Here is a 55535-nt window from a genome sequence, read left to right on the forward strand (position 1 = left end):
CGACGGTCGATCGTGCTCGACCACTCGTTCCTCGCGGCCTCCGCGCGTTCTCCCTTTCGACACCCACGGCCCCCTTCGGCTCACTCGCCAGGCACCTGGGGTGAAGGGAAAGGGTGCGGGACCTCGTTCGCTCAGCCACCGGGGCGCAGGGCCAGGCCCAACGGGTGAAGGGACAGGGCACAGGCCCTCGTTCACTCACCCACCGGGGCGCAAGCCTCCTTCGGATCACTGGCCCAACCGGTGAAGGGAAGGATGGGCACAGGCCCCTCCTCAGCTCAGCCGCCAGGTCCATGGGGTGAAGGGGAAGGGAGCCCGGCCGCCGGTACTGCCGGGGGCGCCCGGATATCGTGGACGTATGACCGCCCAGGAGCCCGCCGCACCCGCCCCACCGGGCGGCGAGCCCGCCGGGTCGTCGCCCACAGGGCCTACCGGGCCCGCGCCCGGGAAACCCGAGGCCCGGGGGCCCGGACTCACGGAAACCAGCGAGCCCGCACCCACCGGCCCCACCGGGTCGATCCGCCCCGAGCCGGCTGATGCGGGGACCACCGTTTCCGAACCCGCCCGGCCCACCGGTCCCGAAGCCACCCGCCCCGAGGCCGGGGAGCCGGACCTCACGGGTGCCGGGCCCGCGCCCACCGGCCCAGAATCCACCGGCCCAGAAGCCACCGGGCCGGTCCGCCCCGAGCAGGCCGAGCCCACCGGGCGGCGGCTCGCCGGGCTTTCCGAGCGGGACCGGGGCGTCCTGGCCATGGAGCGGCGTTCCTGGCCAGGGCCCGGGGCCAAGGAGCGGGCCGTACGGGAGCAGCTGGGCATCTCCCCGGTCCGCTACTACCAGCTCCTCAACGCCCTCCTGGACGACGAGCGCGCCCTCGCCCACGACCCGGTCACCGTCAACAGGCTCCGCCGGGTGAGAGACGCCAAACGCGGGCGCCGATAGGGTCGGAGCCATGGGCAGCTCCCCGTACTCCCCGCAGTTCCCGGACGGCCCGAGGGCGCGTCCCCTCCCGACGCCGTCGACTCCCGCCGGCCGTGACGGTCTCGCCGCGATCCTGGCCCGGCCCTCCCGGACCGTCGTCGCGCTGGACTTCGACGGCACCCTCGCCGAGATCGTCCCGGACCCCGAGCAGGCCCGCGCCCACCGGGGCGCGGTCCCCGCGCTCGCGCGCCTCGCGCCGAAGGTCGCGTCCGTCGCCGTCGTCACGGGACGCCCCGCCGGGGTCGCGGTCCGCCACGGCGGCTTCGCCGGGGTCGGGGGCCTGGACCATCTGGTGGTGCTCGGCCACTACGGCTCCGAGCGCTGGGACGCGGTCACCGGCACGGTGAACACCCCCGCCCCGCCCCCGGGCGTCGCCGCCGTCCGCGCCGAACTGCCCGGTTTCCTCGACCGCATCGGGGCCTGGCAGGGCACCTGGATCGAGGAGAAGGGCCAGGCGGTCGCGGTCCACACCCGCCGGGCGTCCGACCCTCAGGCCGCGTTCGAGGCGCTGCGCGAGCCGCTCGCCACGCTCGCCTCCCGCCACGGTCTGGTCCTGGAGCCGGGGCGGATGGTCCTCGAACTCCGCCCGCCCGGCATGGACAAGGGCGTCGCGCTTGCCGAGTACGTACGGGAAGTGGACGCGCGGGCCGTGCTGTACGCGGGTGACGACCTGGGCGATCTGCCCGCCTACGCCGCCGTGGAGAAGCTGCGCTCGGACGGGATCCCCGGACTCCTGGTGTGCAGCGGCAGCACGGAGGTCACGGAGCTGGCGGAACGTGCCGATCTGCTGCTGGCGGGCCCGTCGGCGGTCGTGGAGTTCCTGGCGGACCTGGCGGACCATCTGTAGTCCCGCACTACGGACCGGGCCCGGCCCGGGGCCGCCGTCGCCCGGACGGAACGGAGACGGGACGGGACGACACAAGAGCGGGACGAGACGGGACGACCGGGCTCAGGCGCCCGCGGCCCGCAGGGTCTTCAGGTCGACGGTCATCGTCCCGCCGGCGGCGCAGGTCAGCAGGACCTTGTTGTCGGCGCTGAGTGGCAGGACGGGATTGCTGAACCGCAGTACCCGGACACTACTCCCCTGCGTGCCCCCGGTATCTTCCAGAAACACATTCATCAGGTACCGGCCGTCCTTCGGGGGCGAACTGAGGTTCAGCTCGACCTTTTCCCACCTTTTCGTGGGGTAAGGCGCTTCCGTCGACCAGACCGTGCCCTCGTAGAGCGCGCTCCATGAAGAGCCCGGCTTGCCCTTCTGCGCCGGGGACTTTTCGTTCCGGAAGCTTCCGTACAGGGTGGCAGAGCCCCCCATCTCCAGCCTCTTCAGCTTCTGGACCGTGTCCGAAAGGCACTTCTGCTCCGCGGCCGGCAAGGTCGCCTCTCCGCCCTTGCCGGTGTCGGCGCTCAGGGCGGTGATGGTGGTCGCGGTGATGAGAGCGGCGGCCGTGGTGCCGACCACCGCCAGCCGCCGTCGCGTCAGTCCGCGCCGGGCGCGGGCGGTGAACGCCGACCCCGGCGCGGGGGCCCTGTCGGTCGGTTCGGCGGCGCGGGAGAACAACATCCTCAGGTGCTCCTCTTCGTGGAACTCGGTGGAATCGGGGTGGTCGAAGCGGCCGGAGCCGTCAGGGAACTCCGGGAAGCGGTTGGACCCGGGATGCCCGGGCGGCTCCGGAAGCCGGTCAGCCATGGGCGGCACTCCTTTCGGGGGCGGGGGCGACGAGACCGGCTTCCCGCAGGGCGGCCAGCCCCCGCGCGGCCCGGCTCTTGACCGTGCCGGGGGAGCACCCCAGCACATCGGCGATCTCCTTCTCGCTGAGCTGGTGGTAGTAGCGCAGGACGAGTACGGCCCGCTGGGAAGCCGGAAGGGTCCGCAGCACCTCGCGGACGGCGACCCCGGTCACCAGCTGGTCCTCCGAGCCGGGCAGCGGGGTCTCGGGCAGTTGCTCGGCGGGGATCTCGCCGTTCCAGCGCCGGCGCCGGTCCTTGACCAGCAGCCGGACCATCGTGGTCCGGGTATACGCCTCCGCGGCCTCGGCCCGGCCGATCCGGTGCCAGGCGCGGTAGGTCCGCAGCAGGGCCTCCTGGGTGAGGTCCTCGGCCCTGGACCCGCCGCCGGTCAGCAGCGTGGCCGTACGCAGCAGCGAGCGGTAGCGCGCGTCCATGAACGCCGTGAAGGCATCGTCCCTGCCGTCCCTCATCCGCCGACCACTCCCCGTCCGCCCTCGGATGGGCGGTCTCCCCTTATCGAGGACCTGGGGGCGCGGGGAGGTTCCGGGGAACGGGGAACGAGGAACGGAGGAACGGAGGAACGGAGAAACGGGGAAAGGAGGAAAGGAGAAACGGGGAAAGGAGAAACGGCGGCGGAAGCACACGGCGGCACCCGCCGTGCGGCGGGGCCCGCCCCGGCTATGAGGTCAGCGCCTCCAGCTGGTCCAGGAACCAGCGCTGGGGCGGCAGCGCGGTCGCCGCGGCGGCGAGTCGCCGGCAGCGGTGCGAGCGTTCCGCGTCGGGCATGGTCAGGGCCTCGTGCAGCGCGTCGGCGGTGCCGCTCACGTCGTACGGATTGACCGTGACGGAGTCCTCGCCGAGTTCCTCGTACGCGCCCGCCTCCCGGGACAGGACCAGCGCGCAGCCGTGGTCCGAGACGAGCGGGATCTCCTTGGCGACGAGGTTCATCCCGTCGCGGATCGGGTTGACGAGGGCCACGTCCGCGAGGCGGTACGCGGCGAGCGAGCGGGCGAAGTCGTCCCGGACGTGGAGGACGACGGGGGTCCAGCCGTCCGTCCCGTACTCCTCGTTGATCTCGTCCGCGACCCGCTGGACCTCGGCCGTGTACTCGCGGTAGACGGCCAGGTCCTGGCGGGACGGATAGGCGAAGGCGACATGCACCACCTGCTCGCGCCACTCGGGCCGGGACCTCAGCAGCTGGCGGTAGGCGAGGAGCCCGCGCACGATGTTCTTCGACAGTTCGGTGCGGTCGACGCGCACGATCGTCCGGCGGCCGGAGCCGATCTGCTCGCGCAGGGCGGTGATCCGCTCCTCCACATCCGGCCGGTGCGCGCGCTCGCGCAGGAAGTCCGCGTCCGCTCCGAGCCCGTGCACCCCGATCCGGGTGCCCTTGAGGGCGTCGTGGCCCAGCAGTTCCGTACAGCACGCGGTGAACGCCTCGGCCCAGCGACGGGTCAGGAAGCAGGTGCGGTCCGCGCCGAGGAGGCCGCGCAGCAGTTGCTCGGCGATGTCGTCGGGCAGCAGACGGAAGTAGTCGACGGGCGCCCAGGGAGTGTGCGAGAAGTGCCCGATCCGCAGATCGGGCCGCAGTTCCCGGAGCATCCCGGGCACCAGCGCGAGATGGTAGTCCTGCACCAGCACGGCGGCGCCGTCCTCCGCGTGATCGGCCAGGGCCTGGGCGAAGGACCGGTTGTAGCTCTCGTACGAGCGCCACTGATGCCGGAAGTCCTCGTCGAAGACGGGCTCCAGAGGAGTCTGGTAGAGCATGTGGTGGACAAACCAGAGCACCGAGTTCGCGATGCCGTTGTACGCGTCGGAGTGGACGGCCTCGTCGATGTCGAGCATCAGCACACCCGGCTCGCCGACCCCGCGCCGCACGGCCTCGCGGTCGCCCGCGCCGAGCGCGGAGCACACCCACAGGGAGTCGGCGTCCGAGCCGATCGCGGAGAGACCGGAGACCAGTCCGCCGCCGCCGCGCCGGGCGTCCAGGGTGTGGTCGTCGTTGAGCGTGTACGAGACGGGGCCGCGGTTGGACGCGACGAGGACCCGGGCGCGGGCCGGGGCTGCGGGGGGCTCGGAGACCATGTGCCGAACCTAGCCCGTCCCGCAACCGCTCAAACGCGAGTACGGCGCCACTCGGCGTGCCGTCGGTCACTCATTGCGCCGACCGCGTGCCGCCCCGGCCGAGGCCGCCCCGGGAGCGTGCCGGCGCCGGCACGACCGCTCCGGGAGCGTGCCGCGGCCAGCGCGACGGCCCCGGCGGCGGCCAGCGCGAACCCGAGCCCACCGAGCAGCCACAGCTGCTCCGTGCCATGGCCCTCGTCGGCCGGGGCCAGGGCCGGGGGCAGCGCGCCGGGCGGTGCGCCGGCGGCGGTGGCCACTCCGCCGAGGGCGAGAGTGCCGAGGACGAGCGTGCTGAGGACGAGGGTGCTGAGGACGAGTGTGCCGAGGACGAGGGTGAGCCGCAGCGCGCGGCGCAGAGCCCTCCGAGGGCGTTGAAAAGCCATACATAGGATATTCAGCTACATATGGGACAACTTCCCGGTTATGCGGCGTGACGCGCCGCATACTCACCGATCTCGCGCATCGGCGGGCGTTCCTCCGTGTCCACAGGGTGCGTCCTCGGCACGAAGCCGTCCCCGCCGCGCTCGAACTGGGTCAGAGCGGGCCGTACCAAGTGCCCGCGCGAGAGCCGCACTTGCGCGGTCCGGTAGATCGCCGCGGCCATCCGGCCCAGCGCCCGGCCGTCCTGGTGGCGGTGCTTGCGCGAGCCCACGTCCACCTGCGCCAGGGCGTCGAGGCCCACCGTGTGGAGCGCGTCGACGAGCAGCCCCAGCTCCACCCCGTAGCCGACGGGGAACGGCAGCCGCTCCAGCAGTGAGCGCCTGGCCGCGTACTCGCCGCCGAGCGGCTGGACGAACCCGGCGAGCAGCGGCCAGTGCAGATTCAGCAGCGGACGGGCCACCAGCTCGGTCACCCGGCCGCCCTGACCGTCGAGATCGCCGAGCGGACGGTCGTAGGTCGCCTTGACGAACTGCACCCCCGGATCGGTCAGCAGCGGTCCGACGGTCCCGGAGACGAAGTCGGCGGAGAAGTCCCGCAGATCGGCGTCGACGAAGCAGACGACGTCACCCCGGGTCACCAGCAGCGAGCGCCACAGCACCTCGCCCTTGCCGGGCAGGGCGGGTATCCGGGGCAGGATCGCGTCCCGGTGGACCACCCGCGCGCCCGCCGCCGCGGCCACCTCCCCCGTACGGTCGGAGGAGCCCGAGTCGATCACCACCAGCTCGTCGACGAGCGGCACCGCCTCCATCAGCTCCCGGCGGATCACGGTGACGATGTCACCGACCGTCGCCTCCTCGTTGAGGGCGGGCAGCACGACGCTCACGGTCGTGCCCCGCGCGGCCTTGGCGGCCGTCAGCCGGGCGGGCGGGCGGTCGGCCGCCGACCACGAGCGCGACGCCAGCCAGCGCTCCACTTCATCGAGCACGTTCGACTCTCCGGGTACTCTGTGTGATCCATCTCGCGGTTCGGACGACTATCTCAACCGTCCGGACCTTCGGTTACAGTCTTGAACAACGCGCCTGACCGTCGCATGCCGGGGGTCCGGCGTTCAACAGTTCAACAATCGAAACACCCAACCGAAACCCATAATCGAAAATCGAAACCCACAATCGAATACCGCTCATCCAGAGGGGCAGAGGGAAACGGCCCGTTGAAGCCCCGGCAACCCTCCAGCCGGTCTCCGTCGCGACAGCACGTTCGGTGCGTCAGCGCCGCGAGGCTCCCGGCTAGGGAAGGTGCCAAATCCGTCTCATGGCGAGATGCGTCATGAGGAAGATGAGGAGAAAGGGCCTCGCCTCCATGGCTGTGCAGACCGGCACCAGCACCACCTCCCTCGATCTCGGACCCGCGGCCGCCCTCTCGTGCCGCGAATGCGGCAAGCGCTTCCCACTCGGCCCGATCTTCGCCTGTGCCTCCTGTTTCGGCCCTCTGGAAGTCGCGTACGACCTGCCGGTCGGCGACCCGGAGGGACTCCGCAAGCGCATCGAGGCCGGCCCGGAGAACATCTGGCGTTACGCGCCCCTGCTGCCCGTACCCGCCGATGTGGCGGACAAGCCCGGCATCAACCCCGGCTTCACCCAGCTCGTCAAGGCCGACAACCTCGCCCGCGAACTGGGCGTCACCGGCGGTCTGTACGTCAAGGACGACTCCGGCAACCCGACGCACTCCTTCAAGGACCGGGTCGTCGCCATCGCCGTCGAGGCCGCCCGCGCCTTCGGCTTCACCACCCTCTCCTGCTCCTCCACCGGCAATCTCGCGGGCGCCGTCGGCGCCGCCGCGGCCCGCGCCGGCTTCCGCTCCTGCGTCTTCATCCCGCACGACCTGGAGCAGGGCAAGGTCGTCATGGCCGCGGTCTACGGCGGTGAGCTGGTCGGTATCGAGGGCACCTACGACGATGTGAACCGCTTCTGCTCCGAGCTGATCGGCGACCCGCTCGGCGAGGGCTGGGGCTTCGTCAACGTCAACCTCCGCCCGTACTACGGCGAGGGTTCCAAGACCCTCGCGTACGAGATCTGCGAACAGCTCGGCTGGCGCATCCCCGACCAGATCGTCATCCCCGTCGCCTCCGGCTCCCAGCTCACCAAGATCGACAAGGGGCTCCAGGAGCTGATCGGGCTGGGGCTGGTCGAGGACCGCCCGTACAAGATCATCGGAGCTCAGGCCGAGGGCTGCTCCCCGGTCTCCGCGGCCTACAAGGCCGGCCATGACGTCGTACGCCCGGTCAAGCCCGACACCATCGTGAAGTCGCTGGCCATCGGCAACCCCGCGGACGGCCCCTATGTCCTGGACATCACCCGCCGTACCGGCGGCGCGGTGGAGGACGTCGACGACGAGCAGGTCGTCGAGGCGATCAAGCTGCTCGCCCGGACCGAGGGCATCTTCGCGGAGACCGCGGGCGGGGTGACCGTGGGGGTCACCAGGAAGCTGCTCGACGCGGGCGTGCTCGACCCGGCCCTCACCACCGTCGTCCTCAACACCGGCGACGGCCTCAAGACCCTGGACGCGGTAGCGCCCACCGCCGGTCCCACGGCGACCATCCGCCCGAGTCTGGACGCGTTTCGCGCCGCGGGCCTGGCCAACCAATAACCCCTGGGAGATCCGAAGATGAGCGTCAAGGTCCGCATCCCGACCATCCTGCGCACATACACCGGCGGCCGGGCCGAGGTCGCCGCCGAGGGCGCCAACCTCGCCGAGGTCATCGCCGACCTGGAGAAGAACCACACCGGTATCGCCGCGCGCGTCCTGGACGACCAGGGGAAGCTGCGTCGCTTTGTGAACGTGTACGTCAACGACGACGACGTCCGCTTCGAGCAGGGGCTGGAGACGGTGACGCCCGATGGCGCGGGGATCTCGATCATCCCGGCGGTCGCGGGCGGCTGAGCCCCGAGAGGGCCGGAGGCCCCGCGGGGTGCCTCGCGGACGGGGCCCGGTCCGCCGGGCCGTCCTGAGCCCGCCGGGTCTCGGCCGGGGCCGCCCGGGTCCGCCGGGCCGGGTCCCTTCCGGCCCCACCTGGCGCCGGACCCCGCCCGGCCGGACTGATCCCGCCGGGATCCGGCCGGTCCGCCCCGTCGGTTCCGCCCCGGCCGGGTCCGGCCGGTCCGCCCGGCGGGCCCTCGTAGCTCAGGTCTGGCCGCCCTGGTCCCGGTGGCCGGGTCCCGGCGGGCTGAGCCCCGCGTGGTCCGGCCGGGTCAGGCCGCCGGAGTCCGGCCGGCCCGCCCGGCGGGCCTCCCGCCCGGGTCCCACCGGGTCATCCCGGTCGATCCTGCCCAGCCGGGTCGGGCCGTCGGCCCCGCCCCGTCGCTCCGGGCACGCTCTCGCCCACCCCACGATCCGGGCCCGCCCCGGTCCACCCGGTCGACGCCGCCCCGTCGACCTCACCCCGGCCGGGTCCGGCTGACGAAGTGTTATTTACGCAGAGTCATTGCGATTGCCCCCTCCGTGAGACATCCGGAGGGGGCAATTCTGCATGGTTGAGCGCGCTACAGTTGGGGAACGCCCCTTCACCGCCCGCGCCGCCCGCCCACGAGAATGCGCCCGGCCGCGATAAGAAGCAGCCAAAGTGGGCCATCGTTTTGTCTCGTAAGTGTCCTTTGTTCGGCCTGATTTGCCCCGGAATTTCTTGAATTCAGACCAATTACCCGATCGTAGGTTCCAGGAATTCTCGTCCGATTGACCTGTTGCAGAGGGCAGTTGGGCAGATACATTCAGCCGCGGTCGACGCGTTCCGGCGTGAGGTATGACCCGGGTCCGCGAGGTGCGGTCCTGTGCAAGGGCCAGTAATAGGGGAGTTAGGCATGGCTCAGGGCACCGTCAAGTGGTTCAACGCGGAGAAGGGCTACGGCTTCATCGCGGTCGACGGTGGTGCGGATGTTTTCGTCCACTACAGCGCCATCCAGATGGACGGGTACCGCACCCTGGAAGAGGGTCAGCGAGTCGAGTTCGAGATCTCGCAGGGACAGAAGGGCCCGCAGGCCGACATGGTCAAGCTCGCGGTCTGAGTCCCGATCCCGGACGCGCGGCTTCCGACGCGCTTCACGCATGTGGGGTCCGCATCCCCGACGGGATGCGGACCCCACACGCGTGCGCCCGTGCGCTTTCCGTATGACGGGCCCGTACGGCTGCCCCCTCCGTGTGACGGGCTCGTACGGCTGGCCCCTCCGTACGGCTGCCCCTTCCGTGCGTCGGCAGCTTTTGTGCGGGTATGGCCCGTTTCCTGCGCATGCGGCCCCCTCCGATGTCCGGAGAGCCGTGCTTCCGGTGCCGCCTCCCGGCGCGAGCCCCCGGGAGGGGGAGACGGGGAGCCGTGTCACCTCAGCCGCTTGCACTCACAGGTGCCGAGTGCTAATCATTGGCGTTAGCACTCTACGAGTGAGAGTGCTACCGAGGACCGGGTCGGTGAGGCCCGCCCGCCGCAGTGGCGCAAGGAGTCACCCGGTGCGGCAGGCCGTCCGTCGCGGGCGCCAGCGCGGTCCCTGAGCTTCCGACCCCAGTCCGTGGAGGACACTTCACATGGCAAAGATCATCGCGTTCGACGAGGAGGCACGGCGCGGTCTCGAGCGCGGGATGAACCAGCTCGCCGACGCCGTCAAGGTCACCCTTGGCCCCAAGGGCCGTAACGTCGTTCTCGAGAAGAAGTGGGGCGCCCCCACGATCACCAACGATGGTGTGTCCATCGCCAAGGAGATCGAGCTCGAGGACCCGTACGAGAAGATCGGCGCCGAGCTGGTCAAGGAGGTCGCGAAGAAGACGGACGACGTCGCCGGTGACGGTACGACCACCGCGACCGTCCTCGCCCAGGCGCTCGTACGCGAGGGCCTGCGCAACGTCGCGGCCGGCGCCAACCCCATGGCCCTGAAGCGCGGCATCGAGAAGGCCGTCGAGGCCGTCTCCGGTGCCCTGCTGGAGCAGGCCAAGGATGTGGAGACCAAGGAGCAGATCGCCTCCACCGCCTCCATCTCCGCCGGCGACGTCCAGATCGGCGAGCTGATCGCCGAGGCCATGGACAAGGTCGGCAAGGAAGGCGTCATCACCGTCGAGGAGTCCCAGACCTTCGGTCTGGAGCTTGAGCTGACGGAGGGCATGCGCTTCGACAAGGGCTACATCTCGGCGTACTTCGCGACCGACATGGAGCGCATGGAGGCCGCGCTCGACGACCCGTACATCCTGGTCGTCAACTCCAAGATCTCCTCGGTCAAGGACCTGCTCCCGCTGCTGGAGAAGGTCATGCAGTCGGGCAAGCCCCTGCTGATCATCGCCGAGGACGTCGAGGCCGAGGCCCTGTCCACGCTGATCGTCAACAAGATCCGCGGCACCTTCAAGTCCGTCGCCGTCAAGGCCCCGGGCTTCGGTGACCGCCGCAAGGCGATGCTGAACGACATCGCCATCCTCACCGGCGGCACGGTCATCTCCGAGGAGGTCGGCCTCAAGCTGGAGAACGCGGGCCTGGACCTGCTCGGCCGCGCCCGCAAGGTCGTCATCACCAAGGACGAGACCACCATCGTCGACGGTGCCGGGGACAGCGACCAGGTCGCCGGCCGGGTCAACCAGATCCGCGCCGAGATCGAGAACTCCGACTCGGACTACGACCGTGAGAAGCTCCAGGAGCGCCTCGCGAAGCTGGCCGGCGGCGTCGCCGTCATCAAGGCCGGTGCCGCGACCGAGGTCGAGCTGAAGGAGCGCAAGCACCGCATCGAGGACGCCGTTCGCAACGCGAAGGCGGCCGTCGAGGAGGGCATCGTCGCCGGCGGTGGCGTCGCCCTGCTCCAGGCATCCTCCGTCTTCGAGAAGCTGGAGCTGGACGGCGACGAGGCCACCGGTGCCAACGCCGTCAAGCTCGCGCTGGAGGCCCCGCTCAAGCAGATCGCCGTCAACGGCGGTCTTGAGGGCGGCGTCGTCGTCGAGAAGGTCCGCAACCTCACCCCGGGTCACGGCCTCAACGCCGCGACCGGCGAGTACGTGGACATGATCGCCGAGGGCATCCTCGACCCGGCGAAGGTGACCCGCTCGGCGCTGCAGAACGCCGCGTCGATCGCCGCGCTGTTCCTCACCACCGAGGCCGTCATCGCCGACAAGCCGGAGAAGGCCGCCGCGGCCGCCCCGGGCGGCATGCCGGGCGGTGACATGGACTTCTGATCCTTCCCGGATCAGCGGACCATGGCGTGACCCGCAGTACCGCAGTACATACGAAGGGCGGCACCCCCACTCCCAGGGGGGTGCCGCCCTTCGGCGTTACGGTTGACCCCGGCCGGACCGGACCTTGACGGTGGCCCCGGCCGGGGCGACGGCCACGGCCGTGGGCGTACCCGGATCACCGTTGCCGCGGTGACCGCAGTCCACGGTGGCCGGCCGTCGGCCGGGGCAGGGTTGGTGGCCGTCGCCGTCGCCGGGCCATCGACCGCAGCCGCAGCCGCAGTCGCAACCGGACCCGGGAGCGGGACCGCGAGCGGTCCGGACGGACCGCAGCGGCTACCGGTCCCCGGCCGCACCGGACCTTGACGGTGACCCCCGTCGGACCGCGACCCCCTGTCGTCCAGGCCGCAGCCGCCCGACCTCGCGGCGGGAACCGCGGGCCCCCTGCGTTCCGGTCGCCGTCGCCGGGTCCTCGGCCGCAGCCGCAGCCGCAGTCGCAACCGGACCCGAGAGCGGGACCGCGAGCGGTCCGGACGGACCGCAGCGGCTACCGGTCCCCGGCCCGACCGGACCTTGACGGTGACCCCCGTCGGACCGCGACCCCTGCTGTCCAGACTGCGGTCCCGAGGGCTGGGAGGTCGCCACGACTGCGAGGTGGTCGTCGCCCGCCCCCCCCCGGCGGGAACCGCGGTCACCGCGGTCCCGCCCGGTCGGTCAGCGGACGTACACGGTCAGCGCACGTCGACGAAGTCGCCCGTGCCGATCGAGTCGAAGTGGGTGGCGTCAGCGGTGTACTGGATCGTCCAGGTGCCGTCCATGGAGGGCTTCGCCCTCAGCGAGACCCGGCCCTTGGAATCCGTCGTACCCCAGGCCGCGACCGACCACTTGCTGCTGTTCTTCCACTTGACCACCAGCGCCACCCGCTGCCTGGGCAGAGCCCGGTAGGTAGCCCCCGACTTCTCGCTCAGCGCGCCGGTGACGGTGATCACCGCGCCCTTGCGGATCGGCTCCGGAACCGCGTTGACACCGGTGATCCGGGTCGCGGTGCGCGAGAGCCGGGTGACCGGACCGGTCGCGCCCGCGAAGTCGTCACTGGTGACGGCGACCACCCGGTAGTAGCCGTTGAGCCCCTTCAGCCTCAGCTGGAAGGGCGTCCACGACTCCCTGCCGACCAGGACGTCGCCGGTCTTCACGGCCTTCCACGTCCTGCCGTCGGCCGAGTGCTGGAGCTGCACCTTCTGATGCCCGTACGGCACGCTGTCCCACTGGTCGGTCCGGAACGTGCCGCGGAGCGACCCGTTCGCCGTGACATAGCCGTCGCCGGCCATGGACACGCTCGACCGCAGGGAGACCTCGTTGGGGAGCGCCAGCGGACCCGTGGCCAGGCCGATGACGAACGGGTTGGCCGGAACCACGGCCCAGCCGTTGTAGCCCATGGAGGACACGCCCGGGACCACGGCGCTGTAGCGTCCGTCCGCGTCCGTGGTCACGGTCTGCCGGCCGAGAGGCTGGGGAGTGCCGTACTGGGCGAAGCCCACCCGCACCTCGGTGTTCGCGGCGGGGACGCCGTCGAACAGCGCCCGGCCGCTGATGGTCACCTTCTCACCGGGCAGGACCCGGTCCTTGTCGGCGTCTCCCGTCAGCGTCATCGCACGGGTCGCGACCGGCGCGGGCTCACCGCGGCTGAGGACGCTTCCGTCGACCGTCTCGCTGTGCTCGGAGAACCTGACGTCGAAGTCCGAGTACTGCCGGGAGACCGGGATGACAGCGGCGAACCGGCCCTGGTCGTCGACGCTCGCCGTATGGACGCCGTGCGGTGCCACACGGGTGATCTCCACCTCCCTGCCCGGACCGGGCAGCGGCACGAGATCACCGGAACCGGGCTGGATTCCCACCAGATTGCCCTGTGCCCGTGCGTTGAGGTCGTCCCACGCCGGTGTGCCGAACGTCAGACCGGTGATCGTCGGCTCCAGCGTGAAGTTCAGCGTGCCCGCGTCCTTCCGCGTGGTCGTCCTGCCCAGGGCGTCGGTGACCGTCACATCGATCGCGTACGCGCCGAGGGCGGGCATGGTGCCCGCGTCCTCCACCAGCTTGAGCGGATCGGCACCGAGCGGGAAGCCGTAGTCGCCCGAGTCCCGGGAGGTCTCGGTGAGCCGGGGTACCTCGGCGACGACGGTCGACTCGTCCGAGCGGACCTTCGCCGAGACGGACTCGATCCCGACGCCCGTGGCGGTCACCACGCTCACGTTGAACGTGCCGCGCTCGCTGCCGGTGATCGCCGCCCCGATCCGGGGCGTCGGGGGCTCCGCCGCGACCGCGGGAGCGGCGGTGGCGGCGGTGCCCGCCAGGGCGAGGGCGGCGGCGGAGGCGACGACCGAGAGTCTGACGCGCCGGCGGTTGGTGGTGTCAGCGCGCATCGATGTAGGTCGCCTTCGTCTCGGTGTAGAAGTGCCCCGGAGTCGGCTCGATCACCATGGCCCAGTGGCCGTCCCCGTAGACCTTCGCCTTGATGGAGTACACGCCGTTGCTGTTGGCCCTGCCCTTGGCGACCCAGTACCACTGCGGGTCGCCCTTGGGCTTGAACAGGACCATCAGCTTCGGGTTCGGGAAGGCGCGCCACTTGCCGTTGACATACCGCTGGAGCGCACCGGAAGCGGTGATCGTGCTGTTCACCCTGGGGCGGGTGGACGAGTACGTGGCGGAGCTGAACCGGGTCACGTACCGGTACTGGAACGAGGCCTTGGAGGCCAGCTGGACCAGCCCGTTCGACTCGGGGTGGTAGATCCGGTAGTAGGCGGCGACGTAACCCTGGGCGGCGAGGCTGAACGAGCAGGTGCCGGAGCCTGCGTAGTTGGCGGACCCGACGACCATGCTCTTCCACTTGACGCCGTCGGCCGAGTACTGGAGGTGGAACTTCTCACCCGCGCACTCCGCGCCCTTGGCCTGGCCGGTCGTCGAGATCCTGCCGAACTCGTCGAGGCTGTACTTGACGTTGACGTACGAGAACGCGGCCGGGACGGCGATGGCGGCGGTGTCATGCGCCTTGGTGACGTAGTCGGACTGCTCCACGGAGGTGTGGACCGTACCCGGGACGGTGGCGCGCGCCGTGTAGGCGAAGGTGCCGTCGGCCGCCGAAGTGCCCGTACCGACCGGGCTCTCGCCGAAGTAGTCCCAGTGCACGGGCGACTTCATCGAGGACACGACCGGCGCGCCCGCGAAGGGCCGCCAGCCGTCGTTGGTGAGCCGCTCGACCTTGCCCGTCACCGTGAAGGGCGCGCCCTTGTGCACCCTGAGCCTGTCCGTGTCCGCGGCGATCCGGACCGTCGTGGGCTTCACCCCCACCGAGGTGGGGAAGGGCACCTCATGCTTCGGCTCGGTGTCGGCGCTCTTGACGACCTCGGCCTTGCTGTACTGGATCTCCGCGTCCGGGGTCACCGGCAGCGAGAACGTCCCGTTCGCGCCGGTGACCGCGGTTTCCACCTTGGGCCGCGGGTACTTGCGGCCGTTGAGGGTCAGCGTCAGCTTGACCTCGGTGCCCGCGCGAGCCGGTCCGCTGATGCCGGTGGCCGGGTCGAACGTCGTCACCTTGCCGGAGGCGACGACCGCCCGGTTGTCGAAGTCGGTGCTCTCGCGGTCGTACGCGAGAGAGGAGACCCCGGTGTGCAGCTTGTAGGCGAACGTCCCGAACTTCCGTTCCTGGGCGGCCTCGTTGGGTACGTGGTACGAGATGCTCACCGGGTAGTCGCCGTACGGCGTTCCCTCGGGGAGCCTGATGGGCGTCTCGGTCGCCCAGCCGGCCGGGTTGCTCGGGTTGGAGTAGCCCACGCGGACCATCCGGTCGGTGCTCGCCAGCACGGCCGCGCCCGGCTCGCCGGAAGCCAGGACGTCCACCTTCACCCAGTAGGTGTTGTCCGGCAGCCCGACCACGAGCTGCCCTCGGTCGTTGGTGGTGACAAACGACACCGCGGTCGCCGCGAAGGCGTTCGGTGCCATCACGACGGCGGGTACGGCCACCCCCGCCGAGAGGACGAATACGGCCGCCGTACGCACCAGGGCGTACGGCAGTCTGCGCGCTGAACGCGTCAAGGGACCCCCCACAGGTCATCAAGGGCGGCGCGCCAAGACACGGCGGGCCGCGAGCGATCGGGCGAGAGAGCCGGATCGCTGATCACACCACGATAGCGGTGTGCTGCAAGTGTTCTATGTGACAGCCGCAGGAATATCCAGCGTTCGACCCGTCTCCGGCAAGTGATTTTCTTCTTCGGAGGGTTACGCGGATACAGGCGTCGCCCGCGGGACGCGGCTCGGGCGGTTCTGTGAAGCGGCTCGGACGGCCGTGAGAAGCGGTTCTCGCGGTCCGTGAACAGGACGAACTCCGGCCCGGGGCACGCCCTGCGGGTGGCGGCTTCTTCGCGCGACCGGGTGGCGGCACGGTGAAAAACGCCCCGGCTCAAAGGCGTTCCGGCGGTGGAATTATCGACCTAGCGATTTCCCGGGTCATGGCCGGGAAATCGCGGAAAGAGAGGTGCCGTACCGCTTATTTCGGCCGGTGCACCCGAAGTGGCGGGAATGGACGCGCCGCCGGTGTTCTGTGGCACGGCGTCGCCGAGTAGGCACGGGAGGCGCGCGTGCTACGACCGCGCGGTCGAGTCGGCACGGGACCGCGCGTGCTACGACCGCGCGGGCTGATTGGCGATCAGAAGAGTGGTGCCGGCCGGGCGGAACCCCAGGCGGGCGCAGATCCGGGCCACCGTGTTTTCTGTGTCCCGGCGGTGCCTCAGGTCCCGTGCTCAGGCGGCTCCTCGGGTCCCGTGTCCAGGACGGCCTCGATGTCGACCACGACATCGACCATGGCGCTGACGACCACGCCGCCCCGCTCGACCACGTCGTTCCAGCTCACCCCGAAGTCATGGCGGTTGATCCGGGTCCTGGCGGTGAACCCGGCGCGCCGCCTGGGGCCGAGGTCCCGGCCGTCCTCCCACCAGGGGGTGTCCCACTGCCCCAGATACGTGACCTCGAAGGTCACGGAACGCGTCACCCCGCGTACGGTGAGGTCTCCGGTGACCTCGAACTCGTTCGCACTCACCTGACGGACGCCCGACCCGGCGAACGTCCACACCGGGTGGTGCTCGACATCGAAGAAGTCGGTACTGCGCAGATGGTCGTCGCGCTGAGGCTGACCGGTGTACACCCGGGCCGCGTCGATCGCCGCCTCCACACGGGCCTTCTCCGGCTCGTCGGGATCGACCTCCAGTGACCCCCGTATGTTCTTGAGCTGCCCGCGCACATAGCTGATCATCATGTGCCGGGCACGGAACTCCGCGCCCGAATGGCCGGGCTCGAAGAACCATCTGGTCGTGGCCATGGGAGCTCCCTCGGCCCACCGGTCCTTCAGCCGGTACGGCACCGTGAGGGGCCGCGGGCCGGCGGTGGGCGATGTGCGGTTCAAGGGCTCGGTGCGAGGGCTCGGAGCACGGGCCCGGTTGAAGGGCCCGGAGCAACGGCAAGGGTCAAGGACACCGAATCAAGGGCGCAGATCAAGGACACCGATCAAGGGCGCGGGTCACAGGGCACGGTTCCAGGGCGTGCGCGACCGGCGCGGATCACCGGCGCCCGGTCACGCCCTCGACGACGAGAGCGATGCCGATGCCCAGCATCCAGAGGTCCTTGGCCAGCGGTATGCCCTGCTCGGTGGGGCGCAGGCCGCCTTCTTCCCGCATGCCCGGCGTGCGCAGATACAGCCCGAGCGTTCCGGCGGAGAACGCGGTCAGCGCGGCCCCCGCGACCGCCGCGGGCACCACCGGCACCAGCAGCGCGGCGGCGATGGCCAACTCCCCGGTGGACAGGAGCCGGGCGAACCGCTGGGCGTCGAGCTTGGTGAGGAAGGGATAGGTGATGCCGGCGAACTCCTGCAAGCCCTTGGCGGTGGCCTCGTCGGCGCCGCGTTTCGACAGTCCGGAGTGGAGGAAGAACACGCCGGTGGTGAGCCTGAGCGGTAGCTGCAACGCTGTGGATCGCCATGACGTACCACATGCCATACCGGGCCTCCCTACGGACGGCCCCCCTGAACACGTCGCCCCCTCACCACCTTGTCATCCGTCCCCCGCATGTCAAACGCACAGCTCCGTCCCGGAGCCCGGCGCGATGCGCGGAACGTCGGGCGTACGCAGGTCGGCGTCACGACCGTGAGGTCCTGGCCGCCTTGAGACCGGCGAGAAAGCCCGACCACGAGGTGGCCCGGAACACCAGCTCCGGCCCGCCGGGCCGCTTGGAGTCCCGTATGGGCACGACATCCGGACACCCGGCGCCGACCGCGCCGACCGCGACCTCCAGACAGTCGCCTCCACTGCCGCCGCTGTAGGTGGACTTGCGCCACAGCGCCGTGTTTCCGGTGTGCAGCGCCGTGTTTCCGGTGTGTTCAGAGCTGAGCTTCATTTCCGTACTCCTCTGCGACGGATTCGATCAGTGCCAGTGATTCACGCGGTGGCAGCGCACTGGCGGTGATCAGTTCGTACGTCAGCTCATGGCGGGCGACGGTGGCCGGATCGTCCTCCAGATGGCCCGCCCCGGGACCCTCGATATAGCTCAGCGGCGGCGCGTCCTCGAAGGACATCAGCTTGAGCAGCCCCTCCATGGCGGCATGGCACCCGGCCGCGAACGGCAGCACCTGCACGATGACCCGGTTGGCCCGCGCCAGCTTCGCCACATGCTGGATCGACCTCGCCATCACCCCGGCCCCGCCGACCTGACGGCGCAGCGCGGCCTCGTCCAGGACCATCCACACCAGCGGGGTCGCCGGATCGCCGAGGATACGGGCCCGTTCCATCCGGGCGGTGACCAGCCGGTTGATCGCGTCGTCCGTCGCGGTCGGGTGGTGGGCGCGGAACACCGCCCGTGCGTAGTCCTCCGTCTGCAGCAGCCCCGGGATCAGCAGGGGCGCGTACTGCTTGATCTTCGTCGCGATGGCTTCCGCGTCGGCCGCCTCGGCGAAGTGGTCGGGGTACTTGGAGCGGTTCGCCACCACGCAGTTGCGTGCGAAGAACCCGTTCGTCCTGAACATCTCGTCGAACTGGCACGCCATCTCATGGGGCATCCGCCGGGTGCCGTTCTCCAGCTTGGCGATGTACGACGCGCTGACGAACAGGGGTTCCCCCACGGCCTCCTGGCTCAGCCCGGCCTCCAGGCGTGCGTGACGTAACTCCGAGCCGAGCATCACCCTCAGGGACTGGGAAGGATCGGGGTCTTTCGGTACAGCCATGATCAACTCCCGCTCGTACAGATGGGGCTGTCCAGTCGCCGTGACTGTTCAGGCTAGCCAGATCTTGGACACGCTGTGTAGATAACAGAAGTACTCAGCGTGGAGGTGCCTGACCCATGGCGGTGCGAGCGGCGGAGCGGCTGCGGGCGGTCGAGGAGGTTGTCGAGCAACTGCGGACCGAGCTGGGCGAGATGGGCGTGAAGCTGCCGTCGCTGAATGTGGATCCGGTCTCGCTGGCGCGCGACGACCCGCATCCGCTGATCGACCTGGGCCGCTGCAATCTCGACACGGCCCTCCGTCTGGCCGCGGCCCTCCACAAGGCCCGCGGCTGACCCGCCCCCGGGCCCGGGGCAGCCGCCGCACCGGGCCCGTACGGGGGAGGACGGGCGCCCCGGAACCCGCCCGGGGCGCGGGGGCGGACGGCTCCCGGGGACGGTCGGTCCGGGGGGATCCGTCCGGATATCCGGCACCGGGACGGCTTCATCCGTGTGGGTGGTGGGTGTGCTCCCGGAGCGCTGCCTTCCGCCGGCCTTCCCCTGGGGCGGGGCGCGAGCCGAGCCCGGGGTGCCCGGGGCGGGCGCGTCGGTGCGGGGGCCGGGGGCGGGTCGTGTAGACGGTGGGGGGCCGTCGGCGCCGGCCGGGGCAGTCAGCAGGGAGACGCCATGTCGTTCAGTGACGAAGAGATCGCGTACATCGGCTCGCAGCCGCTCGCGCGTTTCGCGACCGTGTCCGGGGACGGGCAGCCCGATGTCGTGCCGGTCGCCTTCGAGTTCGACGGGACGGGGTTCTGGATCGGGGGCGGGCCGAGCGCGGCCAGGACGCGGAAGATGCGCAATGTGCGGGCGGGGCAGCGGAAGGTCTCACTGGTCATCGACGACCATGTGTCCTTCGAGCCGTTCATCGCGCGGGGCGTCCGCGTCTACGGGGAGGCCGAGGGCCCGGTCGAACGGGTGGGGCTGGTGGGACCGGGCACATATCTGCGAATCAGCCCGACCGTGTCCTGGAGCTGGAACATGGAGGGTCTGCCGGTCGGCGAGGAGTGGTACGTGGCGAGGCGGGCCGTGCACGGACGGCGGTGAGGGGGGTATCGCCGAGGTGAGCCCGGAAGCCGCCGATAGTTGATCCCGGTGTGCAGTCGGCTTCCGCTCAGCGCCGGGGGCGGGGGCGGTGCGGCCCATCACCTCGCACGTTCACGCCATGAGCGACGCGCCGCATCACATACGCGATAAAGGATCTGCGGTCCGCGGCGGGAGCGGGCTGAGAGGGCGAGGACAGAGCCGACTGCCCCCGCACGGCTGAAGTTGCCCAGCCACCCTCATCGGCCCCTGGTCACGGCCCGCCTCAGCGTCCCCGGGCAGCTCGTGGAAGCGGACCTGACCGCCGAGCCGGGCGCCTGAGCGGCCGGGCGGTGTACGGCGGTGGCGAGGCGGGCGGTGTACGGCGGTGGCGAGGCGGGCGCCCGGACCCCGTGACCGATGCGGCGCCGGCCGGGAACGGGCAGGGTGGCTCCCCTGACCGGTCCGTGACGGCGGGGCCCTCACCCCGCCGATCGCAGCGCGGCCCGCAGATGGCCCCCGGACTCCGCCAGGAGACGCGTGGCCGTGGGCGCGTCCACGCCGGTGAGGATCGTGAGGATCGCGTTCTTCACCTCGCCGTCGGTCGCGGCGAGAGCCGTCTCGATCTCCTCGTCTGTCGCGCCCGTGGCGAAGGAAACGATTCTTCTGGAACGGGCCCGCAGCTTGTCGTTCGACGCCCGGACGTCGACCATCAGATTTCCGTAGGTCTTGCCGAGCCGGATCATCGTGACCGTCGAGATCATGTTCAGAACGAGCTTCTGCGCCGTACCGGCCTTCAGCCGGGTCGAGCCGCTGAGCAGTTCGGGCCCGACGACGACCTCGATGCCGTGCTCGGCCGCGGCGGCGAGGGCGCTGTCCGCGTTGCAGGACAGCCCGACGGTGAGCGCGCCGAGCGCCCGGGCGTGCCGCACCGCGCCGACCGCGTACGGGGTGCGGCCCGAGGCGGAGATCCCGACCACGGTGTCATCGGCGGACAGCGCCAGGGCGTCCAGATCGGTGTCGGCCAGTTCCTCGCTGTCCTCGGCCCCCTCGACGGCCTCGACCATCGCGGACGGACCGCCCGCGATCAGGCCCAGGACCTCGGAGGGATCGGTGTTGAAGGTGGGCGGGCACTCGCTGGCGTCGAGGACGCCGAGCCGGCCGGCCGTGCCGGCGCCCGCGTAGATCAGACGCCCGCCGCGCGCCATCCGCTCGGCCGTCGCGTCGATCGCGGCGGCGATCCGCGGCAGCTGTCCGGCGACCGCCCCGGGCACGGTCCGGTCCTCGCCGTTCATGATCCGGGCGATCTCCAGGGTGGGCAGCCGGTCGATGTCGGCCAGCTCGGGCCGGAACGCCTCGGTGGTGAGCGTGTTGAGCTGGGCGCGGAGTTCGCCGTAGGCGGGTGACGTGGAGGTCATGGAGCACGCCTTCCTGATGAGGTGTCCGGGTGCCTGCCCGTGTGCCGTGCGGGGGATATGAGCCGGGAAGCCGGGGTCAGCGGTTGCCGCGGGGGCTGTGCCGGTGGGCGAGGGCCTCGTAGGAGGCGGCGAGCGCGGGGGCGGCGGTGTCGTACGTCCGCTGGGCGACGCCTATGAACAGACAGTCCACGACGAGGAGCTGACTCGTCCGGGACGACATGGCGGCCGGGCGCAGCTCGCTCTCGCGGGCGGTGGAGGTGGTCAGCACATGGTCGGCGTACTGCGTCACGGGCCCGTCGGGGCGCCCGGTGATGGCCACGGTCGTGGCGCCGTGCTCGAAGGCGACCCGGAGGGGCTCGATCACATCCCCCGTGGAGCCGGAGTGGGTGATCGCGACGGCCACATCGCCGGCCCGGAGCTGTACGGCGTTGGTGACGGCGAGATGGGGGTCGGAGTGCGCATGCGCGATCAGGCCGATCCGCAGCAGTTTCTGTGCGAGGTCCATCCCGACCAGGGCGGACGCGCCGATGCCGTAGATGTCGATACGGCGGGCGGTCGCGGCGGCCGTGACCACGGCCGAGAGCTGGGCGGTGTCGAGCCCGGCGGCGGTGTCGGCGAGGGTCTGCTGCTCGTCGTACGCGAGTTTGGCGACGACGTCCCCGATCGGGTCGTCCACGGCGATGTCGGCGGTGACGCTCGGCGCGGCGCCGGACAGCTGGTGGGCGGCGAGTCCGGCGAGCGCGAGGCGTAGATCGCGATACCCCGGGTAACCCAGAAGACGGGCGGTGCGGACGACGGTGGCCTCGCTGGTGCCGGTGCGCTCGGCGAGACCGGTGACGGTGAGGGCGGCGCAGCCGGCGGGGTCCTCGGCGACGGCCTCCGCGACACGCTGCATGGAGCGGGTCATGGACGGGCTCAGCGTCCGGACCTTGGCGGCGAGGGCGGCGGGCGCGGGCGGGGCCTTGTTGCCGAAAATTTCCTTCACTGTTTCGCTCACATTCTGAAAGATATTTTCGAACATACTGTCCGGTCAACCCCTGTTCGGGAGGAATCGTGCTCCCGTCACCCCGGGGACGCCTGTGCGGGACAATGGCCCCATGGACGACGCCGACCCCATCGAGCAGGCCCTGCACACGGCGCGTGCCCTGGTCCTCGCCGATCTGGCCGCGCGTGACGTGGCGGACGCCGAGGTGGTCTCCATGGTCGAGGAGTCGCTGACCCACCGCCGCTGGTGGGTGGGGCAGTGGCCGGAAGGCGTCGCCTTCGTCACGGGTCTCGTCGCCCAGGACGTCCAGGACGCGCTCCTCGAACACCACGGCCGCTGGCCCCTGTGCCCGGTCTGCGACGCGGGGGACCCCCACGCGCTCGACATCGAGCCGGAACTGGGCGCGGACCCCCACTGGGTCTGCGCCAAGGCGCGCGTGGTCGTGGCCCGGGTCGGCTCCCTCGGATGACGGTCTATATCGACCCGCCCATGTGGCCCGGCCACGGCCGGATGTGGTCCCACCTGATCAGCGATACGTCGTACGAGGAACTCCACGCCTTCGCCGCCTCGATCGGCTGCCCGCGCCGCGCCTTCGAGCGCGACCACTACGACATCCCCTCCCACCGGTACGCGGCCGCGGTGGCGGCGGGCGCGGTGGAGGTCCCCAGCCGTGAGGTGATCAGACTGCTGGTGGGCGCGGGGCTGCGGCGGCCGAAGGGACGCCCCGCGTAGCCGCCCGCAGGGCACGGGAACGCCTCCCCGGATACCAGGGGCGGGCGAGTCGGGACAGGCGTCGGGACGGGCGTCAGAGGTGGTTGGTGGGTGCCGGTTCCGTGGCCGGGAGGGGTGAGGAGACCGTCACCACCCGGGAGGCCGTGGTGTGCAGGCGCAGGGAGACCGCCACCAGGGCCAGGGCGACCAGCATCATGCCCGCGCCCGCCCAGGCCGTGGACGCGAAGCCGAAGTCCGCGTCGATCACCGTGCCGCCGAGCCAGGGGCCGCCCGTATTGCCCAGGTTGAAGGCGGCGGTGGTCGTCGCACCCGCGAGGGTGGGGGCGGCGCCCGCCACATTGAACATACGGGCGTTCAGCGCCGGAGCCGTGTAGAAGGCGGAGAACCCGAGCAGGAACGCGAGCGACACCGTGACCACCGGCGCCGTGGCGAACAGCGCGAGGGCCGTGAGGAACAGGGTCGACGCGGTGATCCCGCTCAGCAGCACGCCGAAGAGGTGCGCGTCGGCGACCCGGCCGCCCACCGTCGTACCGATGAGCGCGCCCAGCCCGAACAGCCCCAGCACCGTCGGCACCCAGCCCTCGCCGATCCCGGCGACATCCGTCAGCAGCGGCGCGAGATACGAGAACGCGCAGAACACCCCGCCCGCCGCGAGCGCCGTGATCACGATGGAGAGCCACACCTGGCGGTCGCGGTAGATCGACAGCTCCTGCCTGAGCCGCGGCTTCTTCTCGGGCAGCGGGATACGCGGAATCAGCGTCACCACACCGGCCAGCGCGACCGCCGACGCCAGGGCGACCGCCCAGAACGCCGACCGCCAGCCCAACTGCTCCCCGAGGAACGCGCCCGCCGGCACGCCCAGCACATTCGCGATCGACAGTCCGCCGATCATCACCGCCATCGCCCGCGCCCGCTGGTTCACCCGCACCATCGCGATGGCGACGGCCGCGCCGAGCGCCCAGAACCCGGCACACGCGAACGCGCTCACGACCCGCGACACGAACAGGATCTCGTACGTCGGAGCCAGCGCCCCCGCGACCTGCCCCACCCCGAAGACCGAGATCAGCGCGATGAGCGTCGCCTTCCGGGGCAGCCGCAGCGTCGCCACCGCGAGCAGGGGAGCGCCGATCACCATGCCGATCGCGAACGCGGATATCAGCAGTCCCGCCTGGGGGATCGACACATCCATGTCGTCCGCGATGGGCGGCAGCAGACCGGACAGCATGAATTCGCTGGTGCCGAGGGCGAAGACGGACAGTCCGAGGATGTAGACGGCGAGGGGCATACGGCTGCGGGAGGCGGATTCAGCAGATTCGACGGATTCGGGCATGACATCGGCAACAGTCCGATTGTTCCTGGCATTCCCAGGAGCAGGGGTGAACCCGCATGCGTTTTCCCGGAGGGTCTGACGCCGAAGTGTCGGACGTACGGGAGCGGTACGGGGCGTTCCGGGACGGTACGGGAGAGGCGCCGCCCGCCGACGCCCGCGCGGGGACCCCTTACTCCACTGGATAGAGCGATCACTACAATCGCAATACCCTGTGCCGGGGCGGGGGTTGGTTGGGCCGATGTGCCGGGCTCAGGACCCGGTGGTGAGAAGGTCCAGCTCCGCCGTCAGATTGCGGCGGGCCCGTTCCTCCCAGGCGCGGACGCCGTGGGGGGTGTGGAACAGCCGCGGCAGAGCGAGGAGCCGGCGCAGCACGGCGGCGCGGCCCGCGCGGAAGGCGTCGTCCGGCACAAAGCCGTACTCCTCGCGTACGGCGGCGGCGTAGCCGGCGTATGTCTCCGGCTCCGAGGCGAGGATCGCGAGATCGGCGTCGCACAGGACCGCGCCGTTGGTGTCGGGGGCGGCCGGGGCGTGGGTGACCGTGAGGCGGACCAGCCGGGCGACCTCGGCCGTCGCGGACGCGGAGAGACCGGCCTCCGGAAGGGCCCGTTCCGCGAGGCGTGCCGAACGCTCCTCGTTCTCGGAGCGGTCCGGGAGATAGACCGCGTCGTGGAACCAGGCGGCCAGACGTACGAGATCGGGGTCGGCGGCGTACGCGTCGAGCGTGTCGATGTGGTCCAGGACCGCTATCAGATGAGCGGTGGTGTGGTAGCGGCGCTGCGGTTCGGCCCAGCGGGCGATGAGGTTCTCGGCGTACGGCAGCGGATCGGGGCCGCCCGGATCAGGGCTCTCCCGGCCGGTGTCGTCCGGGCCGGGGCCCTCCGGACCGGGGTGCCGCGCGGCGACCAGAGCGCGCGTCCAGCGTTCACGGAGATCGCCGGAGCCGGAATCGGGGGCGGAGCCGGATCCGGAACAGGGGGCGGGGGCAGAGCCGGAAGCGGATTCATCGCCGGTGGCGGTCATGAGCCGACTGTAGTACGGCAGAAAATCCGCGCCGGAGTGACACTGGATAGCGGCAGAGGCATGAATCCCACCCAGCCGCACGGAGGCAGACACCATGATCGGAGTGATGATCGTCTTCGGACTGATCCTGGTGACCATCCTGACCGTGGCGATGTGGAGGGACGGACGGAGACGGGCGAAGCTCGTCACACCGCGCCCCGAGGAACAGCCACACCAGCCCGATCACCGGGAGCACCTGGAGGAGATCCGGGAGCAGGACGGGGAGGACTCCTTCCCCCACGACGGAGGACGCCTCCTCCCGTACAACCTGAGGACCCACAGCACGCACAGCACCGGCAAGGGCCCCAAGGACAGGCCCAAGCACGGTCCGAACGCCCACAGCGGGTCCTTCGGCAGCGGTGGCCTGGGCGGCTGAGAGAACCGGTCCGGACCCGGTCCGCTCCGGCAGCGGGGTGAAACCCGCCACCCGGCCCGGTCCCGGAGCGGCCGGCCCCGCCCGTTCCCTCGGCGGGGTGCGACCCGCCTGATCCACGCCGCAACGAGCCCGGCATCCCCTGCAACGGGACGGCGCCCCGACGGGAAGGCGCCCTCAGCGGAATCGGGGCCCTTCGGAGGGAAGGCGCCCCTCAACAGGTAGGCGCCCCTCAAGCTGTACCGGCCGCGCCCGGCCCGTACCCCGTCCCCCGGGGACGTACGACCGCACGGGCCGGCCGGAACCGCCGGGGCCGGACGTACGACGGCGGGGGCCCGGGTGCGAGTCACCCGGGCCCCCGCTCGTGCGCGGCTGCTGCCACAGGCGGCTAGGAAGCCGCCTTGAACCCCCGCAGCCGCAGGCTGTTCCCGACCACGAACACCGACGAGAAGGCCATCGCCGCACCCGCGATCATCGGGCTCAGCAGCCCCATCGCGGCGAGCGGCAGCGCCGCCACGTTGTAGGCGAAGGCCCAGAACAGGTTCGAGCGGATCGTGCCCAGCGTCTTGCGTGCCAGGCGGATCGCGTCCGCCGCCGCCCGCAGGTCGCCCCGTACGAGCGTGAGGTCGCTCGCCTCGATGGCCGCGTCCGTACCCGTGCCCATCGCCAGACCCAGGTCGGCCTGGGCGAGCGCGGCGGCGTCGTTCACACCGTCGCCGACCATGGCGACACTGCGGCCCTCCGCCTGGAGGCGCTTGACGACGTCGACCTTGTCCTCAGGCATGACCTCGGCGATCACCTGGTCGATGCCCACCTCCGCGGCCACCGCCTTGGCGACGGCCTCGTTGTCACCGGTCAGCAGGATCGGGGTGAGCCCGAGGCCCCGCAGCCGGGTGATGGCCTCGGCGCTGGTCTCCTTGACCCCGTCGGCGACCTCCAGGACCGCGCGGGCCTCGCCGTCCCAGGCCACGGTGATGGCGGTACGGCCACCGGCCTCGGCGTCCTCCTTGGCGCGCCGGAGCCCCTCGGGCAGCCGGATCTCCCACTCGGACAGCAGCTTCTCGCGTCCCACCAGCAGGGCGTGGCCCTCGACGATGCCCTGGACACCGAGCCCGGGGATGTTGGCGAAGTCCTCGGGCGCCGGGAGAGCGCCGGTCTTCTGGACGGCACCGGCGGCGACGGCCTGGGCGATGGGGTGCTCGGAGGCGTTCTCCAGCGCGCCGGCCAGCCGCAGGACCTCGTTCTCGTCGGTCGAGTCGGCCGTGTGGACGGCGAGCAGGGTCATCTTGCCGGTGGTGACGGTTCCGGTCTTGTCGAGGACGACGGTGTCGACCTTGCGGGTGGTCTCCAGGACCTCGGGACCCTTGATCAGGATGCCGAGCTGGGCACCGCGGCCCGTACCGACCATGAGGGCGGTCGGGGTCGCGAGGCCGAGGGCGCAGGGGCAGGCGATGATCAGTACGGCGACGGCGGCGGTGAAGGCGGCTGCCCAGCCCTCGCCCATCGCCAGCCAGGTGACCAGCGTGCCCAGCGCCAGCAGGATCACGATCGGCACGAAGACACCGGAGATCTTGTCGGCGAGCCGCTGGGCGGCGGCCTTGCCGTTCTGCGCGTCCTCCACGAGCTTGGCCATCCGGGCGAGCTGGGTGTCCGCGCCGACGCGGGTGGCCTCGACGACGAGCCGGCCGCCGGCGTTCAGGGTGGCACCGGTGACACCGTCGCCCGGGGCGACCTCGACGGGCACGGACTCGCCGGTCAGCATGGAGGCGTCCACGGCGGACGAGCCCTCGACCACGATGCCGTCGGTGGCGATCTTCTCACCGGGGCGTACGAGGAACCGGTCGCCGACCGCCAGCTCGGCGGTGGGGATACGGACCTCCTGGCCGTCCCGCAGTACGGTGACCTCCTTCGCGCCCAGCTCCATCAGGGCCCTGAGCGCGGCGCCCGCCTTGCGCTTGGAACGGGCCTCGAAGTAGCGCCCGGCGAGGATGAAGGCGGTGACGCCCGCGGCGGCTTCCAGGTAGATGTTCGAGGAGCCGTCGCTGCGGGAGATGGTCAGCTCGAAGGGGTGGGTCATTCCGGGCATTCCGGCGTGACCCCAGAACAGCGCGTAGATCGACCACGCGAACGCGGCCGTCGTACCGACCGAGATCAGGGTGTCCATGGTGGCCGCGCCGTGGCGGAGGTTCTTCCAGGCGGCGCGGTGGAAGGGCCAGCCCGCGTAGACGACGACGGGGGCGGCGAGGGTGAGTGAGAGCCACTGCCAGTACTGGAACTGGAGGGCGGGGATCATCGCCATCGCGATGACGGGCACGGACAGGACGAGGGCGGTGATCAGGCGCTCCCGCAGGGTCCGCAGCTCGCTGTCGTCCTCCTCTTCCTCCTCCTGGGCGCCTTCGGGTCCGCCGGGGCCGGGCGCGGCGGCCTGACGCTTCGGCCGGGGCTCGGCGGCGGTGTATCCGGTGGCTTCGACGGTCCCGATGAGATCCTGTACGGAGACGTCCTCGCTGAAGGTGACCTTCGCCTTCTCGGTGGCGTAGTTCACCGTCGCCTCGACGCCGTCCATACGGTTGAGCTTCTTCTCGATACGGGATGCACAGGAGGCGCACGTCATCCCGCCGATGGCGAGTTCGACCTCTTTGTGGGTGGCTGTGTGCGCCACGATTCCTCCCTGTCCGGTGCCTGATACCCCTGGGGGGTATCTCGTCTCGCTTTCATATATACCCCCTCTAGGTATAACGCGCAAGTCCGGATCTCTGTGATGTGGGGGTCTTCTCATCGGCCCGCTGATGCGTCGCGGCAGCGTGCGCATTACTCTGGCATTGGACTAGACCTATCTGTCGTCCCTTGTCGTCGCCGCCGTGCCAGGAGGATTGGGTTCACATGAGCAACCGTGCAGTCCTGGAGGTGATCGCCCTGGACGCCGGGGACGCGGTCGCCGCCCGGTCCGGAGGGGCGGACCGGCTGGAGCTGGTCACCGACATCGCGGCGGACGGACTCACTCCGTCGCGGGAGACCTTCGCCCGGATCCGCGCCGCGGTCGACATCCCCCTGCGCACGATGCTCCGGCTGGCCGACGGCTTCTCGGCGGGTACGCCCGGAGACGTCGAGGCCCTTCTGGAGGCCGCGGCGGGCCTTCGGGCGGAGGGCGCCGAGGAGTTCGTCCTCGGCTTCCTCGACGACTCCGGCGGCCCCGACGTGGCGACCCTGGAGCGGATCCTCGCGGAGGTGCCCGGCTGCCGCTGGACCTTCCACCGCGCCATCGACCGTACCGCCGACCGGGACGCCCTGCGCAAGCAGCTCGCGGATCTGCCGGGCCTCGACACCTATCTCACGGCGGGCTCGGCGGAGGGGGTGGACGACGGACTCGACACCCTCGTCGCGGAAGCGGGCCGCAAGGGCGAACCCGGTTACGAGCCCTGCCTCCTCGTCGGCGGCGGCCTCCGCCTGGACCACCTCCCCGCTCTGCTCGCCGCGGGCATCGACGCCGTCCACATCGGCGGCGCGGCCCGGCCGGGCGGCTGGACGGGCCCGGTCAGCGCGGACGCGGTACGGGAGTGGCGACGCGCGATCGACGCGTGATACGGGCAGGTGCGCGGGCAGCGCTGTCCGGCCGGGCCGGATGATCGATGAGATGGCCCCCGGCGCTAGTGCTGTGACCGGAAAGGTTCACCGGCCCGCGACGCCCTGCACGGCACTTCGCTGCGTTGTCGGACCGCGCGAGTACGGCGAGTACGAGCTGCGGACCTCCGCCTTGCGCTGCACCGCACCGGACGCCGCGGGCCCACGGCAAACCTTTCCGGCCACAGCACTAGGCTGCCGGGCATGCCATCGAACCCCGTGGAACTGGTGATCTTCGACTGTGACGGCGTCCTCGTGGACAGCGAGCCGATCTACGTCGAGGTGGACGCGGTGATCATGGCCGACATGGGTGTTCCGTTCACCGAGGCGGAGATCATCGAACACTTCGTCGGCTCCTCCACCGAGACCTACACGGCCATCGTGGAGGAACGCCTCGGCCGCCCCCTGGAGAAGGGCTGGCACCAGCCGTACGAGCACCTCTACGAGGCGGCCTTCCTGGACCGGCTCACCGAGGTCGACGGCATCACGGAGACCCTGGCCCGCCTCACCACGCCCTTCTGCCTCGCCTCCAACAGCACCCACGACAGCATCAGGCGCAGCCTGGAGATCACCGCGCTGACCCCCCACTTCGAGGGCCGTGTCTTCAGCGCCACCGACGTCCCCCGGGGCAAGCCCGCCCCCGACCTCTTCCTCCACGCCGCCGCCACCCTCGGCGTCGCCCCGGCCGACTGCGCGGTCGTCGAGGACAGCCCCTACGGCGTCCAGGCCGCCCGCGCCGCCGGCATGCGCGTCTTCGGCTACGCGGGCGGCCTCATCCCGGCGACCCGCCTCCAGGGCCCGAACACGGTCATCTTCGACGACATGCGTTCCCTTCCCGACCTCTTGACGGCTCGGTCACTGGCGTGAGCGGCGCCCCCTTTCCGGGTCGGGCAGGGGTGCTTCGTCGTGTTGTCGCCGTCGTCAGGGGTCACGCGGGGTCGTCTGGCGCACATCTGATCGGTTTCTAGTGCTGTGGCCGGAAAGGTTTGCCGTGGGCCCGCGGCGTCCGGTGCGGTGCAGCGCAAGGCGGAGGCCCGCAGCCCGTACTCGCCGTACTCGCGCGGTCCGGCAACGCAGCTGGGGGCACCTCCGGGCCGCCAGGCCCAGGGGGAGCCGTGCAGGGCGTCGCGGGCCGGTGAACCTTTCCGGTCACAGCACTAGGCCCCGAGCGCGTCGATCAGGTGGTCGTCGAGGTCGGCGAACCAGCCCTCACGCCGCCATGGCCGCAAGCCGGCACGGGCCCGGCGCAGACGGGCCGAGGCGACGCGGCCGCCGGTCGCAGATGCCGCATCGATGCAACCGTGCAGCAGCTCGGCAGCTGCCTGCGGCTCGTCAAGGCGGATCCGGGCGAGCGCCTGGTCAGTCAACACGATCGCCCGCTGCACCCGCTCGCGTGGACCCTGGAGCGCTGCGGCCGACTGCGCGAAGTAGTCGTGCGCGGCAGAGGGGTTGCCCACGTACAGTGCGGTCACGCCCTCGAATCCGCGCAGGTGCGCGGGGGTGAACGACTCCTGCGCCGGGTCGCAGTCGCCGTCCATGTCGTACCACGCGAGTGCGAGTGCGGCCTGTGCGTGACGCTCGGCACCCGCGCGGGCGGCGATCTCGGCTTGCAGGGCGTGGGCTCGGGCGCGGACCCTGGCGCTTTCGCCGACGCGTGCGTCGCGCACCGCTGCGTCGACGAGGCGTTGTGCCGCGTCGGTGCCCGGTGTGGAGTACAGGGTGACCAGCGCGTGACTCATGTGGACGACGGCTCGTCGCCATGGCGCTCCGGTACTGCCGGCTGCGGTGGTCGCTTCGGCGTACAGTGCCCGCGATGCCTGGTCGTCGCGTGTCTCGAACGCGGCCCGGCCGGCGAGGGTGTACGCCTGTGCGGCGACCGTTTGCAGGGCGGGCAGCAGCGGTTCAGGAACGGCCGCGGTGAGGAGTCGGCGGCACGAGTCGACGATCGGGGCGAGGAGCAGCTGCACGCGTACGAATGGCAGGCTGCCGACCTGGTTGTTCACGTCCCGGACGGCGGTCCGCATCGCGTCGAGCAGTCCCTCGTCGAGTCGGGCGGGGTCGGTGAGGGCGGCTGCCAGGCCGAGCTGTGTCGAGGGTCCGAGGAGTGCGAGCAGTCCGCCGCCGCTGTCGGTCGCCGTCCGAAGGAGCAGGGTGCGCAACTCGGCAAGGCGCCGCTCGCTCTCGCCGAGGTGCGCGAGCGCGTCGAGGAGTCGGCAGAAGTCGGACGCGGCGCCGAGGGAGGTCTGCCCGTCAGGCCTTCGGGCGTACAGGTGGGCAAGCAGCAGTTGGTAGCGCTCGCTGGGCAGGGTCGGCGCGTTCGACTCCCACCGCGCGACGGATCGCTGCACGCTGGCGACGCTGGAGTCGAGCGGCTGCCCGAGGGCCGCCGCTGTGCCGATGATGGCTCGTGCGGTATCTGCAAGGGACCACCCGCGGGCGCGGCGCAGCCGCTTGAGTGTGGCAGCGCCGGCGAGTTTGTCGTGCGCGCTCATGTCCTCATGATGCACGCTCCGTAGTTCATACGGGCACGATCAGTCGCGGTTTCCCCTGTGAGGCTGCATAGTCCAGGGTCTGCCAGGTGCCCGAGGCTGCCTCGCTCCGGTCGAGCGGGAAGCCGATCACCATCTGCGCGCGGTCGACCATGTATCCGTTCCTCGCGTGGTAGGCGGGCGTGCGCAGGTCGGCGGCGCCGAGTTCGACGATCCTGGCGATCCGGTCGCGGCACCGCTCGATCGCCTGCCGCGCCTCGGCCGGCTGCTGCGCGACGGTTCCGGGAACGACGATGGTGATCCGCGACGTCGAGTTCCCCGCGAGCCACAGCAGGGTGAGGCTGTCGATCCCGATCGCGCCGCCGATGAAGAAGTGGGCGCCGTCGGTCGCCCACGGGCCGAGGAAGGTGCCGAACCGTTCGGCATACCATCCGGGTTCGCGATGTCCGGTCTGCCGCGTACCGGTAATCGCTACAGCCAGTGCCACTGATCAACTCCGTGTCATAGGTTGTCAGATCCCGCGACCGCACGTCCTGCGGTGGGATCGGGGCATGGACGCGATGACCGCCTCAGCCATTCTGGCCGCCCAACTCGCGGCACGCGGGTTGTATGTGACCGAACACGACGGTGCCCTGAACGTGACCAACCCCCTCCACCCCCTCATCGCTGAGACCGTCACCGCTCACGGCGACAGCTACCTCACCGAGTACGGATACGAGATCGGCGAGCACGGCGATGAGCTCGCGACCGCCGGCCGGGTCGCCTTCCTCCTCGGGCTGCCCCGTACACCCCAGCGTGCCCCCCGGGACCCCGGCTTCCGGAAGGTCGCAGCATGACACGCACGAACAGCGCCGTCGACGACGTGCAGCACCTCATCACGGAAGCGCTCAGCGCCACCGGTCACCTGCCGCCCCCAACCCGCCTGATCGAGCTGGACGAGCAACTGCGCGCCGAGGTCAAACGCCTCGTCGACATCGTGCAGGCGAAAGCAGCCAAGGCAGAACCCCATTCACGGTCCTGGCACGTACTGCGCACCGAACTCGGCAGGGCTGGCGACGCTCTGACGACGGCGTTGCCGCAGGGCCCCCTCGCAGGCTCGCTACACGTGGCCGAACTGGCCCGGCGAGCCTGCGCCCTGAGGCAGGCCGAGGGACACCCTGCGAGCGCCGCACCGCCCTCTGGGGTGGCGTGATGGAGATGCAGACCTGGCGGAACGCCTTGGCCACAGCTCAGACCGCATCCCGCGCGCTCCAGGCCGCACTTGCCGGCCTCGGGATCCCGGAACGGGCGTGCCCGTTGATCCGGCCGGTGGTGTCCACGTCCGGCAGGGCCTACGTCGAGGTCGGATTGCTCCGCCCGGAGGTCGCGGAACACGTCGCCGAGGCCCTGCGCCTGTGGGCCGTCCGCCCACCCCCGCCCTCGTCCGGCCCCACCGAACTGCGGTGGCTGGACACCGGATCCGGGCCCGGGGCCATGGTCCCCGTCACCCCGACCGCGCCCGACGGGGACGTTCCCGCCTGAGACCGCCGCCCGCGGCCCCGCACTCACCGCGGGCGGCCCCCGGGCCCCGGCCTGCCACCCCCTTGTACCGGCAGACCGGGGCCCACTCCACGACCGCACCCAGGAACCGAGACGACCATGACCCACCGCATCCGCCGCACCCTGCGGAACCTGCGCGCGTTACTCACCCCCAGGCACCACCGCCCGACGGGCGCCACAACCACCCACCCCGCCACCCCACCACCCGCAACCCATTCCCGGACCCCGCCCCGGACGGCACCCACCCGGACCGAAGCCCGCACGGGCTCACGCGAGCACTCCGGGACCACCCTTCACCCCTGGACCCCCAGACCGCGGCGGCTCCTCATCGAACCCCACGGACCCCACCTCACCAGCCCCGCACCCGTCAGAACCACCCGGAACGGAACCGGACGCGGGTGGGCACAATGACCCGCGAAGGACTCACCCACAACCCCAGCAAACCCACCGGCGGAAACTGCCACACCTGCGGACGCCACTCCACCGCCGCCATCGAAATCGGCTACACCCCCCACCCCCACGGCCCCGGAACCACCCACTACACCTGCCCCCAACACGCCACAGCCCGCCCCCCAGGCCCCACCCCCGACGAACTCCCCACCCCGGCGAAACCACCCACCCACACCCCACCCATCACCTGAACACGAACGAAGCCCGCGATGGCCGCACTCACCAGTCGATGCCACTCGCCGCCGGGCCGAGCCTCCGCTACCGCAGGAAGGTGCGCTGCCACTCGGCGGACGACAGGCCCGTGGCCGCCGCCGCCAGAGCCCGGCCGCTGTCGGTCTTCAGGCGGGCGCGGGTGCTGTCCACCCATTCCTGTGCGTTCCGGTAGCCCTGCTCCAGGTACTCCATGCCCTGGAGCATGCACTCCAGCAGGTCCGCGTCGTGAGCGACTCGGACTTCGGGGGAGTCGCCGTTCTCGTACTCGGCGACGATCGCCTTGATGCCCTCCGCGACGACGGGGTACGCGTCGGCCACCTGATCCGCGGTCACCGTTTCGTTCGGGGCGGCCTTGATATAGCGCCGGCCGATCCAGGGGATGTCCCCGACGCGGGTCTCCTGGGTGTCGTGGAACGTGCACAGGAGAGCGACCTTCGCGGGGTCCGCGCCTTCCATCATGGCCAGGACGGCGCCGACCACGGCGGTGCGGAAGCTGTGTTCGGCGATGGTCTCGGGGTCCTTGACACCGGCGATCCACCAGCCGGTCCGCTTGGCACGCTTGAGGGTGCCGGTCTCCAGCAGATAGCCGACGGTTCCTTTGGCTTCACGGTCGTCGGTCACATCGTCGTCCCTCACGCCGTCGTCCCTTCAAGCGGATCAGCTGCCGAGCTTCAGAACGTAGTGCACCCCCCGAGCCGCGCACCGGGGAACGCGAGGGTCCAGGGGGGCGCGAAGCAGCGCGCCGGGAACGGCAACGGCCGCCCCCCGTGGTGTGGTTCGGGGAGCGGCCGGAACGGTGCTACGGGGTCAGCGGACGTCGACGAAGTCGCCCGCGGTGAGGACCGGGGCGATCCCCGGGGCGCCCTTGTAGTTGTAGCGCCAGTAACCGTCGGTGGTCGCCTTGACCGTCGTCTTCAGGTTGCCCTTGGCGTCGGTCTTCACGGTCTTGACGCGCGAGTAGGCCTTGGCGCCCTTCTTGCGGAACTCCAGCACGACCGACTGGCCGGAGTAGCCGGAGTACGTCTCCCGGTCCCAGTTGACGATCCGCTGGGTGCCGGTGATCGTGAGCGTCTTGTTCTTCTTGACCGGCTCGGGCGCCGCGTTCACGGTGAGCCGGGTGTCCCGCAGCACGGAGAACGACTTGGCGTTGTCGATGACGGTCGCCCCGAGTGCGTCACCCGAGAGGGCGCCGATCTGGGTCTTCCAGGTGCCCGCCCAGCGGTTCTCCAGGTCGAGCCAGGGGATGACCGTGTAGTCGGAACGACAGACGGGAGCGGCCCCCGTGCAGTTCTTGGCGTAGAACTCGTCGGCGAGGAAGAAGGCGTCGGTGGTGTCGGGGTTCGTGCCCGCCCACGGAATGGCGAAGCCCTCCTGGATGCCGGAGGGAGAGGTGGCCTTGAAGGTCACGGTGAACTTCTTGTCGGCGAGGCCGACGACGAGCGGCTTGCCACCGTTGACGATGACGTTCGAGATCGTCGGGTTCGGGTTGGCGGCGATCCTCGCCTTCGCAGAAGCGCCCGAGCGCTGCTTGGCCCTCGCCTCGGCGACGGCGTCGGCGCGGAGCTTCTCGGCGGCGGCCCGGTCCGGCCGCGGCGTCTCGTCCGCCTGGACGGCGGGTGCGGCCAGGGTGGTCAGTGCCAGCACGCCGGTGGTCACGGCGACGGCTGATGCACGGAAGCGCATATGTTCCCCAGTTTTCAGATCGGGGCGCCGAGACGCGGAGTACGCGTCGTCGAGGCGCCCAGAGGTCTGTGTCGCTGTTCCAGACACGGGGGAAGGGTGAATGGTTGCGCCGGAAGACTGAGATTCTGTGCACTCGCTGTGAAGCCCGGGCGGCTACGCGGGTGCGGCGCGCCGTTCTCCAGTCCGGTTGTTGGGCTGCTGCCCGGCCCCCTCGTCGGACCGTTCCCCGGGCCGGTCGCCGGCCCCCTCGTCGGGCCGTCCCTCGGCCCCCTCCCCGCTCCGGTCGCCGAGCGCCGCCGGCAGCGGGCCCTGGTGGAGCACCGTAAGCCCGGAGACCGCCCGTGTCAGGGCCACGTACAGCCGGCGCAGCCCGGTCCGCTCGTCCGGCTCGCCCGCGACGAGAGACGCCGGGTCGTCCAGGACGACGTAGTCGTACTCAAGTCCCTTCGCCAGGGACGCCGGGACGAGGGTCAGCCGGGACTCGGCCGTCGTCTCCGTGCCGGGGGAGAGATGGGGGAGCGATGCGGCGGTGAGGGCGGACGCCAGCGCCGCCACCCGCGCGTCCGCCGCGATCAGACCGATCGAGCCCTCCCTGAGCAGGGACTCCCGGCAGGCCGCGAGGACCGCCGCGTCCAGTTCGCCGGGCCCGCCGGGCACCTCGCGGACCTCCAGCGAGCCGGGGGACTCGCGTACCGAGGTGACGGCCATCAGGCCGGGGGACATATGCGGAAGGAGCCGGGAGGCGTACGCGATGACCTCGCGCGGCACCCGGAATCCGGCGGTCAGCTCCTCCAGGGCCGCGTCGGGCTTGCCCAGATGGGACAGGGCCTCGCGCCAGCTCGCGGTCGCCCACGGTGTGGTGCCCTGCGCCAGATCGCCCAGCACGGTCGCCGAACCCGTCGTACAGCGCCGCCCCACCGCCCGGTACTGCATCGGCGACAGGTCCTGTGCCTCGTCGAGGACGACATGCCCGAGCGAACGGGTCCGCTGCACCAGATCCGCCGCCTCGTCGATCAGGACGGCGTCGGCCGGGGACCACCGGGCGCTCCGGATCCCGCGCGGGGGCTTGGCCCACAGGATCGTCCGCTGCTCCTCCGCGCTCAGCAGGCCATCCGCGTGCGCGGCCAGGAACTCCGGGGCGGAGAGCAGCCGGAGCACCAGCTTCGCCGGGTCCACCGGCGGCCACAGCGCCTTGACGGCCGCCTTCACGGCGGGATTGCGGGCCACGGCGTCCTGCACGCGGTCGTCGGGTGCCTCGCCCGCCTGCTCCATGCGTACGAGCACGGAGTGGGCGATCCGCTGCGGAAGGGCCTCGCGGGCGGCGCCGTAGCGGATGTCCCGCGCCAGCAGTTCGCGGACGATCTCCTCCACCTCGTACGCCGGGATCCGCCACCGACGGGACCCGCGGACGACGACGACCGGCTCGGTCGGCAGCGTGACATGGGAGTGGAGCGCGCGGCGCAGCACCTCCGCCATACGGGCGTCGCCCTTGATGACCGCCGCGGCGGGCGCGTCGGTGCCGCGCACCTCGACATGCGCCACCAGGTCGTCGACCGTGGCCTGCCCGACCTCCAGCTCGCCCAGCGCGGGCAGGACCTGCTCGATGTAGTGGAGGAAGGAGCGGTTGGGCCCGATGACCAGGGTGCCGGTGCGGGCCAGCCGCTCCCGGTGGGCGTACAGCAGATAGGCGACCCGGTGCAGCCCGACCGCGGTCTTGCCGGTGCCGGGTCCGCCCTGCACACAGAGGGTGCCGCCGAGCCCGGACCGTACGATCTCGTCCTGTTCCGGCTGGATGGTGGCGACGATGTCCCGCATCGGGCCGACGCGCGGGCGTTCGATCTCCCGCTGGAGGAGCCTGCCGGCGCCCGCGGTCCCGGCGTCCGCCGGGTCGCTCAGACGCTCGTCCTCGTACGCGGTGAGATCGCCGCCGGTGTAGCCGAACCGCCGCCGGAGCCCGATGTCCAGAGGGTCCTTCCGTGACGCCCGGTAGAACGGCTGGGACACGGGCGCCCGCCAGTCCACGACCATCGGGTCCCCGTGCCCATCGTGGACATGGCGGCGGCCGATATAGAAGTTGTGGCCCTCGTGGACACCGCGCAGATAGTCGAGGCGGCCGAAGAAGAGGGGGGTGTGGGCGAGATCGGCCAGTTCCTTGATCCGCGCCTCCGTCCGGGCCTCCAGCACCTGCGCGTTGACCCAGTTCGCGGTGACGTCCCGGATGTCGAGGGCCTGCACCTCCTGGCGCATGGTGCGCAGGGCCGCGCGTGACGCGGACAGATGGGAACGTTCCCGGGCAAGCGGGTCGTCGGATACGGGTCGGGGGGCGTGCGCGGGCACAGGTTGCCTCCGGCGGGGCTGCGATCGGGGATCAGGGCAAGGCGATAACCGGCCGGTTTCCGTCCGGGCGGTGGCGCTCCCCTGCGGGAGGCGGGCAAGACGGAGGAGTCTAGTCCAGTACGCCGGACGGGAACGAACGGTTTTCCCGGGGGGCCTTGGGCCGGCGCGGGCCTGCTCCGGCCTGCGGGGGCCGTCGTGGGCCGACTGCGGGCGTGCGGGGGCTCGTACGGCCACGAGCCATGAACACGAGCATGATCCTGGAGCCCCGGGATGAGTCCGGGGAGGGCCCCGGATGAGTCATGTGTACGGAGAGCCCGCGCGGGGGCGGGGAGAGCCCGGGTGTGGAGGGGCGGGCGGCGCCGGAAGCGGGTCCGGGAGGCTCCGCCCCCCCGGGGGCCGATCATGGGCGCGGGAGGCCAAGTGCCGGACGGACCAGGGGAAAGAGCCCGCGGTGCCTCGGGAGGACCCGGGCTCCTCCTGAGGTGCCGCTCCCGTAGGGGACGCCGTATGCCTGGAGTCGTACCCGGGCCCGCGCGGGGTTCCGTCCAAGGACCGATGTATCCGGACGCCCCGGAATCCATCATGGATACATGAGTACGACAGCATTCACCCCGACAGCCAAGATCCCCCGACCCCGGCCCCACCAGGGCGCCACCGCGACCGGTGTCCCGCACGGACCGCACCACGTGGGCAACGCCCTGCGCGCGGTCAAGGTGTTCGCCACCGCGATCTTCAGCGTGGCGGTCCTGGGGGAGTACGCGGAGGAGGCGGGCGTGCGCCGCTGAGCCCGGGGCCCGGACCGCGCGCCCGCGCCGAAGCACCCCGCACCGAGGAGCCTCGGCCCGCTTCCGTAGCGGCCCTCCGCGGGTACGCCCGCACCGACCCGGCCGACCGCACCGGCCCCGCCGACCTCGACGGCCCACCCGCCGACCGCCACGACCCACCGACCCGTCGGCCGTCCCGGCCAACTCGATCCCGACCCTGACCAAGACCGCGCCCCGACCGACTCGGCCGACCAGACAACATCCCACCCGTACCGGATCGGCCCGTACCGGAGTCACCGGTACCGATACGGCCCGCGCCGGAGCCATCCGTACCGATACGGCCCGCACCAGAGCCATCCGTACTGATACCGCCCGCGCCGGAGCCATCCGTACTGATACCGCCCGCCCCGGACAGCCCCGGCCCTTCACGGCGCGCTTCCCCGGGAGCCCGCCCGTCCCGGAGCCCCGCCCCTCGCCGGGCAGGCGCCCCGCCGGACGAGAACTCGCACAGGGCCCGCACAGGACCCCCGCCGCATGGATCACCCACCGGGCAGGATCCGGACGGGACCCTCCCGACGGTCCACGGAACCCCGGTGATCCACTAGTAGGGTCGCGGCCGTGACGTACCGGACCGTGAGCATTCGATCACTCACCATCGTCTCCGCCCTCGCCCTGGCGGCTCTGTGCACCGCCCAGCGCGTCCCCATGGCCGGGACCCTCGCGTACGGCTTCACCGTCACCGGAGGGCAACTGCCCACCGGCCATCCGCCCTTCGCCGCGATCCTCCTCGTACCGGCGACCTGGCTGCCCGCCGCCGCGCTCAAGGTCGTGTTCATCGCGGGGAACGCGCTGCTCCTCGCCCTGCTCGTACGGCTCTGCTGCCGCTTCGCGGGGCTGAGCGCACCCGTGCCCGTACTCCTCGCCGCCCTCGCCGCCGGCACCTGGCTCGAACCGGACTTCACCCTCGCGCTCGTCTGTCTCGTGCTGTGGGACCTCTCGCGCGACGAGCGGGCCATCGGCAAGGGCTTCGCGCTCGGCGTCGCGGCCGGGGTCGCCCTCACGCCCGCCGTCTTCATCCTCCATCTGGTGTTCACCGGCCGGGTGCGGGCCTCGCTCACCGCCGTCGCCTCGCTCACCGCCACCGTGCTGCTGGGAGCGCTCGTCCTGCCGCGCGCCAGCGCGGACTTCTGGGGCCGCCGGGTCCTCGACACGCTCGGGGCGGGCGCCGGGGGCGCGCACCAGCTGGCGTGGTGCGTTCCCCTGCTGGCGGTGCTGTGGCTGAGTAGCCGTACTCATACCCTGGTCCGCGGAATTGAGCCGTCCGACCGACGCGCCGGGCCCGGGCGCCGGGCTTGGATGAACACATGACGACAACCGGCACCCCCGCGTCCCAGACCACGAGCAACACCACGGTGATCCGTGTGATCGCCGGTACCGGCATGCTGTTCCTGATCGGGGCGTGGGTGCTGTCCGCGGCGCTCGCCCTGGTCGACGCCCATGACACCGACGGCACCGCGGGCCCCCTCGTCAGCGCCGGGTTCACGGTGCTGTGGCCCGCGGCGATCGCGGGGCTGGCCGCGCTGTTCCTGCCCGCGGGGACGATGACGGCCAGGGTGCGCGGCTGGATCACCGCGATCCAGTACGCGCTGACCGTGGCCGCGCCCGTACTCGTGGCCCTGGACGCCTGAGCCCCGGCGCACCCGCGCTCCGGTGCGGCGCCGCCCCTGACCTCGTACGCCCTCTGACCTCGTACGCACACGCGCACCTGACCTCGTACGCGGATGCGTACCCGACCTCGTGCACACCTGACCTCGTACGCACCCCCGCGGTCGCGGGCCGCCCCTCCTCAGGAACCCAGCAGCTCGTCCGCGTCCACGATCCGGTACGCGTACCCCTGCTCCGCCAGGAACCGCTGCCGGTGTGCCGCGAAGTCCTGGTCGATGGTGTCGCGGGCGACGACGGAGTAGAAGCGGGCCTCGTGCCCGTCCGCCTTCGGACGCAGTACGCGGCCGAGCCGCTGCGCCTCCTCCTGCCGGGAGCCGAAGGTGCCCGACACCTGGATGGCGACGGTGGCCTCCGGCAGATCGACGGAGAAGTTCGCCACCTTGGACACCACGAGCACGGAGATCTCGCCCTGCCGGAACGCCTCGAACAGCTTCTCCCGCTGGGCGTTCGACGTCTCGCCCTTGATGACCGGCGCGTTCAGATGCTCGCCCAGCTCGTCGAGCTGGTCGATGTACTGGCCGATGACGAGGGTCTGCTCGCCCCGGTGCCGGGCGACCAGGGCCTCGGCCACCTTGCGCTTGGTCTCGGTGGTGGCGCAGAAGCGGTACTTCTCCTCCGTCTCGGCGGTGGCGTACGCGAGCCGCTCGGAGTCGGTGAGATTGACCCGTACCTCCACACAGTCCGCGGGGGCGATGTACCCCTGCGCCTCGATCTCCTTCCAGGGGGCGTCGAAGCGCTTGGGGCCGATGAGCGAGAAGACGTCCGACTCGCGGCCGTCCTCCCGGACGAGCGTGGCCGTCAGACCGAGCCGCCGCCGCGCCTGGAGATCGGCGGTGAACTTGAAGACGGGCGCGGGCAGCAGATGCACCTCGTCGTAGACGATCAGACCCCAGTCGCGGGAGTCGAACAGCTCCAGATGCGGATAGACGCCCTTCCGTCTGGTGGTCAGCACCTGGTAGGTGGCGATGGTGACCGGCCGGATCTCCTTGCGCGTACCGCTGTACTCGCCGATCTCGTCCTTGGTCAGCGAGGTCCGTCTCACCAGCTCGTGCTTCCACTGCCGGGCGGAGACCGTGTTGGTGACCAGGATCAGGGTCGTGGCCTTCGCCTGGGCCATCGCCCCCGCCCCGACGAGGGTCTTGCCCGCGCCGCAGGGCAGGACGACGACGCCCGAGCCGCCGTGCCAGAACCCCTCGACGGCCTGCTTCTGATACGGGCGCAGGGCCCAGCCGGACTCGTCGAGATCGATGCGGTGGGCCTCGCCGTCGACATAGCCCGCGTGGTCCTCGGCGGGCCAGCCCAGCCTCAGCAGCGTCTGCTTGATCTGACCGCGCTCGGAGGGGTGCACGGCGACCGTGTCGGGGTCGAGCCGCGCGCCCACCAGCGGCTGGACCTTCTTCGAGCGGAGGATCTCCTCCAGCACGGGCCGGTCGGTCGTCGTCAGCACCAGACCGTGGGTGGGGTGCTTGGAGAGGGTGAGACGGCCGTAGCGGGCCATCGTCTCGGCGACGTCGACCAGCAGCGCGTGCGGCACGGGGTACCGGCTGAACTCGACGAGCGCGTCCACGACCTGCTCGGCGTCGTGCCCGGCCGCCCGCGCGTTCCACAGGCCGAGCGGGGTCACCCGGTAGGTGTGGATGTGCTCAGGCGCGCGCTCCAGCTCGGCGAAGGGCGCGATGGCGCGCCGGCACGCGTCGGCCTGCTCGTGGTCGACCTCCAGAAGGAGGGTTTTGTCGCTCTGGACGATGAGGGGTCCGTTCACACCGCGCCCTTTCGGTCGGTCAAACCTCCAGTGTGCCGTACTCGCCCCGCTCGCCCGCCGGCACAGCAGCCCCGGGTGCCCGGGACGGCCTGAACGGATCGGGCCGAGGGGCGTCCGGGGTGCCCTGAGTAGCGGGCGGCGGAAGGATTGAGTACGCGTACGGTGCCGTGCGGCGGCCCGGTGCGATGTCCTGGGGTCATGACGAACCAGTGGATTCCGTACGGGTACGACAGGCCCTCCGGATACAACCCGCCCGCCGGGGGCTTCGGGCCATCCGGTTCGTCCGGTCCGCCTCCGCCGCCCGGGTGGTCCGGTCCGTCTGGTCCGTCCGGTCCGTCCGTGCCTTCCCAGGGGGGCGCCGGCGATCTGCCGGACGAGCGCTGGTGGCAGGTACCGGCGGTCTGTACCCCGCTGGCGGTACTGCTGGCCTTCATCGACTTCCGTACGACCGAGGCGGGCTTCCCCGGGGTACTGGCGCTGGGCTATCTCGTACCGTTCGCCCTGGTGGCGGCGAGCTGGCTGCTCGGCAGGACCATGCGGCGCCGCAGGACCCGGACGGTGCTCGCGGCCCTCGGCTGTGTGCTCGCGTACTTCTACACCAAGGGGCTTCTGCTGATCCTGGCCCTGGTCTGGTTGGGGAGCATCTTCCTGAAGGTCGTCGAGGCGACGTTCACCGGGTAGTCCGGTACCTCAGTGGTCCGGTGGTCCGGTGGTTCAGTAGCCCGGTAGCCCGGTCAGGGCGCCGGCGGGCCTGATCGCGGCGCGGCGGGGCACCCGCCGGACATGACCGTACAAGGGGACAAAACCACAGGGAAAGAAGAGGACCGGCGGAACAGCGGTGACGGAGGGGACGGCGGCGGGGAGGCCGTGGCGGGTGTCTCCACCGGACGCGTCGTCTTAAAGGCGCTGATCATGGCGGTGGGCGCGGTCGCCCTCGTCGCGTTCTCCGCCGTACTGGCCAAGCTGACCCTCACCCCGTCGGCGGCCTCCGCCGATATCGCCGGGTCCAATCTCCGGCCGGGGCACTCGCTGAGGGCGTACGCCGAGGAGTACACCTTCCTCGCCGCGTGCAAGCAGATCGGCGGCAATCTGCTGCTCGGGGCTCCCTTCGGGCTGATTCTGCCCGTGCTCGTGGAACGCAGGCTGCGGATGGTGCGGGTGGTGCTTCTGACCGCCCTGGTGATGGTGTTTGTGGAGCTGACACAGGGTGCGATCGTGGAGGGCCGGGCCTTCGACGTCGACGATGTGTTCCTCAACACCGGTGGTGCGCTGATCGCGTATCTGCTGCTGGGGCGGCGGATCGGGCACCACTTCCACGCCCTGACGGATCCCCGGCGACGCCGGAGCGCGCGCGAGGGGCGGTGGAGCCGGGGCATCCCGGGGCTGCCGGGGAAGCGGGCGGCGAGGAACGCCCGGGAGGCCCGGGATGCCGACGGCGAGGCGGCCGGAGCGACCCGGACGGCGACGGGAACGGGAACGGAGACAGGGGCGGCGCGGGAGGCCGGTGCCGGGGCGCGGGTCGCCGGGACGGCTCAGGAGCCCCGGAACTCTCCGGCGTCCCGGAACTCCCCGGGGTCCCGGAAGTCCCTGAGGGCCCGGATGTTCACGGCGTCCCGGACGGCCCGGGGGACCGGAACGGCGGCGGAACCCCTGAGCACCGGGCGCTCCGGGGAGCCCCGGAGCGCCCGGGCGACCGGAGCGACCGGAGCGACCGGAGCGACGGAGGAGACGGAGAAGTCCGAACAGAGGGCAGGGACGGAGGAGACGGCGGAAACAGAAGGGGCCGGAAACTCCGCCGAGGCCCCCACCGCAGCGGGCCGCCTCCGCCGGGCGGAGACAGCGCGGGACCCTCACCCGGACACCGCCCTCGCCCGGCTGCGCGCCCGCTTCAGGCAGAGTCGCCCGCGAGCTCCGCGACGCCCGTGATGCGGTGCAGCGGATAGGTCCTGACCTCGTCCGCCGTATGGTCGAAGGCCGTGACGAAGCCGCCCTCCACCCGTACCGGAGCGATCACGCGCTGGCTCGCGGTGCCCTCCGCGTTGACGTAGCCGATCCAGATCGCCGAGCCCGTCATCGCCGCCGCCTGGACCGTCGCCAGGGTCTCGGCGGCGCTGGTCCGGGGGAGGCCGCCGTCACGGGCCGGGGACGCCCCGGAGGCGGCGGCCGGTGAACCGGTGGCGGCGGACGGCTCCGCGACCGGCTTCCGTACGACCGTGGACGCCAGGTCGCCCGCCCGGATCGCCTTCACAGCGGCGCCCAGCAGGGTCGCGTCGGGGACCGGAGGGCCGTCCGCGAGCGGGGCCGGCGGGGTCCGGGGCGGGGTGCGGTGGGCATGGGCGGGGGTGATCAGCACATCCCCCTCCGCCGACTCCGCCGCGGGCGCGTAGCCCATCGCCCGCAGGCCGTTCAGCAGTGTCGTCGGATCGGCGGGGGAGGCGAGCACGGTGGGTGCGAGGCGGCGCAGCCGCAGCCCCTGGGACCGTTTGTCGGCGATGATCTCGTCCAGCATCACATCGTCGTCGCAGCGGACGTACGAGGACGCCGCGCCGATCCGCAGATGGCCGTGGCGCCGGGCCACGTCGTCGATCAGATAGCTCAGCGGCTGCGGCACCGGTGTCCGCGAGTGGGCCGCGAGGAAGGCGTGCAGATCGGACGCGGCCCGTCCGGCGTCCAGCGCACGGCGTACGGAGCCCGGGGTGAACCGGTAGACCGTCGCACCGCCCTTCGACTCGACGTCGGCGAGCACCGCGAGGGTTTCGGCGAGGGGGCGTTCGAGGGGGCCGGGGGCGACGGCGGTGAGGTCGGCCTGGAGGAGGACGTGGTCGAGGGGGGTGGGGAGCAGCGGGGCGAGGGCCGTGGCGGGGCCCGCCGGGAGCCGTCCGCGGCCCGGACCGTCGGACCCGGACCCGGGGACCGGCGGAGACAGCCGGTCGGTGGCACCGGTCACCAGTTCGCGGCCGTGGGCCGACAGGGCGCCCCGGCCCGTGACCCCGAGCGTCTCCGCCTCCGTGAGGGTCCAGGAGGCCACACGGGAGCGGAGGTCGGGGGCGGGGTGGGGCGCCGCCGGGGTGCGCAGGGGCCGTTCCCAGTGGAGGCGGGCGAGAAGGGAGTCGGGGGCGGGGGCGGTGCCCTCGGGGAGCGAGGCGAGAAGGGCCAGGACGCGGCGGCGGGTGCCGGGCGCCGAGGGGCGGTCGAGATCGGGGCCGAGGGCCGCGAGGGTGCGGCCCTTGCCGTCCTGGGTGCCGACCAGGCCGGGCGTACGGGTCGAGGAGAGCCACGCGGACGCGAGGACCGACCAGCGTTCGGCGGCGGGCAGGGTCAGCCACTCGTCGTACGCGGGCGTCGGCGCGAAGCGCTCGTCGGCCGTGGCCGTCCCGGTCCGGGTCACCCCGCCGTCCGAGGCCAGCAGCCCCGCCGTGTAGGCCAGTTCCAGCCAGAACGCCGCCAGTTGCTCATCGGTGTCCAGCGCCGCCGCCGTCCGCTTGAGGTCGCGTACGGCGAGACCGCCCGCGCGCAGGACGGACGGCCCGCCCTCGTGCCAGTCCTGGAGCAGGTCCTCCACCGTGGACAGCGCGGTGAACGCCTGCCCCGCCGCCGTACTGTCCACAACCTGTGGACGGCCCGGCGAGGAGGACGCGGGAACGACCTCCGGCGGCACCGGCTCCGGTGTGCGGTGCGCCCGCCCGGCCCGCAGATGCAGCGCGGCCTCGCGGGGCAGGACGACCGTGCGGGGGGAGGCGGGCAGCAGCAGTCCGCGGTCGCGCAGCCAGCGCACGGGCGGGGTCGGATTGGCGGTCACCTCCCCGTAAGGCGGACCCCAGACCAGCCGGTCCAGGACCGCGAGCGCCTCCGGAGGGGCCTCGTCCAGCAGCTCGCCCATCCGCTGCCGGTCGGTGAACAAGGCGGTCAGCGCGGCGACCGCGGACACCGGATCATGGGTCGTGGGCAGCCCCGCCGCCTTCACGATCTCCTGGATCCGGCCCGGCGACATACCCGCCGTGGACTCCGCGACGGTCGGGCCGAGCCCGGTGGGGGACGGCCGGGTCGGCGAGGGCGCGAGGAGTTCGCGCGCGGTGCGCACCAGCCGCAGCCGTTCGTCACCGCCCCACACCAGGGCCTGGGTACGCAGCCGAGCCACCGCCCGGGGCAGCGCCTCCTCGATCGCCGGGTCGCCCTCGTCGCCGGTCAGCAGCGCGAGCAGGGCTTCGTAGGAGGCCGGATCGGGGGCCACGGCCAGCGCCTCGGCGGCCTGGAGGGTGAACCGGTCGAGCCGTTCGAGGGCGCGGACGACCGAGGCACGTGTTCCCGCGCGTGTCGCGAGCTGTGTCAGATCGCCGGGCACGGGGTTCAGCAGATCGGGGCGCGCGCGAAGCAGCGCGGCCAGCTCCTCGTCACCGCGCGCACGCAGGGCCTCGGCCAGCGTGCGCGGACTGCTTCCTTCGGGCATGGTCCCCATCCGCCCCACGGTAGTCCCTGGAAGGGCGGGGCCGCGCTACCGTCGGGGCAAGTGCGGGCCGGCGGCGAGTCAGCGGGCGGCCCGGCCGGGAGCGGCGGGGAGCGCCGGGGAACGCAGGGACGTCAGGGGAAGCGCCGGTGGGGATCGAGAGCGACCAGCTCGTCTACGACTATCTGAGCCGGGTCGGCGACCTGGCCCAGCAGCACCAGCTGTCGTCCGGCAGCCGGATGCGGCTGGTGTCGGCGCTGCGCGGGGAGATCGACCGGCAGCGCTCGGCCGCCGGGGCGGACAGTCCCGCGTCGGTACGGCGGATCCTGGGGCGGCTCGGGAGTCCGGACGACGTGGTGACGGCGGCGGCGCGGGACGGCGGCGCGGGACCGGGCGCGGATACGGGGACTCCGGGGGCGGCGAATCCGGGCGGGGGCCGGGGGATCCCGGGCGCGTCGGGCGCGTCTGGACCGGGGGTGTCCGGACCGGGCATGTCCGGATCCGGCACGTCCGGCACGTCCGGGGCGGGCGGGGCGGGCGGGGCGGCTCCGGGATCGCCCGCCGGGGGTTCCCCGGGCCGGGGGACATCCGGCGGGGCGGGTTCGGGCGGGGGACGTCCCCGAGGTCCGGGCGCCGGCTCCCGTACGGCCCCCGGCGCCCTGTCGGCGCTCGGCAGATGGGCGGGGCTCCTCCAGCCCGACGGCGGCCGGGACTCCGGGGCCGGCGGATCGCCGGGGACGGGCGCGCCGTCCTCCGCCGGATCGCCGGGCGCCACCGGAACCGGCGGGTCCGGGAACCCCACGCCGTCGTCCGCAGAACTGCCGGGCCAGCGCGTCCGCCGCCGGATTCCCCGCCCCCGCCGCAACCCGGCCGCCGAGCCCGCCCCGCCGCCCGCCGTGGGACTGCCTCCCCACCTCGCCGGGCTCGACGAGCTGGGCCCCTCCGGCGGTGCCGCGCCGGATGTCGACTGGTGGAGCGTCGAGCCGGATCCGAACGGCGCCGGCGAACGGGTCGCCGGGTTCACTGGCGGTGTGGAGATCCCCGAGATACTGCGCCCGCCGCGTCCCGACGGCGAGGGGGAGCCGGGCACGGAGGCGGGGGACGGCGGCGAGGGGACCACGGAGGAGGCGGGGAACGCCGGAGCCGCCGGAACCACGGCCGGTCCCGGGGCGGGGGCCGCTCCCCGGCGGCGGTGGGTGCCCCGGCCCCGGCGACGGGCCGCCGCCGGGGGAGCCCCGGCCGCCCCCGGCCTCGGCAACCCGTTCCTCCTGGTCGCCGCCGCCCTGCTCGTCGCGGGTGTGATCCTCGGCTCCTGGCTCGCGCTCGGCCTCGGCTGGCTCCTCGCGTACGGCTCGCGCCGCCTCACGCCGTTCGAGAAGAAGCTCACGATCGCCGGCATCCCCGCGACGGCCGTGGCGGCGGGGCTGGTCTGGATCTGGGGGCGGTCCGAGGGGCGCTGGGGCGAGCCGATCGCCGAGGGCGCGATGAAGGACGTCTTCGCCGGTACCTGGCCCTGGGTACTCAAGGGCGCGGCGCTCGCCTCCGCGCTCTACCTGGTATGGCGGGCACGGAAACGCTGAGGTCTGCCCTGCCGTCCCGGACGGGCGACGGTCACTCCCCCTGGGCCCGGCGGCTCGGGAGATGCCCCCACCCTGGGCTTTGCGGTCCGGGTGGTGCTCCGACCCCTGAGCCTGGCGGTCCGGAGGCGGCCTCGTCCCCCTGGGCTTGCGGCCCGCGAGGCGCGCCGAGCCCTGAGCCTGGGGCCTGGCATATGTACGCCGACTCCTGGGGCCCGGCGGCTCGGGAGATGCCCCCACCCTGGGCTTTGCGGTCCGGGTGGTACCCCCTTGGTCCGGCGGCCCGGACGTGGCCTCGCGCCCTGTTGCCGGGGCATCCGCGTACGCCCGCTATACGAATGCGCTCCGGTGTGGCCGGAACCCCCTGCGTCCGACGCGCGCGCGGATCCACCGCCGATGGTGCGGCGGCCCTGGGGGCCGCCCGGCCGTGGCGCGATGGTGCACCGCCCGCCCCCGGGGGCGGGCCCCGGGAAAGGCGCCGACTCCCGGACCCTGGCGGCCCGGAGGTGCCCCCACTCCGGGGCCCGGCGGTCCGAGGCGCGCGGGACCGCGGGCCCTGGGGCCGGGAGACAACCCTGCTCGGCCTGGGGGCCCGGCATGTCGGCCGCCCTCCGCGTCCGATGAGCGCGGTCCACGGCCGATGGTGCCGCTTCCCTGGAGGCTGCCGGGCCGTGTCGTCACGGAGCGCCGCCCGCGCACAGGGCGGGACCCCGGGACACCAGGGCCCTCCTCGGGCGGCCCCGGCACCCGCCGCGACGGTACGCGCCGGGTGCCGGGCGGGATGGTGACGGCACGGCCCGGGAACCCGGACGGGCTTCAGCCGCCCCGGTGGCCCGGGCCGGGCCCGCTCCCGTACAAGGCGTACGCGCGCGGCCCGGACAGCCGCGTCGGCGTGCTGGGCCCGCGGGCCGGGCGGGATGGTGACGACGTCCGCCCGAGGGCGCCCGCGGCAGGCCGGGTGTCAGTCGGCCAGGTGGCCCGACAGTTCGTCGAGGATCTTGCCGGCCGCGGTGTAGCCGATGCCCTGGATCCACAGTTCGTCGTCGGTGGCGAAGACCTTGCCGTCCTTCACGGCCTTCATGTTCTTCCACAGCCCGCTGCTGAGCGTCTGCGTCTGCTTGGCCTTCTCCGGGTCGCCGTAGGTGCTGTGGAAGATGACGTCCGCGTCGGCGAGGTCGATCTTCTCGGGGCTCACGTCGTACGAGAACCCCTCCTTCGCCCGGTCGGCGATGGGCGCCCGCCCGAGGCCCACATCGGCGAGGATCGTCGCGATGTAGTTCTGCTTCCCGTAGATGCGTACGTCCGCGCCCTCCATGAAGCGCACCACGTTGACCTTGGTCGCCGCGGCCTTCGCGGGGCCGCCGAGTCCGGTGGTGACCTCGGCCGCGCGGGCCTCGTACGCGTCGACGGCCTTCTTCGCCTCGGCCGTCCGGCCGAGCGCCTGGGCGTGGACCTGGAAGTTCTCCTTCCAGGGGTAGCCGGTGGTCTCGGTCATCACGGTCGGCGCGATCTTCGACAGGGCGTCGTACCGGGCGGCGTGGCGGATCTTGCTGGTCAGGATCAGATCGGGCTTCAGCGCCGCGATGGCCTCCATGTTGGGGGTCATCATCTCGCCGAGGTTCTTGATGCCCGCCACCTTGTCCTTGGGCAGATAGCTGAGGAAGTCGGTTTCGGCGGCCGTGTGGGTGGCGCCCACCGGCTTCACCCCGAGAGTGATGGCGGAGTCCAGCTCGGCGGTGTCGAGGACGACGACCCGCTGGGGCGAGGCGGGCACCTTCACCTCACCCATGGCGGTCTGCACCGTACGCGTACCGCCGGAGGCCGCGTCGTCGCCGGAGCCGGATGAGCCGGATGAGTCGGACGAGCCGCACGCGGTCAGGAGGAGGGCGGAGGCGAGCAGGAGCGCCCCGGCGCCGAGGCCGCGCACGCGAGAGGGGGAGGCGGCGGCCCGGGCGGATCCGGACGGCCCGGGGGCACCGGTGGAGCCGCCGGAAAGGGGAGTGCGCGGGGCGGGGGACGAGGGTGTCATGAGGAGGCCTTTCGTACGGTGTCTTCCGGGACGGTCTGTTCCAGCGGGGCGTCTTCCCGCACGCCGTCCACGGCATCTGCGGTGTGTCCGGCGTCGTCGGCGGTTCGGGATACGGCGGCTCGGGGTTCCGCGGTTCCTCGGGGGCTGTCGGGTACGGAGCCCTCGCGCCCGGCGCCCTTGTCCGGGAGGGGGAACTCGCGCCCGGCGGGCTCCTGTCCGGTGCGCTCCCCGGAACCGGAACCGGCACCGTTCTCCGAGGGCCCGGTGTCCCCGGAACCGGAGCCAGTAGGAGAACCAGAACCAGAACCAGAACCAGAACCAGAACCAGAACCGTCCGGCGCGGTACCGGCCGGAGCCGTATCGCCGCCGGAACCCGCGCCGGAACCGGGCGAGTAGGGCGCGCCCGGCACCACCAGTGGCGAACCCGTCACCGGATCCGGGACCACCACCGAGGCCAGCCCGAAGACCTCCCGGACGAGTGAGGCCGTGACGACCTCCTCCGGGCGCCCCTCGGCGACGATCCGGCCCTCCTTCATGGCGACCAGGTGATCGGCGTACCGCGCGGCCTGGTTGAGGTCGTGCAGGACGGCGACGACCGTACGGCCCCGCTCGTGGTTGAGTCGGCGCACCAGATCGAGCACCTCCACCTGATGGGCGATGTCGAGGAATGTCGTCGGCTCGTCCAGCAGCAGCAGATCCGTCTCCTGCGCGAGCGCCATCGCGATCCACACGCGCTGCCGCTGCCCGCCGGAGAGTTCGTCGACGGGCCGCGCGGCGAGCGCGGCGACGTCCGTGCGCTCCATCGCGTCGGTGACGGCCCGCTCGTCCTCGTCGGACCACTGCTTCCACCACGCCTGATGGGGCTGGCGGCCACGGGAGACGAGGTCTGCGACCGTGATGGCCTCCGGCGCCACGGGCGACTGCGGCAGCAGTCCGATGGACTGCGCGATCTTCTTCGTGGGCGTCTTCGCCAGTTCCCGCCCGTCCAGCAGAACCGATCCGCCCCGGGGCTTCAGCAGCCGTCCCAGGGCGCGCAGGGTCGTCGACTTCCCGCAGGCGTTGGGGCCGACGATCACGGTCACCTGCCGGTCGGGGACCGCGAGATCCAGCTCGTGGACGACCGTACGGTCCTCGTAGGCGAGCGTCAGCCCGCGGGCGGTGAGCCTGCTCACGACTTCCCTCCGGTGGTACGGCTCCGCATGATGAGCCAGATCAGATACGGCGCGCCGACGGCCGCCGTCAGCACTCCCACGGCCACTTCGGTCGGTGCGAACAGCTTCCGGGCGAGCAGATCGGCGAAGACGACGATCACCGCGCCGAGCAGCGCGGAGCACAGCAGCGGGATCTGCGCGGTACGGGTCATCCGGCGCGCGATCTGCGGGGCCAGCAGCGCCACGAAGTCGACCGGCCCGGCCGCGCCCGTCGCCACGGAGGCGAGGACGACCCCCAGGGACACGAGCCCGAGCCGTACCCGTCCGAGGCGCACCCCGAGCGCGGTCGCGGTGTCGTCGTCCAGGGACACGGACCGCTGGGCCCGCGCGGCCCACACCACGGCGGGCGCGAGCAGGAGGAGCGTCCACCCGAGGGGCGCGGCCTCGTCCCAGTCGCGGCCGTTGAGCGAGCCCGTCATCCAGATCTGCGCCTGCTGGGCGACCAGGTAGTCGCCCTTCGTCATGAAGAGGGTGGTGAGCGACCGCAGCGCGATCGCGAAGCCGATCCCGATCAGCACGAACCGGGCCGCGTGCAGTCCGCCGCGCCAGGCGAACACGTACACCAGCGCGGCGGCGACGATACCGCCGGTGACGGACAGATAGGGGAGCACGGTGTAGGAGGTGACGCCGAAGGTCATCGCCCCCACGGTCAGCGCGCTCGCCCCCTGGCTGATGCCGATGATGTCGGGGCTGGCGAGGGGGTTGCGCGCGACCGTCTGGATCAGCGCGCCCGCGATCCCGAACGCGATCCCCACGAGCACCCCGACCACCATGCGCGGCAGCCGCAGTGTCCCGACGACCAGTTCATCGGGCGAGGGCTGGCCGAGGAGGACCCGCACCACCTCGTCGGGCGCGACGAAGGACTCACCGACGCTGAGATACGCGACACACACCCCGGCGAGCAGGACGCCGAGCCCGGTGGCGACGGCCACGGACCGCCGGTGCAGCAGAAAGCTCCCCGCCCGCACCCGTACGAGCCCGTAGCCCCACGGTCTGGCCCCTACGCTCATCTCCGCCCCCGGTCTGGTCCGTACGCTCATCTCCGCCCCCGGGCCGGTCGGTTCGGTGTCCCGTCCACCGGGCGCGGCCTCCGCGGTGAGCGTCTTCGGCCCGGTGGCCCCGGTGGCCCCGGTGGCCCCGGTCGCCCGGGTCCCCGGCCCGGTCGCCCGCGTCATGAGGCCACGGCCCTGCGCCGTACGAGTGTCACCAGGAACGGCACCCCGATCAGCGCGGTCATCACCCCGGCCGGGACCTCCCCGGGCGGCAGGACCACCCGTCCGGCGACATCGGACATCAGCAGCATCACGGGCCCGATCAGCGCCGCCATCGGCAGCATCCAGCGGTGGTCGCCGCCCACGACGGCCCGCGCTATATGGGGTACCGCGAGTCCGATGAAGGCGATGGGCCCGGCCGCGGCCACGGCGGCCCCCGTCAGCACCGTCGCGGCCAGCCCGCCCACGATCCGTACGGTCGCGACCTTCTGCCCGAGCCCCTTGGCGACGTCCTCACCGAGGGCCAGCGCGTCGAGGCCGCGCGCGACGACCGCCACCAGCAGCACGCCCACCGCCAGGATCGGCCAGACCTGTTCGACGATCTCCGCCTCGCGCCCGGAGATGGAGCCGACCTGCCAGAAGCGGAACTCGTCGAGGACCGCGGCCTGCGTGGTGAGGACCGCCATCGTCACGGACACCAGCAGCGCGTTGACGGCCGCGCCGCCGAGCGCCAGCTTCACCGGGGTGGCCCCGCCGCGCCCCCGGGAGGCGATCGCGTACACGGCGACGGAGGTGATCGCCGCGCCCGTGAAGGCGAACCAGACGTATCCGGTGAGGGTGTGCACCCCGGCGTACGCGATGGCGAGTACGACGCCCACCGACGCGCCCTGGCTGATGCCGAGGATGCCGGGATCGGCGATCGGATTGCGGGTGAGGCCCTGGAGGACCGCGCCGGCGAGCGCGAGCGCCGTGCCGACCATCAGCCCGATGAGGGTGCGGGGCAGCCGGAGTTCGGTGACGACTTCGGCGTCGTCACCGCTCCCGCCCTGGAACAGCGCCTCGAACACCGTGGAAGGCGCGATGGACCGCGCCCCCACCCCGAGGCTGAGCAGCACGGCGACCAGCAGGGCCACCACGGCAGCCGCCGTCCAGCCGATGCGGCGGACCGCGAGCGCGCGTCTGGCTGACATGGTGACCAATCAGGTGCGAGGGACGGGAAGTCGGGCACGGGATTTCGGTGAAACAGGCAAGACAGTTAAATCGGATGAATCAGATGAATCGGTCGAAGAGGGGGCAGGGAGGGTGGGCAGGGCTGAGCGGCCCGAGGGGGCGAACCCCCCGAGCGTAGGTAAGGCTTGGCTAAGTCTACGGGTCGGGTGTACGGGCCATCGATGGGCACAATGAATCCATGGCTTTCCACCGGGAGACGGCTCCCCGCAACCCCGCCCCCGCACACGTCCCCACCGAGGCCCCCACCAGGGCTTTCACCGGGCCTTTCGCCGAGGCACCCACGGTCGGTTTCGACCTGGACATGACCCTCATCGACTCCCGGCCGGGCATCCACGCCGCGTTCGTCGCCCTCGCCGAGGAGACGGGCACCTGGATCGACGCCGATCTCGCCGTCACCCGGCTGGGTCCGCCGCTGGAGCAGGAACTCGCCCACTGGTTCCCCGATGAGCGAATTCAGGCCATGGGCGACCGCTATCGCGAGATCTACCCGGCGTACGCCATCGAGCCGACCCTCGCGCTCCCCGGCGCCCGCGAGGCCGTCGCCGCCGTCCAGGAGGCGGGCGGCCGGGCCGTCGTCGTCACGGCCAAGCACGAGCCGAACGCCGAACTCCATCTCGTCCACCTCGGCATCGAGCCGGACGCCGTCGTCGGCTGGCTGTGGGCCGAGGCCAAGGCGGAGGCGCTGCGCGAGCACGGCGCGAGCGTGTACGTCGGCGACCACATCGGGGACGTCCGCGGCGCGCACACCGCGGGAGCCCTCTCGGTCGCCGTGCCGACGGGCCCGTGCAGCGCGGACGAACTGCGCGCGGCCGGGGCGGATGTGGTGATCGGGGACCTCACCGAGTTCCCCGCGTGGCTAAGGGAGTACGCCGCGGAGTGAAACCGCACGGCACCCCGTTGCCGTCCATGTCATGACGGCGTCACCGATTTGGCCGCCCGCCGCTGAGCCGCGACCGAACGGAGCACACCCCCCGCCGCGATCACGAACCCGGCACCCATCAGCATGCACACCGCGTAGGCGATCGGCGGAAAAGGCTCGGTGCCCAGAAAGAGCGGTGCCACGGTGACCAGGGTGGCCACCGCGCCGACGATGAAGACGATGGCGCCGGCCCTGACCAGTCCGTCACCCGGCGCGGAAGGAGTAGCAGTCATCCGGCCAGGGTAGTTCCCTGCGAGTAGGAACCGTTCGGCGACGTCTTGTCACCAGCCCCTGGACCATTAGCCTTGGGTGGGAGCGGGTCGGACGACCCGCTGTAGTGCTATCCAGAGCAGTTTTTCCGGTCTCCCAAGCGCCACACGAAGCGCCCCGACGAGTACGAGGACGAGGACAGACGTGCCTACCGGCAAGGTCAAATGGTTCAACAGCGAGAAGGGCTTCGGCTTTCTCTCCCGCGACGACGGCGGTGACGTCTTCGTGCACTCGTCAGTGCTGCCCGACGGGGTCGATTCGCTCAAGCCCGGCCAGCGCGTCGAGTTCGGCGTGGTCGCGGGCCAGCGCGGTGACCAGGCACTCTCGGTGACGGTTCTCGACCCGACCCCGTCCGTCGCGGCGGCCCAGCGCCGTAAGCCCGATGAACTGGCCTCCATCGTCCAGGACCTGACGACGCTCCTGGAGAACGTCACCCCGATGCTGGAGCGCGGCCGCTACCCCGACAAGGCGCAGGGCAAGAAGATCGCGGGCCTGCTGCGGGCGGTGGCGGACCAACTCGACGTCTGAGCAGCCGGTACGGGGGTCCGGTGCGGGTTCCGGTGTGGGACCGTTCCCTCCGTGCCTCGGAGCCGCGGTACCGGGGTCTGCGTGACGGCGTCGCCGCGGTCGTACGGCTCGGTGGCGCGGCCCCCTTTCCGGCGCACCCGCGAC

The 55535-nt window shown here is 71.9% G+C and carries 52 protein-coding genes, 1 pseudogene and 1 riboswitch; of the genes and pseudogenes, 25 read left to right on the plus strand and 28 right to left on the minus strand.

The features are described 5' to 3' along the window. The first annotated feature begins 514 nt into the window (after positions 1-514). Positions 515-937, plus strand: coding sequence for a DUF3263 domain-containing protein (locus ACIBCM_RS13955; protein ID WP_399243307.1), 423 nt, complete (start codon positions 515-517; stop codon positions 935-937). Positions 938-947: 10 nt separating this feature from the next. Beyond that, on the plus strand, positions 948-1823 hold the full coding sequence (gene otsB, locus ACIBCM_RS13960) for a trehalose-phosphatase (RefSeq protein ID WP_399242730.1): 876 nt from the start codon (positions 948-950) through the stop codon (positions 1821-1823). Between the two features lie 102 nt (positions 1824-1925). Here otsB and ACIBCM_RS13965 read toward each other — a convergent pair whose 3' ends face one another. The 5 genes from ACIBCM_RS13965 to ACIBCM_RS13985 form a co-directional block, all read right to left on the minus strand. Further along, complete coding sequence (locus ACIBCM_RS13965) at positions 1926-2663, minus strand: hypothetical protein (protein ID WP_399242732.1); 738 nt, start codon at positions 2661-2663, stop codon at positions 1926-1928. Beyond that, positions 2656-3174: a SigE family RNA polymerase sigma factor gene (locus ACIBCM_RS13970; RefSeq protein ID WP_399242734.1), complete on the minus strand. Its 519-nt coding sequence runs from the start codon at positions 3172-3174 to the stop codon at positions 2656-2658. The genes ACIBCM_RS13965 and ACIBCM_RS13970 overlap by 8 nt, the downstream gene beginning before the upstream one ends. 208 nt (positions 3175-3382) lie before the next feature. Then, positions 3383-4789, minus strand: coding sequence for a trehalose-6-phosphate synthase (locus ACIBCM_RS13975; RefSeq protein ID WP_399242736.1), 1407 nt, complete (start codon positions 4787-4789; stop codon positions 3383-3385). A gap of 29 nt (positions 4790-4818) precedes the next feature. Then, complete coding sequence (locus ACIBCM_RS13980; RefSeq protein WP_399242738.1) at positions 4819-5211, minus strand: hypothetical protein; 393 nt, start codon at positions 5209-5211, stop codon at positions 4819-4821. A gap of 38 nt (positions 5212-5249) precedes the next feature. After that, a complete protein-coding gene (locus ACIBCM_RS13985) occupies positions 5250-6194 on the minus strand; it encodes a glucosyl-3-phosphoglycerate synthase (protein ID WP_399242740.1) in 945 nt (314 codons plus the stop codon). 192 nt (positions 6195-6386) lie between these two features. After that, a riboswitch (SAM riboswitch) is annotated at positions 6387-6551 on the plus strand. A 17-nt stretch (positions 6552-6568) separates the two neighbouring features. On the opposite strand from ACIBCM_RS13985, the gene thrC reads away from it, so the two are divergent. The 4 genes from thrC (at position 6569) to groL (ending at position 11401) form a co-directional block, all read left to right on the plus strand. Continuing rightward, the gene (gene thrC, locus ACIBCM_RS13990) at positions 6569-7855 is read left to right on the plus strand and encodes a threonine synthase (RefSeq protein WP_399242742.1); all 1287 of its coding nucleotides are present in this window, start codon (positions 6569-6571) and stop codon (positions 7853-7855) included. A gap of 18 nt (positions 7856-7873) precedes the next feature. Continuing rightward, positions 7874-8149, plus strand: coding sequence for a MoaD/ThiS family protein (locus ACIBCM_RS13995; protein ID WP_399242744.1), 276 nt, complete (start codon positions 7874-7876; stop codon positions 8147-8149). Positions 8150-9063: 914 nt separating this feature from the next. Then, the gene (locus ACIBCM_RS14000; RefSeq protein ID WP_005315736.1) at positions 9064-9267 is read left to right on the plus strand and encodes a cold-shock protein; all 204 of its coding nucleotides are present in this window, start codon (positions 9064-9066) and stop codon (positions 9265-9267) included. Positions 9268-9778: 511 nt separating this feature from the next. Beyond that, positions 9779-11401, plus strand: a complete 1623-nt coding sequence (gene groL, locus ACIBCM_RS14005) for a chaperonin GroEL (protein ID WP_399242746.1) — start codon at positions 9779-9781, stop codon at positions 11399-11401. Positions 11402-12129: 728 nt separating this feature from the next. On the opposite strand, the gene ACIBCM_RS14010 is transcribed toward groL, so the two are convergent. The 6 genes from ACIBCM_RS14010 to ACIBCM_RS14035 form a co-directional block, all read right to left on the minus strand. After that, positions 12130-13815 (minus strand): hypothetical protein, encoded by a 1686-nt coding sequence (locus ACIBCM_RS14010; RefSeq protein WP_399242748.1) that lies wholly within the window; start codon positions 13813-13815, stop codon positions 12130-12132. Then, a complete protein-coding gene (locus ACIBCM_RS14015) occupies positions 13805-15484 on the minus strand; it encodes a hypothetical protein (RefSeq protein WP_399242750.1) in 1680 nt (559 codons plus the stop codon). The genes ACIBCM_RS14010 and ACIBCM_RS14015 overlap by 11 nt, the downstream gene beginning before the upstream one ends. Positions 15485-16175: 691 nt before the next feature. Then, complete coding sequence (locus ACIBCM_RS14020) at positions 16176-16763, minus strand: YceI family protein (protein ID WP_399242752.1); 588 nt, start codon at positions 16761-16763, stop codon at positions 16176-16178. A 238-nt stretch (positions 16764-17001) separates the two neighbouring features. Then, complete coding sequence (locus tag ACIBCM_RS14025) at positions 17002-17403, minus strand: hypothetical protein (RefSeq protein ID WP_399242754.1); 402 nt, start codon at positions 17401-17403, stop codon at positions 17002-17004. Between the two features lie 172 nt (positions 17404-17575). After that, positions 17576-17833 (minus strand): DUF397 domain-containing protein, encoded by a 258-nt coding sequence (locus ACIBCM_RS14030; protein WP_399242756.1) that lies wholly within the window; start codon positions 17831-17833, stop codon positions 17576-17578. Next, positions 17817-18656 (minus strand): helix-turn-helix domain-containing protein, encoded by an 840-nt coding sequence (locus ACIBCM_RS14035; RefSeq protein WP_399242758.1) that lies wholly within the window; start codon positions 18654-18656, stop codon positions 17817-17819. Before ACIBCM_RS14035 ends, ACIBCM_RS14030 begins: the two co-directional genes overlap by 17 nt. 116 nt (positions 18657-18772) lie before the next feature. Here ACIBCM_RS14035 and ACIBCM_RS14040 point away from each other — a divergent pair, with 116 nt between their 5' ends. Together ACIBCM_RS14040 and ACIBCM_RS14045 are read left to right on the plus strand one after the other, a co-directional pair. Next, complete coding sequence (locus tag ACIBCM_RS14040) at positions 18773-18988, plus strand: hypothetical protein (protein ID WP_399242760.1); 216 nt, start codon at positions 18773-18775, stop codon at positions 18986-18988. A 330-nt stretch (positions 18989-19318) separates the two neighbouring features. Further along, positions 19319-19735, plus strand: coding sequence for a PPOX class F420-dependent oxidoreductase (locus ACIBCM_RS14045; protein ID WP_399242762.1), 417 nt, complete (start codon positions 19319-19321; stop codon positions 19733-19735). A gap of 458 nt (positions 19736-20193) precedes the next feature. Here ACIBCM_RS14045 and murQ read toward each other — a convergent pair whose 3' ends face one another. Beyond that, positions 20194-21129, minus strand: coding sequence for an N-acetylmuramic acid 6-phosphate etherase (gene murQ / locus ACIBCM_RS14050; RefSeq protein ID WP_399242764.1), 936 nt, complete (start codon positions 21127-21129; stop codon positions 20194-20196). Between the two features lie 76 nt (positions 21130-21205). Further along, on the minus strand, positions 21206-22126 hold the full coding sequence (locus ACIBCM_RS14055; protein ID WP_399242766.1) for a MurR/RpiR family transcriptional regulator: 921 nt from the start codon (positions 22124-22126) through the stop codon (positions 21206-21208). A 100-nt stretch (positions 22127-22226) separates the two neighbouring features. Here ACIBCM_RS14055 and ACIBCM_RS14060 point away from each other — a divergent pair, with 100 nt between their 5' ends. Further along, the gene (locus ACIBCM_RS14060) at positions 22227-22583 is read left to right on the plus strand and encodes a hypothetical protein (protein ID WP_399242768.1); all 357 of its coding nucleotides are present in this window, start codon (positions 22227-22229) and stop codon (positions 22581-22583) included. Next, positions 22580-22846 carry a DUF4031 domain-containing protein gene (locus tag ACIBCM_RS14065; RefSeq protein WP_399242770.1) on the plus strand — a complete coding sequence of 89 codons (267 nt, stop codon included), beginning with the start codon at positions 22580-22582 and terminating at the stop codon, positions 22844-22846. Before ACIBCM_RS14060 ends, ACIBCM_RS14065 begins: the two co-directional genes overlap by 4 nt. Before the next feature lie 73 nt (positions 22847-22919). On the opposite strand, the gene ACIBCM_RS14070 is transcribed toward ACIBCM_RS14065, so the two are convergent. Beyond that, the gene (locus ACIBCM_RS14070) at positions 22920-24131 is read right to left on the minus strand and encodes a Cmx/CmrA family chloramphenicol efflux MFS transporter (protein WP_399243309.1); all 1212 of its coding nucleotides are present in this window, start codon (positions 24129-24131) and stop codon (positions 22920-22922) included. Positions 24132-24425: 294 nt separating this feature from the next. After that, on the minus strand, positions 24426-25196 hold the full coding sequence (locus ACIBCM_RS14075; RefSeq protein ID WP_399242772.1) for a hypothetical protein: 771 nt from the start codon (positions 25194-25196) through the stop codon (positions 24426-24428). Positions 25197-25290: 94 nt separating this feature from the next. Between ACIBCM_RS14075 and ACIBCM_RS14080 the strand changes: the two genes are divergently transcribed. Next, positions 25291-25611: a DUF6479 family protein gene (locus ACIBCM_RS14080; RefSeq protein WP_399242774.1), complete on the plus strand. Its 321-nt coding sequence runs from the start codon at positions 25291-25293 to the stop codon at positions 25609-25611. 385 nt (positions 25612-25996) lie between these two features. On the opposite strand, the gene ACIBCM_RS14085 is transcribed toward ACIBCM_RS14080, so the two are convergent. After that, positions 25997-28222: a heavy metal translocating P-type ATPase gene (locus tag ACIBCM_RS14085; protein WP_399243311.1), complete on the minus strand. Its 2226-nt coding sequence runs from the start codon at positions 28220-28222 to the stop codon at positions 25997-25999. Positions 28223-28491: 269 nt separating this feature from the next. Here ACIBCM_RS14085 and ACIBCM_RS14090 point away from each other — a divergent pair, with 269 nt between their 5' ends. Both ACIBCM_RS14090 and ACIBCM_RS14095 read left to right on the plus strand, forming a co-directional pair. Continuing rightward, complete coding sequence (locus tag ACIBCM_RS14090) at positions 28492-29190, plus strand: copper homeostasis protein CutC (protein WP_399242776.1); 699 nt, start codon at positions 28492-28494, stop codon at positions 29188-29190. A gap of 243 nt (positions 29191-29433) precedes the next feature. Then, positions 29434-30096 (plus strand): HAD family hydrolase, encoded by a 663-nt coding sequence (locus tag ACIBCM_RS14095; RefSeq protein ID WP_399242778.1) that lies wholly within the window; start codon positions 29434-29436, stop codon positions 30094-30096. Positions 30097-30386: 290 nt separating this feature from the next. Here ACIBCM_RS14095 and ACIBCM_RS14100 read toward each other — a convergent pair whose 3' ends face one another. Together ACIBCM_RS14100 and ACIBCM_RS14105 are read right to left on the minus strand one after the other, a co-directional pair. Beyond that, positions 30387-31721 (minus strand): hypothetical protein, encoded by a 1335-nt coding sequence (locus ACIBCM_RS14100; RefSeq protein WP_399243313.1) that lies wholly within the window; start codon positions 31719-31721, stop codon positions 30387-30389. Positions 31722-31746: 25 nt separating this feature from the next. Continuing rightward, positions 31747-32205: a hypothetical protein gene (locus ACIBCM_RS14105; protein ID WP_399242779.1), complete on the minus strand. Its 459-nt coding sequence runs from the start codon at positions 32203-32205 to the stop codon at positions 31747-31749. A 64-nt stretch (positions 32206-32269) separates the two neighbouring features. Between ACIBCM_RS14105 and ACIBCM_RS14110 the strand changes: the two genes are divergently transcribed. The 4 genes from ACIBCM_RS14110 to ACIBCM_RS14125 all read left to right on the plus strand — a co-directional run bounded on the left by ACIBCM_RS14110 (position 32270) and on the right by ACIBCM_RS14125 (position 33898). Then, positions 32270-32554, plus strand: coding sequence for a hypothetical protein (locus ACIBCM_RS14110; RefSeq protein WP_399242781.1), 285 nt, complete (start codon positions 32270-32272; stop codon positions 32552-32554). Continuing rightward, a complete protein-coding gene (locus ACIBCM_RS14115; RefSeq protein WP_399242783.1) occupies positions 32551-32910 on the plus strand; it encodes a DUF6415 family natural product biosynthesis protein in 360 nt (119 codons plus the stop codon). Before ACIBCM_RS14110 ends, ACIBCM_RS14115 begins: the two co-directional genes overlap by 4 nt. After that, a complete protein-coding gene (locus ACIBCM_RS14120) occupies positions 32910-33239 on the plus strand; it encodes a hypothetical protein (protein WP_399242785.1) in 330 nt (109 codons plus the stop codon). Before ACIBCM_RS14115 ends, ACIBCM_RS14120 begins: the two co-directional genes overlap by 1 nt. Before the next feature lie 425 nt (positions 33240-33664). After that, on the plus strand, positions 33665-33898 hold the full coding sequence (locus ACIBCM_RS14125; RefSeq protein ID WP_399242787.1) for a hypothetical protein: 234 nt from the start codon (positions 33665-33667) through the stop codon (positions 33896-33898). Positions 33899-33965: 67 nt separating this feature from the next. Here ACIBCM_RS14125 and ACIBCM_RS14130 read toward each other — a convergent pair whose 3' ends face one another. The 3 genes from ACIBCM_RS14130 to ACIBCM_RS14140 all read right to left on the minus strand — a co-directional run bounded on the left by ACIBCM_RS14130 (position 33966) and on the right by ACIBCM_RS14140 (position 37850). Continuing rightward, on the minus strand, positions 33966-34556 hold the full coding sequence (locus tag ACIBCM_RS14130) for an HD family hydrolase (RefSeq protein WP_399242789.1): 591 nt from the start codon (positions 34554-34556) through the stop codon (positions 33966-33968). 171 nt (positions 34557-34727) lie between these two features. Continuing rightward, positions 34728-35603 (minus strand): calcium-binding protein, encoded by an 876-nt coding sequence (locus tag ACIBCM_RS14135; RefSeq protein ID WP_399242791.1) that lies wholly within the window; start codon positions 35601-35603, stop codon positions 34728-34730. 153 nt (positions 35604-35756) lie between these two features. After that, on the minus strand, positions 35757-37850 hold the full coding sequence (locus tag ACIBCM_RS14140; protein WP_399242793.1) for a HelD family protein: 2094 nt from the start codon (positions 37848-37850) through the stop codon (positions 35757-35759). Positions 37851-38530: 680 nt separating this feature from the next. Here ACIBCM_RS14140 and ACIBCM_RS14145 point away from each other — a divergent pair. The 3 genes from ACIBCM_RS14145 (at position 38531) to ACIBCM_RS14155 (ending at position 40392) form a co-directional block, all read left to right on the plus strand. Beyond that, positions 38531-38725: a hypothetical protein gene (locus ACIBCM_RS14145; RefSeq protein ID WP_399242795.1), complete on the plus strand. Its 195-nt coding sequence runs from the start codon at positions 38531-38533 to the stop codon at positions 38723-38725. A gap of 612 nt (positions 38726-39337) precedes the next feature. Next, positions 39338-40072 (plus strand): glycosyltransferase family 87 protein, encoded by a 735-nt coding sequence (locus ACIBCM_RS14150; RefSeq protein ID WP_399242797.1) that lies wholly within the window; start codon positions 39338-39340, stop codon positions 40070-40072. Beyond that, on the plus strand, positions 40069-40392 hold the full coding sequence (locus ACIBCM_RS14155) for a hypothetical protein (RefSeq protein WP_399242799.1): 324 nt from the start codon (positions 40069-40071) through the stop codon (positions 40390-40392). Before ACIBCM_RS14150 ends, ACIBCM_RS14155 begins: the two co-directional genes overlap by 4 nt. 158 nt (positions 40393-40550) lie before the next feature. On the opposite strand, the gene ACIBCM_RS14160 is transcribed toward ACIBCM_RS14155, so the two are convergent. Next, positions 40551-42191 carry a DNA repair helicase XPB gene (locus ACIBCM_RS14160; protein ID WP_399242802.1) on the minus strand — a complete coding sequence of 547 codons (1641 nt, stop codon included), beginning with the start codon at positions 42189-42191 and terminating at the stop codon, positions 40551-40553. A 339-nt stretch (positions 42192-42530) separates the two neighbouring features. On the opposite strand from ACIBCM_RS14160, the gene ACIBCM_RS14165 reads away from it, so the two are divergent. Beyond that, positions 42531-42872, plus strand: a complete 342-nt coding sequence (locus ACIBCM_RS14165; protein ID WP_399242804.1) for a hypothetical protein — start codon at positions 42531-42533, stop codon at positions 42870-42872. A 102-nt stretch (positions 42873-42974) separates the two neighbouring features. Continuing rightward, on the plus strand, positions 42975-44117 hold the full coding sequence (locus ACIBCM_RS14170) for a VanZ family protein (protein ID WP_399242806.1): 1143 nt from the start codon (positions 42975-42977) through the stop codon (positions 44115-44117). Here ACIBCM_RS14170 and ACIBCM_RS14175 read toward each other — a convergent pair. Continuing rightward, positions 44080-46647 carry a helicase C-terminal domain-containing protein gene (locus ACIBCM_RS14175; RefSeq protein ID WP_399242808.1) on the minus strand — a complete coding sequence of 856 codons (2568 nt, stop codon included), beginning with the start codon at positions 46645-46647 and terminating at the stop codon, positions 44080-44082. The two genes, ACIBCM_RS14170 and ACIBCM_RS14175, sit on opposite strands and share 38 nt — an antisense overlap. A gap of 137 nt (positions 46648-46784) precedes the next feature. Here ACIBCM_RS14175 and ACIBCM_RS14180 point away from each other — a divergent pair, with 137 nt between their 5' ends. Then, positions 46785-48215 (plus strand): hypothetical protein, encoded by a 1431-nt coding sequence (locus ACIBCM_RS14180; RefSeq protein ID WP_399242810.1) that lies wholly within the window; start codon positions 46785-46787, stop codon positions 48213-48215. Between the two features lie 958 nt (positions 48216-49173). Here the strand turns inward: ACIBCM_RS14180 and ACIBCM_RS14185 are convergent. The 4 genes and pseudogenes from ACIBCM_RS14185 to ACIBCM_RS14200 all read right to left on the minus strand — a co-directional run bounded on the left by ACIBCM_RS14185 (position 49174) and on the right by ACIBCM_RS14200 (position 53634). Further along, positions 49174-50139 carry an ABC transporter substrate-binding protein gene (locus ACIBCM_RS14185; RefSeq protein ID WP_399242812.1) on the minus strand — a complete coding sequence of 322 codons (966 nt, stop codon included), beginning with the start codon at positions 50137-50139 and terminating at the stop codon, positions 49174-49176. A 476-nt stretch (positions 50140-50615) separates the two neighbouring features. Continuing rightward, positions 50616-51413: pseudogene (locus tag ACIBCM_RS14190) on the minus strand (ABC transporter ATP-binding protein); the annotation flags it as partial. After that, positions 51410-52462, minus strand: a complete 1053-nt coding sequence (locus tag ACIBCM_RS14195) for a FecCD family ABC transporter permease (protein ID WP_399243315.1) — start codon at positions 52460-52462, stop codon at positions 51410-51412. The pseudogene ACIBCM_RS14190 and the gene ACIBCM_RS14195, both read right to left, overlap by 4 nt. Positions 52463-52623: 161 nt before the next feature. Beyond that, the gene (locus ACIBCM_RS14200) at positions 52624-53634 is read right to left on the minus strand and encodes a FecCD family ABC transporter permease (protein WP_399242814.1); all 1011 of its coding nucleotides are present in this window, start codon (positions 53632-53634) and stop codon (positions 52624-52626) included. 218 nt (positions 53635-53852) lie between these two features. Here ACIBCM_RS14200 and ACIBCM_RS14205 point away from each other — a divergent pair, with 218 nt between their 5' ends. Further along, positions 53853-54554, plus strand: a complete 702-nt coding sequence (locus ACIBCM_RS14205) for an HAD family hydrolase (protein WP_399242816.1) — start codon at positions 53853-53855, stop codon at positions 54552-54554. A gap of 29 nt (positions 54555-54583) precedes the next feature. Here the strand turns inward: ACIBCM_RS14205 and ACIBCM_RS14210 are convergent, their stop codons facing one another. Continuing rightward, entirely contained in the window at positions 54584-54826 is a 243-nt protein-coding gene (locus tag ACIBCM_RS14210) for a hypothetical protein (RefSeq protein WP_399242818.1), read from the minus strand. 181 nt (positions 54827-55007) lie between these two features. Here ACIBCM_RS14210 and ACIBCM_RS14215 point away from each other — a divergent pair, with 181 nt between their 5' ends. Beyond that, complete coding sequence (locus tag ACIBCM_RS14215) at positions 55008-55391, plus strand: cold-shock protein (RefSeq protein ID WP_399242820.1); 384 nt, start codon at positions 55008-55010, stop codon at positions 55389-55391. Positions 55392-55535 lie beyond the last annotated feature (144 nt).

Source organism: Streptomyces sp. NPDC051018, from assembly GCF_044456085.1.
Classification (GTDB): domain Bacteria; phylum Actinomycetota; class Actinomycetes; order Streptomycetales; family Streptomycetaceae; genus Streptomyces.

What these genes read in the sequence shown, in the direction of transcription:
- otsB (WP_399242730.1), top strand. Translation starts at nt 948, where the DNA reads ATGGGCAGCTCCCCGTACTCCCCGCAGTTCCCGGACGGCCCGAGGGCG.
- ACIBCM_RS13965 (WP_399242732.1), bottom strand. Translation starts at nt 2,663, where the DNA reads ATGGCTGACCGGCTTCCGGAGCCGCCCGGGCATCCCGGGTCCAACCGC.
- ACIBCM_RS13970 (WP_399242734.1), bottom strand. Translation starts at nt 3,174, where the DNA reads ATGAGGGACGGCAGGGACGATGCCTTCACGGCGTTCATGGACGCGCGC.
- ACIBCM_RS13975 (WP_399242736.1), bottom strand. Translation starts at nt 4,789, where the DNA reads ATGGTCTCCGAGCCCCCCGCAGCCCCGGCCCGCGCCCGGGTCCTCGTC.
- ACIBCM_RS13980 (WP_399242738.1), bottom strand. Translation starts at nt 5,211, where the DNA reads ATGGCTTTTCAACGCCCTCGGAGGGCTCTGCGCCGCGCGCTGCGGCTC.
- thrC (WP_399242742.1), top strand. Translation starts at nt 6,569, where the DNA reads ATGGCTGTGCAGACCGGCACCAGCACCACCTCCCTCGATCTCGGACCC.
- ACIBCM_RS13995 (WP_399242744.1), top strand. Translation starts at nt 7,874, where the DNA reads ATGAGCGTCAAGGTCCGCATCCCGACCATCCTGCGCACATACACCGGC.
- ACIBCM_RS14000 (WP_005315736.1), top strand. Translation starts at nt 9,064, where the DNA reads ATGGCTCAGGGCACCGTCAAGTGGTTCAACGCGGAGAAGGGCTACGGC.
- groL (WP_399242746.1), top strand. Translation starts at nt 9,779, where the DNA reads ATGGCAAAGATCATCGCGTTCGACGAGGAGGCACGGCGCGGTCTCGAG.
- ACIBCM_RS14010 (WP_399242748.1), bottom strand. Translation starts at nt 13,815, where the DNA reads ATGCGCGCTGACACCACCAACCGCCGGCGCGTCAGACTCTCGGTCGTC.
- ACIBCM_RS14020 (WP_399242752.1), bottom strand. Translation starts at nt 16,763, where the DNA reads ATGGCCACGACCAGATGGTTCTTCGAGCCCGGCCATTCGGGCGCGGAG.
- ACIBCM_RS14030 (WP_399242756.1), bottom strand. Translation starts at nt 17,833, where the DNA reads ATGAAGCTCAGCTCTGAACACACCGGAAACACGGCGCTGCACACCGGA.
- ACIBCM_RS14035 (WP_399242758.1), bottom strand. Translation starts at nt 18,656, where the DNA reads ATGGCTGTACCGAAAGACCCCGATCCTTCCCAGTCCCTGAGGGTGATG.
- ACIBCM_RS14040 (WP_399242760.1), top strand. Translation starts at nt 18,773, where the DNA reads ATGGCGGTGCGAGCGGCGGAGCGGCTGCGGGCGGTCGAGGAGGTTGTC.
- ACIBCM_RS14045 (WP_399242762.1), top strand. Translation starts at nt 19,319, where the DNA reads ATGTCGTTCAGTGACGAAGAGATCGCGTACATCGGCTCGCAGCCGCTC.
- murQ (WP_399242764.1), bottom strand. Translation starts at nt 21,129, where the DNA reads ATGACCTCCACGTCACCCGCCTACGGCGAACTCCGCGCCCAGCTCAAC.
- ACIBCM_RS14060 (WP_399242768.1), top strand. Translation starts at nt 22,227, where the DNA reads ATGGACGACGCCGACCCCATCGAGCAGGCCCTGCACACGGCGCGTGCC.
- ACIBCM_RS14065 (WP_399242770.1), top strand. Translation starts at nt 22,580, where the DNA reads ATGACGGTCTATATCGACCCGCCCATGTGGCCCGGCCACGGCCGGATG.
- ACIBCM_RS14070 (WP_399243309.1), bottom strand. Translation starts at nt 24,131, where the DNA reads ATGCCCCTCGCCGTCTACATCCTCGGACTGTCCGTCTTCGCCCTCGGC.
- ACIBCM_RS14075 (WP_399242772.1), bottom strand. Translation starts at nt 25,196, where the DNA reads ATGACCGCCACCGGCGATGAATCCGCTTCCGGCTCTGCCCCCGCCCCC.
- ACIBCM_RS14080 (WP_399242774.1), top strand. Translation starts at nt 25,291, where the DNA reads ATGATCGGAGTGATGATCGTCTTCGGACTGATCCTGGTGACCATCCTG.
- ACIBCM_RS14085 (WP_399243311.1), bottom strand. Translation starts at nt 28,222, where the DNA reads ATGACGTGCGCCTCCTGTGCATCCCGTATCGAGAAGAAGCTCAACCGT.
- ACIBCM_RS14090 (WP_399242776.1), top strand. Translation starts at nt 28,492, where the DNA reads ATGAGCAACCGTGCAGTCCTGGAGGTGATCGCCCTGGACGCCGGGGAC.
- ACIBCM_RS14095 (WP_399242778.1), top strand. Translation starts at nt 29,434, where the DNA reads ATGCCATCGAACCCCGTGGAACTGGTGATCTTCGACTGTGACGGCGTC.
- ACIBCM_RS14100 (WP_399243313.1), bottom strand. Translation starts at nt 31,721, where the DNA reads ATGAGCGCGCACGACAAACTCGCCGGCGCTGCCACACTCAAGCGGCTG.
- ACIBCM_RS14110 (WP_399242781.1), top strand. Translation starts at nt 32,270, where the DNA reads ATGGACGCGATGACCGCCTCAGCCATTCTGGCCGCCCAACTCGCGGCA.
- ACIBCM_RS14115 (WP_399242783.1), top strand. Translation starts at nt 32,551, where the DNA reads ATGACACGCACGAACAGCGCCGTCGACGACGTGCAGCACCTCATCACG.
- ACIBCM_RS14120 (WP_399242785.1), top strand. Translation starts at nt 32,910, where the DNA reads ATGGAGATGCAGACCTGGCGGAACGCCTTGGCCACAGCTCAGACCGCA.
- ACIBCM_RS14125 (WP_399242787.1), top strand. Translation starts at nt 33,665, where the DNA reads ATGACCCGCGAAGGACTCACCCACAACCCCAGCAAACCCACCGGCGGA.
- ACIBCM_RS14135 (WP_399242791.1), bottom strand. Translation starts at nt 35,603, where the DNA reads ATGCGCTTCCGTGCATCAGCCGTCGCCGTGACCACCGGCGTGCTGGCA.
- ACIBCM_RS14140 (WP_399242793.1), bottom strand. Translation starts at nt 37,850, where the DNA reads ATGCGCCAGGAGGTGCAGGCCCTCGACATCCGGGACGTCACCGCGAAC.
- ACIBCM_RS14145 (WP_399242795.1), top strand. Translation starts at nt 38,531, where the DNA reads ATGAGTACGACAGCATTCACCCCGACAGCCAAGATCCCCCGACCCCGG.
- ACIBCM_RS14155 (WP_399242799.1), top strand. Translation starts at nt 40,069, where the DNA reads ATGACGACAACCGGCACCCCCGCGTCCCAGACCACGAGCAACACCACG.
- ACIBCM_RS14170 (WP_399242806.1), top strand. Translation starts at nt 42,975, where the DNA reads ATGACCGTACAAGGGGACAAAACCACAGGGAAAGAAGAGGACCGGCGG.
- ACIBCM_RS14175 (WP_399242808.1), bottom strand. Translation starts at nt 46,647, where the DNA reads ATGGGGACCATGCCCGAAGGAAGCAGTCCGCGCACGCTGGCCGAGGCC.
- ACIBCM_RS14195 (WP_399243315.1), bottom strand. Translation starts at nt 52,462, where the DNA reads ATGAGCGTAGGGGCCAGACCGTGGGGCTACGGGCTCGTACGGGTGCGG.
- ACIBCM_RS14200 (WP_399242814.1), bottom strand. Translation starts at nt 53,634, where the DNA reads ATGTCAGCCAGACGCGCGCTCGCGGTCCGCCGCATCGGCTGGACGGCG.
- ACIBCM_RS14205 (WP_399242816.1), top strand. Translation starts at nt 53,853, where the DNA reads ATGGCTTTCCACCGGGAGACGGCTCCCCGCAACCCCGCCCCCGCACAC.
- ACIBCM_RS14210 (WP_399242818.1), bottom strand. Translation starts at nt 54,826, where the DNA reads ATGACTGCTACTCCTTCCGCGCCGGGTGACGGACTGGTCAGGGCCGGC.